General features: G+C 70.5%; 57 protein-coding genes and 1 riboswitch (1 of these 58 only partly in view). Of the genes, 22 read left to right on the top strand and 35 right to left on the bottom strand.

Translation table 11 applies throughout. From position 1 onward, the window contains the following. A protein-coding gene (gene lnt, locus AQJ84_RS05595) for an apolipoprotein N-acyltransferase (RefSeq protein WP_053192493.1) crosses the window boundary here: on the top strand, nt 1–1,483 show its 3' portion. 83 nt of this gene lie to the left of the window's left edge; the window shows 1,483 of its 1,566 coding nt (coding positions 84–1,566); its start codon lies beyond the left edge, outside the window; it ends in the stop codon at nt 1,481–1,483. Here lnt and AQJ84_RS05590 read toward each other — a convergent pair. Beyond that, nucleotides 1,407–2,312 (bottom strand): Gfo/Idh/MocA family protein, encoded by a 906-nt coding sequence (locus AQJ84_RS05590; RefSeq protein ID WP_053192495.1) that lies wholly within the window; start codon nt 2,310–2,312, stop codon nt 1,407–1,409. The genes lnt and AQJ84_RS05590 overlap by 77 nt on opposite strands. A gap of 153 nt (nt 2,313–2,465) precedes the next feature. Here AQJ84_RS05590 and AQJ84_RS05585 point away from each other — a divergent pair, with 153 nt between their 5' ends. Beyond that, entirely contained in the window at nt 2,466–2,978 is a 513-nt protein-coding gene (locus AQJ84_RS05585; RefSeq protein WP_030041437.1) for a DinB family protein, read from the top strand. A 174-nt stretch (nt 2,979–3,152) separates the two neighbouring features. Continuing rightward, entirely contained in the window at nt 3,153–3,641 is a 489-nt protein-coding gene (locus AQJ84_RS05580) for a hypothetical protein (protein ID WP_078632007.1), read from the top strand. A gap of 60 nt (nt 3,642–3,701) precedes the next feature. On the opposite strand, the gene AQJ84_RS05575 is transcribed toward AQJ84_RS05580, so the two are convergent. The 5 genes from AQJ84_RS05575 to fabG all read right to left on the bottom strand — a co-directional run bounded on the left by AQJ84_RS05575 (nt 3,702) and on the right by fabG (nt 8,434). Then, entirely contained in the window at nt 3,702–4,193 is a 492-nt protein-coding gene (locus tag AQJ84_RS05575; protein ID WP_030041435.1) for a tetratricopeptide repeat protein, read from the bottom strand. A 141-nt stretch (nt 4,194–4,334) separates the two neighbouring features. Next, nucleotides 4,335–5,018: a uracil-DNA glycosylase gene (locus tag AQJ84_RS05570; protein WP_030041434.1), complete on the bottom strand. Its 684-nt coding sequence runs from the start codon at nt 5,016–5,018 to the stop codon at nt 4,335–4,337. A gap of 106 nt (nt 5,019–5,124) precedes the next feature. Next, nucleotides 5,125–6,705, bottom strand: coding sequence for an ABC transporter substrate-binding protein (locus AQJ84_RS05565; RefSeq protein WP_053192497.1), 1,581 nt, complete (start codon nt 6,703–6,705; stop codon nt 5,125–5,127). Nucleotides 6,706–6,892: 187 nt separating this feature from the next. Next, on the bottom strand, nt 6,893–7,660 hold the full coding sequence (locus tag AQJ84_RS05560) for an SDR family oxidoreductase (protein ID WP_030041432.1): 768 nt from the start codon (nt 7,658–7,660) through the stop codon (nt 6,893–6,895). Nucleotides 7,661–7,672: 12 nt separating this feature from the next. After that, nucleotides 7,673–8,434, bottom strand: coding sequence for a 3-oxoacyl-ACP reductase FabG (gene fabG / locus AQJ84_RS05555; protein ID WP_030041431.1), 762 nt, complete (start codon nt 8,432–8,434; stop codon nt 7,673–7,675). A gap of 298 nt (nt 8,435–8,732) precedes the next feature. On the opposite strand from fabG, the gene AQJ84_RS05550 reads away from it, so the two are divergent. Continuing rightward, nucleotides 8,733–9,149: an excalibur calcium-binding protein gene (locus tag AQJ84_RS05550; protein WP_030041430.1), complete on the top strand. Its 417-nt coding sequence runs from the start codon at nt 8,733–8,735 to the stop codon at nt 9,147–9,149. A gap of 26 nt (nt 9,150–9,175) precedes the next feature. On the opposite strand, the gene AQJ84_RS05545 is transcribed toward AQJ84_RS05550, so the two are convergent. Together AQJ84_RS05545 and AQJ84_RS05540 are read right to left on the bottom strand one after the other, a co-directional pair. Further along, nucleotides 9,176–9,592 carry a DUF3037 domain-containing protein gene (locus AQJ84_RS05545; RefSeq protein WP_030041429.1) on the bottom strand — a complete coding sequence of 139 codons (417 nt, stop codon included), beginning with the start codon at nt 9,590–9,592 and terminating at the stop codon, nt 9,176–9,178. Beyond that, nucleotides 9,589–10,353, bottom strand: a complete 765-nt coding sequence (locus tag AQJ84_RS05540) for a HipA family kinase (protein ID WP_030041428.1) — start codon at nt 10,351–10,353, stop codon at nt 9,589–9,591. The genes AQJ84_RS05545 and AQJ84_RS05540 overlap by 4 nt, the downstream gene beginning before the upstream one ends. A 96-nt stretch (nt 10,354–10,449) precedes the next feature. On the opposite strand from AQJ84_RS05540, the gene AQJ84_RS05535 reads away from it, so the two are divergent. Then, nucleotides 10,450–10,857, top strand: coding sequence for a Rieske (2Fe-2S) protein (locus AQJ84_RS05535; RefSeq protein ID WP_030041427.1), 408 nt, complete (start codon nt 10,450–10,452; stop codon nt 10,855–10,857). Between the two features lie 4 nt (nt 10,858–10,861). Here AQJ84_RS05535 and AQJ84_RS05530 read toward each other — a convergent pair whose 3' ends face one another. Continuing rightward, complete coding sequence (locus tag AQJ84_RS05530; protein ID WP_030041426.1) at nt 10,862–11,512, bottom strand: cysteine hydrolase; 651 nt, start codon at nt 11,510–11,512, stop codon at nt 10,862–10,864. A 136-nt stretch (nt 11,513–11,648) separates the two neighbouring features. On the opposite strand from AQJ84_RS05530, the gene AQJ84_RS05525 reads away from it, so the two are divergent. Continuing rightward, nucleotides 11,649–12,116, top strand: a complete 468-nt coding sequence (locus tag AQJ84_RS05525) for a pyridoxamine 5'-phosphate oxidase family protein (RefSeq protein ID WP_030041425.1) — start codon at nt 11,649–11,651, stop codon at nt 12,114–12,116. 1 nt (nt 12,117) lies between these two features. On the opposite strand, the gene AQJ84_RS05520 is transcribed toward AQJ84_RS05525, so the two are convergent. Further along, complete coding sequence (locus tag AQJ84_RS05520; RefSeq protein ID WP_053192499.1) at nt 12,118–13,020, bottom strand: LysR family transcriptional regulator; 903 nt, start codon at nt 13,018–13,020, stop codon at nt 12,118–12,120. Nucleotides 13,021–13,094: 74 nt separating this feature from the next. Here AQJ84_RS05520 and AQJ84_RS05515 point away from each other — a divergent pair, with 74 nt between their 5' ends. Continuing rightward, nucleotides 13,095–14,261: a DMT family transporter gene (locus AQJ84_RS05515; protein ID WP_078632026.1), complete on the top strand. Its 1,167-nt coding sequence runs from the start codon at nt 13,095–13,097 to the stop codon at nt 14,259–14,261. Between the two features lie 635 nt (nt 14,262–14,896). On the opposite strand, the gene AQJ84_RS05510 is transcribed toward AQJ84_RS05515, so the two are convergent. Next, on the bottom strand, nt 14,897–16,234 hold the full coding sequence (locus AQJ84_RS05510) for an aminotransferase class I/II-fold pyridoxal phosphate-dependent enzyme (protein ID WP_030044044.1): 1,338 nt from the start codon (nt 16,232–16,234) through the stop codon (nt 14,897–14,899). A gap of 35 nt (nt 16,235–16,269) precedes the next feature. On the opposite strand from AQJ84_RS05510, the gene AQJ84_RS05505 reads away from it, so the two are divergent. Further along, entirely contained in the window at nt 16,270–16,950 is a 681-nt protein-coding gene (locus AQJ84_RS05505; RefSeq protein WP_030044045.1) for a pyridoxamine 5'-phosphate oxidase family protein, read from the top strand. Next, nucleotides 16,950–17,582, top strand: coding sequence for an FMN-binding negative transcriptional regulator (locus AQJ84_RS05500; protein WP_053192500.1), 633 nt, complete (start codon nt 16,950–16,952; stop codon nt 17,580–17,582). Before AQJ84_RS05505 ends, AQJ84_RS05500 begins: the two co-directional genes overlap by 1 nt. A gap of 91 nt (nt 17,583–17,673) precedes the next feature. Here the strand turns inward: AQJ84_RS05500 and AQJ84_RS05495 are convergent, their stop codons facing one another. The 4 genes from AQJ84_RS05495 to AQJ84_RS05480 all read right to left on the bottom strand — a co-directional run bounded on the left by AQJ84_RS05495 (nt 17,674) and on the right by AQJ84_RS05480 (nt 20,884). After that, nucleotides 17,674–18,690 (bottom strand): DMT family transporter, encoded by a 1,017-nt coding sequence (locus AQJ84_RS05495; protein ID WP_030044047.1) that lies wholly within the window; start codon nt 18,688–18,690, stop codon nt 17,674–17,676. Between the two features lie 211 nt (nt 18,691–18,901). After that, nucleotides 18,902–19,906, bottom strand: a complete 1,005-nt coding sequence (locus AQJ84_RS05490) for an EamA family transporter (RefSeq protein WP_030044048.1) — start codon at nt 19,904–19,906, stop codon at nt 18,902–18,904. Nucleotides 19,907–20,019: 113 nt separating this feature from the next. Then, nucleotides 20,020–20,559, bottom strand: coding sequence for a Clp protease N-terminal domain-containing protein (locus tag AQJ84_RS05485; protein ID WP_030044049.1), 540 nt, complete (start codon nt 20,557–20,559; stop codon nt 20,020–20,022). Nucleotides 20,560–20,668: 109 nt separating this feature from the next. Then, the gene (locus AQJ84_RS05480) at nt 20,669–20,884 is read right to left on the bottom strand and encodes a hypothetical protein (protein ID WP_053192502.1); all 216 of its coding nucleotides are present in this window, start codon (nt 20,882–20,884) and stop codon (nt 20,669–20,671) included. A 70-nt stretch (nt 20,885–20,954) separates the two neighbouring features. On the opposite strand from AQJ84_RS05480, the gene AQJ84_RS05475 reads away from it, so the two are divergent. After that, the gene (locus tag AQJ84_RS05475) at nt 20,955–21,383 is read left to right on the top strand and encodes a type II toxin-antitoxin system Rv0910 family toxin (RefSeq protein WP_030044051.1); all 429 of its coding nucleotides are present in this window, start codon (nt 20,955–20,957) and stop codon (nt 21,381–21,383) included. Nucleotides 21,384–21,457: 74 nt separating this feature from the next. Here the strand turns inward: AQJ84_RS05475 and AQJ84_RS05470 are convergent, their stop codons facing one another. Further along, nucleotides 21,458–22,087, bottom strand: a complete 630-nt coding sequence (locus tag AQJ84_RS05470) for a PadR family transcriptional regulator (protein WP_030044052.1) — start codon at nt 22,085–22,087, stop codon at nt 21,458–21,460. Nucleotides 22,088–22,337: 250 nt separating this feature from the next. Here AQJ84_RS05470 and AQJ84_RS43930 point away from each other — a divergent pair, with 250 nt between their 5' ends. Both AQJ84_RS43930 and AQJ84_RS05460 read left to right on the top strand, forming a co-directional pair. Continuing rightward, nucleotides 22,338–23,027, top strand: coding sequence for a TnsA-like heteromeric transposase endonuclease subunit (locus AQJ84_RS43930; protein ID WP_225889073.1), 690 nt, complete (start codon nt 22,338–22,340; stop codon nt 23,025–23,027). 133 nt (nt 23,028–23,160) lie between these two features. Continuing rightward, nucleotides 23,161–23,862, top strand: a complete 702-nt coding sequence (locus AQJ84_RS05460; protein ID WP_225877414.1) for a Clp protease N-terminal domain-containing protein — start codon at nt 23,161–23,163, stop codon at nt 23,860–23,862. A gap of 188 nt (nt 23,863–24,050) precedes the next feature. Here AQJ84_RS05460 and AQJ84_RS05455 read toward each other — a convergent pair whose 3' ends face one another. After that, a complete protein-coding gene (locus tag AQJ84_RS05455; RefSeq protein ID WP_030044055.1) occupies nt 24,051–24,551 on the bottom strand; it encodes a GNAT family N-acetyltransferase in 501 nt (166 codons plus the stop codon). A gap of 273 nt (nt 24,552–24,824) precedes the next feature. Here AQJ84_RS05455 and AQJ84_RS05450 point away from each other — a divergent pair, with 273 nt between their 5' ends. Then, the gene (locus tag AQJ84_RS05450) at nt 24,825–25,637 is read left to right on the top strand and encodes a PhzF family phenazine biosynthesis protein (protein ID WP_030044056.1); all 813 of its coding nucleotides are present in this window, start codon (nt 24,825–24,827) and stop codon (nt 25,635–25,637) included. Between the two features lie 48 nt (nt 25,638–25,685). Here the strand turns inward: AQJ84_RS05450 and AQJ84_RS05445 are convergent, their stop codons facing one another. Further along, complete coding sequence (locus tag AQJ84_RS05445; RefSeq protein ID WP_374935426.1) at nt 25,686–26,507, bottom strand: CPBP family intramembrane glutamic endopeptidase; 822 nt, start codon at nt 26,505–26,507, stop codon at nt 25,686–25,688. Between the two features lie 509 nt (nt 26,508–27,016). Next, entirely contained in the window at nt 27,017–28,534 is a 1,518-nt protein-coding gene (locus AQJ84_RS05440) for a glutamate-cysteine ligase family protein (RefSeq protein ID WP_030044058.1), read from the bottom strand. Between the two features lie 555 nt (nt 28,535–29,089). Between AQJ84_RS05440 and AQJ84_RS05435 the strand changes: the two genes are divergently transcribed. The 3 genes from AQJ84_RS05435 to AQJ84_RS05425 all read left to right on the top strand — a co-directional run bounded on the left by AQJ84_RS05435 (nt 29,090) and on the right by AQJ84_RS05425 (nt 31,617). Next, the gene (locus AQJ84_RS05435) at nt 29,090–29,674 is read left to right on the top strand and encodes a hypothetical protein (RefSeq protein ID WP_030044059.1); all 585 of its coding nucleotides are present in this window, start codon (nt 29,090–29,092) and stop codon (nt 29,672–29,674) included. 433 nt (nt 29,675–30,107) lie between these two features. Further along, nucleotides 30,108–30,314 (top strand): DUF5999 family protein, encoded by a 207-nt coding sequence (locus tag AQJ84_RS05430; RefSeq protein ID WP_030044060.1) that lies wholly within the window; start codon nt 30,108–30,110, stop codon nt 30,312–30,314. A 250-nt stretch (nt 30,315–30,564) separates the two neighbouring features. Further along, complete coding sequence (locus AQJ84_RS05425) at nt 30,565–31,617, top strand: LacI family DNA-binding transcriptional regulator (RefSeq protein WP_030044061.1); 1,053 nt, start codon at nt 30,565–30,567, stop codon at nt 31,615–31,617. A gap of 91 nt (nt 31,618–31,708) precedes the next feature. Here the strand turns inward: AQJ84_RS05425 and AQJ84_RS05420 are convergent, their stop codons facing one another. The 5 genes from AQJ84_RS05420 to AQJ84_RS05400 form a co-directional block, all read right to left on the bottom strand. Next, nucleotides 31,709–32,773 (bottom strand): endo-1,4-beta-xylanase, encoded by a 1,065-nt coding sequence (locus AQJ84_RS05420; protein ID WP_030044062.1) that lies wholly within the window; start codon nt 32,771–32,773, stop codon nt 31,709–31,711. A 56-nt stretch (nt 32,774–32,829) separates the two neighbouring features. Continuing rightward, entirely contained in the window at nt 32,830–33,594 is a 765-nt protein-coding gene (locus tag AQJ84_RS05415; RefSeq protein WP_225889079.1) for a carbohydrate ABC transporter permease, read from the bottom strand. Between the two features lie 59 nt (nt 33,595–33,653). Further along, the gene (locus AQJ84_RS05410; RefSeq protein ID WP_030044063.1) at nt 33,654–34,652 is read right to left on the bottom strand and encodes a carbohydrate ABC transporter permease; all 999 of its coding nucleotides are present in this window, start codon (nt 34,650–34,652) and stop codon (nt 33,654–33,656) included. 6 nt (nt 34,653–34,658) lie between these two features. Further along, nucleotides 34,659–35,954: an extracellular solute-binding protein gene (locus AQJ84_RS05405; protein WP_030044064.1), complete on the bottom strand. Its 1,296-nt coding sequence runs from the start codon at nt 35,952–35,954 to the stop codon at nt 34,659–34,661. Nucleotides 35,955–36,565: 611 nt separating this feature from the next. Beyond that, nucleotides 36,566–36,841, bottom strand: coding sequence for a hypothetical protein (locus AQJ84_RS05400; protein WP_030044065.1), 276 nt, complete (start codon nt 36,839–36,841; stop codon nt 36,566–36,568). A 124-nt stretch (nt 36,842–36,965) separates the two neighbouring features. Between AQJ84_RS05400 and AQJ84_RS05395 the strand changes: the two genes are divergently transcribed. The 5 genes from AQJ84_RS05395 to AQJ84_RS05375 all read left to right on the top strand — a co-directional run bounded on the left by AQJ84_RS05395 (nt 36,966) and on the right by AQJ84_RS05375 (nt 41,142). After that, nucleotides 36,966–37,361 carry a TOBE domain-containing protein gene (locus AQJ84_RS05395; RefSeq protein WP_030044066.1) on the top strand — a complete coding sequence of 132 codons (396 nt, stop codon included), beginning with the start codon at nt 36,966–36,968 and terminating at the stop codon, nt 37,359–37,361. Between the two features lie 173 nt (nt 37,362–37,534). Continuing rightward, entirely contained in the window at nt 37,535–38,377 is an 843-nt protein-coding gene (gene modA, locus AQJ84_RS05390) for a molybdate ABC transporter substrate-binding protein (RefSeq protein ID WP_030044067.1), read from the top strand. Continuing rightward, on the top strand, nt 38,374–39,237 hold the full coding sequence (locus AQJ84_RS05385; RefSeq protein WP_030044068.1) for an ABC transporter permease: 864 nt from the start codon (nt 38,374–38,376) through the stop codon (nt 39,235–39,237). Before modA ends, AQJ84_RS05385 begins: the two co-directional genes overlap by 4 nt. A gap of 328 nt (nt 39,238–39,565) precedes the next feature. After that, on the top strand, nt 39,566–40,651 hold the full coding sequence (locus AQJ84_RS05380) for an ABC transporter ATP-binding protein (RefSeq protein ID WP_030044069.1): 1,086 nt from the start codon (nt 39,566–39,568) through the stop codon (nt 40,649–40,651). A 59-nt stretch (nt 40,652–40,710) separates the two neighbouring features. Next, entirely contained in the window at nt 40,711–41,142 is a 432-nt protein-coding gene (locus tag AQJ84_RS05375) for a TOBE domain-containing protein (protein WP_030044070.1), read from the top strand. 59 nt (nt 41,143–41,201) lie between these two features. On the opposite strand, the gene gcvP is transcribed toward AQJ84_RS05375, so the two are convergent. Then, nucleotides 41,202–44,087, bottom strand: coding sequence for an aminomethyl-transferring glycine dehydrogenase (gene gcvP, locus AQJ84_RS05370; RefSeq protein WP_053192506.1), 2,886 nt, complete (start codon nt 44,085–44,087; stop codon nt 41,202–41,204). Nucleotides 44,088–44,263: 176 nt separating this feature from the next. Beyond that, nucleotides 44,264–44,360, bottom strand: a riboswitch (glycine riboswitch). 121 nt (nt 44,361–44,481) lie between these two features. Here gcvP and AQJ84_RS05365 point away from each other — a divergent pair. Beyond that, complete coding sequence (locus tag AQJ84_RS05365; protein WP_030044072.1) at nt 44,482–44,853, top strand: PRC-barrel domain-containing protein; 372 nt, start codon at nt 44,482–44,484, stop codon at nt 44,851–44,853. 196 nt (nt 44,854–45,049) lie between these two features. Here the strand turns inward: AQJ84_RS05365 and AQJ84_RS05360 are convergent, their stop codons facing one another. The 10 genes from AQJ84_RS05360 to AQJ84_RS05315 all read right to left on the bottom strand — a co-directional run bounded on the left by AQJ84_RS05360 (nt 45,050) and on the right by AQJ84_RS05315 (nt 55,166). Beyond that, complete coding sequence (locus AQJ84_RS05360; protein WP_030045798.1) at nt 45,050–46,483, bottom strand: DNA polymerase IV; 1,434 nt, start codon at nt 46,481–46,483, stop codon at nt 45,050–45,052. Between the two features lie 57 nt (nt 46,484–46,540). Continuing rightward, nucleotides 46,541–47,185, bottom strand: a complete 645-nt coding sequence (locus AQJ84_RS05355; RefSeq protein ID WP_079022611.1) for a MerR family transcriptional regulator — start codon at nt 47,183–47,185, stop codon at nt 46,541–46,543. A 259-nt stretch (nt 47,186–47,444) separates the two neighbouring features. Beyond that, nucleotides 47,445–47,918 carry a bifunctional nuclease family protein gene (locus AQJ84_RS05350; protein ID WP_006144119.1) on the bottom strand — a complete coding sequence of 158 codons (474 nt, stop codon included), beginning with the start codon at nt 47,916–47,918 and terminating at the stop codon, nt 47,445–47,447. Between the two features lie 85 nt (nt 47,919–48,003). Continuing rightward, entirely contained in the window at nt 48,004–48,741 is a 738-nt protein-coding gene (gene ftsR / locus AQJ84_RS05345) for a transcriptional regulator FtsR (protein WP_030045800.1), read from the bottom strand. 42 nt (nt 48,742–48,783) lie between these two features. Next, nucleotides 48,784–49,689 (bottom strand): FHA domain-containing protein, encoded by a 906-nt coding sequence (locus AQJ84_RS40590; RefSeq protein ID WP_078632511.1) that lies wholly within the window; start codon nt 49,687–49,689, stop codon nt 48,784–48,786. 61 nt (nt 49,690–49,750) lie between these two features. Further along, nucleotides 49,751–50,608, bottom strand: coding sequence for a DUF881 domain-containing protein (locus AQJ84_RS05335; RefSeq protein ID WP_053190424.1), 858 nt, complete (start codon nt 50,606–50,608; stop codon nt 49,751–49,753). Nucleotides 50,609–50,613: 5 nt separating this feature from the next. Continuing rightward, entirely contained in the window at nt 50,614–50,946 is a 333-nt protein-coding gene (locus AQJ84_RS05330) for a small basic family protein (protein WP_003988855.1), read from the bottom strand. After that, nucleotides 50,943–51,839 carry a DUF881 domain-containing protein gene (locus AQJ84_RS05325; RefSeq protein WP_225877489.1) on the bottom strand — a complete coding sequence of 299 codons (897 nt, stop codon included), beginning with the start codon at nt 51,837–51,839 and terminating at the stop codon, nt 50,943–50,945. Before AQJ84_RS05325 ends, AQJ84_RS05330 begins: the two co-directional genes overlap by 4 nt. Nucleotides 51,840–51,946: 107 nt before the next feature. Next, nucleotides 51,947–54,442, bottom strand: coding sequence for a mannose-1-phosphate guanyltransferase (locus tag AQJ84_RS05320; protein WP_030045806.1), 2,496 nt, complete (start codon nt 54,440–54,442; stop codon nt 51,947–51,949). Nucleotides 54,443–54,557: 115 nt separating this feature from the next. Next, nucleotides 54,558–55,166 carry a CDP-alcohol phosphatidyltransferase family protein gene (locus tag AQJ84_RS05315; protein WP_030045809.1) on the bottom strand — a complete coding sequence of 203 codons (609 nt, stop codon included), beginning with the start codon at nt 55,164–55,166 and terminating at the stop codon, nt 54,558–54,560. Between the last annotated feature and the right edge of the window lie 109 nt (nt 55,167–55,275).

Raw genomic sequence — 55,275 nt, 5'->3', positions numbered from 1 at the left:
CTTCCCCGCTCCCTCCCTGTGGTGGCTGGCCTATGTGGCCCTCGTTCCCTGGATCGTGCTGGTCCGCTCGGCGCCGACCGGGAAACGGGCGGCTTACGACGGCTGGTGCGGCGGGTTCGGCTTCATGCTGGCGATGCACCACTGGCTGCTGCCGAGCCTGCACGTGTTCACGTTCGTCATCGCCGCGCTGCTGGGCGCGCTGTGGGCCCCCTGGGGCGGGCTGGTGCGCCGCTGCCTCGCCGGGACGCCCTCTCCGGTCCGGGTGGCGGCCGCCCTGTTCGTCGTGCCGTCGGGCTGGCTGGCGGTGGAACTGGTGCGTTCCTGGCAGGGTCTCGGCGGGCCCTGGGGTGTGCTCGGCGCCAGCCAGTGGCAGGTCGAACCGGCGCTGCGGCTGGCCTCGGTGGGCGGGGTGTGGCTGCTCAGCTTCCTGGTGGTGGCGGTGAACGTGGCCGTCGCGGTGCTGGTCGCGGTGCGCGCGGCCCGGGTGCCGGCCGTGGCGGTGTGTGTGGCGACGGCGGCGGCCGCCTCGGCGGCCTGGGTGTGGTCACCGCGCCCCGACACCGACGGCCGATCCAGGATCGCGGTCGTCCAGCCGGGCGTCGTCGAGGGCGCCGACCGGCGCTTCGCCCGCGAGGAACAGCTCACCCGCGAGCTCGTCGGGCAGGACGCCGACCTGATCGTGTGGGGCGAGAGCAGCGTCGGCTTCGACCTCGGCGACCGGCCCGACCTGGCGGCGCGGATCGCCCGTCTCTCGCGCGAGACGGGCGCCGACGTCCTGGTCAACGTGGACGCCCGGCGCTCCGACAAGCCCGGCATCTACAAGAGTTCGGTCCTGGTCGGCCCGGACGGTCTCACCGGCGACCGGTACGACAAGATGCGGCTGGTGCCCTTCGGTGAGTACATCCCGGCCCGCTCCCTGCTCGGCTGGGCGACCTCGGTCGGCAAGGCGGCGGGCGAGGACCGCCGACAGGGCTCCGAGCAGGTGGTGATGGACGTGGGGAACGGGCTGCGCGTCGGCCCGATGGTGTGCTTCGAGACCGCCTTCCCCGACATGACCCGGCATCTCGCCGAGGACGGCGCGGAGGTACTGGTCGGCCAGTCCGCCACCTCCACCTTCCAGCAGAGCTGGGCCCCCGCGCAGCACGCCTCACTGGCCGCGCTGCGCGCCGCCGAGACCGGCCGCCCGATGGTCCACGCGACGCTGACGGGCGTCTCGGCGGTCTACGACGCGAGCGGGCAGCGCGTCGGACCGCGGCTCGGCACGACCGCGAGCACGAGCACGGTGTACGAGGTGCCGCTGGCGCGGGGCGTCACACCGTACGTCCGGTTCGGTGACTGGGTGCCGCACGCAGCGCTGCTGATCCTCGCCGCGTGGGGTCTCGGCGAGGGCGTACGGGTCCTGCGGGTCAGGCGGAAAGCTCCTGGACCGCGCGTACCACCCGTTCGCACAGTTCGTGAGTCGCCAGCGCGTCCCGGGCGCTGAGCACCCGGCCCGCGCGCACGGCGTCGAGGAAGGCGAGCACCACCTGCTCGATGCCGCGCTGCCGGGCCACCGGCACCCAGTCGCCGCGCCGGCGCACGGTCGGCTGGCCCTTGTGGTCGATCACCTCGGCGAGGTTGACCACCTGGCGCTTGGTGTCCTGACCGGACACCTCCAGGATCTCCTCGGCCGAGCCGCTGAGCCGGTTCATCACGCCGAGCGCGGTGAAGCCGTCCCCGGCCAGCTGCAGGACGACGTGGTGCAGCAGCCCGTTCTCCACTCGGGCCCGCACGGTCACGTCGTCGACCGGTCCGGGAACCAGGAAGCGCAGGGTGTCCACGACGTGGATGAAGTCGTCGAGGATCATCGCGCGCGGCTCCTCGGGGAGTCCGACGCGGTTCTTCTGCATGAGGATGAGCTCGCGCGGGTGGTCTGCGCACTGCGCGTAACCGGGGGCGTAGCGCCGGTTGAAGCCGACGGCCAGGCTCACGTCACGCCGCTCGGCGAGCGTCACCAGCCGTTCGGAGTCGGCGAGTTCGTACGCCAGCGGCTTGTCGACGTACGTCGGTACGCCGGCCTCCAGCAGCCTGGTCACGATCTGTGGGTGCGCGGTGGTCGGCGCGTGCACGAAGGCGGCGTCGAGGCCCTGGGCGAGGAGGGAGTCGAGGTCGGCATGGCGCTGCCCGTCGGGCAGACGAAGGCCGTCGGCCACCCGGGCCAGCGTCGCGGGCGTGCGGGTCTGGAGGTGCAGTTCGACCCCGGGCAGAGTGCCCAGCACCGGCAGATACGCCTTCTGCGCGATGTCACCGAGTCCGATGCAGCCGACCTTCACGGGGACTCCCTCACTGCTTGCCTGCGCCTGGTTCCACGGCAGCATACGGCGGCCGCGGCGACGGCCGGCCCGGTGGGGCGGCTGGGCCCCGGACGTCGTTCGCCGGGTGCGAAGCCGTGGTGGCGCCGGGGCTCGGTGGGCGACGATGCGGGCATGACCATACAGCGCGGTGAACCCGCCCAGAACGCCGACGAACGGACCATGCTGGAGGGCTGGCTCGACTACCACCGGCAGACCCTGGCGTGGAAGTGCGAGGGCCTGACCGACACCCAGCTCAGGACCGCGTCCGTGGAGCCGTCCGAACTGTCCCTGATGGGGCTGGTGCGGCACATGGCGGAGGTCGAGCGGGGCTGGTTCCGCAAGGTGCTGGTGGACGACGACCCGGGGCCGATCTACTACACGGAGGAGGACCGGGACGGCGAGTTCCACCTCACCGAGGCGGACACCTGGCAGGAGGCGTACGCCACCTGGCAGCGCGAGATCGAGATCGCCCGGCGCCACGCCGCCGGCTTCGGCCTGGACGAACTCTCCCGCGGCAGGAGCCGGTTCACCGACGCGCCCTTCAGCCTGCGCTGGATCTACACGCACATGATCGAGGAGTACGCGCGCCACAACGGCCATGCCGACCTGATCCGCGAGCGCATCGACGGCGCGACGGGAGACTGAGGCCCGGCCCACCGCGGAGCCCGGCCTCTGCGGCGGGCGGGGGCCGGCCGCCACCGCCCGCCGCGTCATCCGCGGCCGGTCCGACGCCTCCGTACGGGGCCGGAGATCACCCGTGCGGGGCATCCTCCGCTTGTCCGCTGTCCAAAGGTCCTTCGACCCAGCAGAGTTGCGCGGGTGCATCGAACGACGACCACCGCAACGCTCCTGGTGACCGTGGCTGTCTCGGCCCTCTCCGGCTGTGTGACGGTCCAGCGCCCGTCCCTGCCCGGCCCGCCGGCGGCACCGTCCCAGCCGTCGGGGCCCCGGCCGGACGGGGAGGCGGAGCAGCAGATCGTGCAGGCACCGGCTCGCGAGGCCCTGGAGATGATCGGCCCGTCCCGCCCCCCGGGCCCGAAGTCGGCCGCGTCACCCGGTGCCGCCCCGTCGTCGCCCCCGCCGCGGGCCCAGGAACCGCCTACCGGCTTCCGACCGGCGCGCTCCGCGCGTCCCGAACCGCGGCGCCCCGATGTCGGGCACCAGGAGAAGCCGCGGGTCGACATCCCGGACGTGGCCAGGTCGGTGCCCAGGGACGCGAAGGACGTCTGTGCCCTCGGCAGGCAGTACGGCGGCTGGGAGGCGGGCAGCCCGGAGTCGATGATCTGCGACGGGACCTACGGGCGTTGAGCCAGGAGGCCCCAGCGGCCGGCACGGCCTCACCGGCCGGACACGCGGCCGTCCGCGGTCTCACCCGTCGGCCGCTCCACCGTCGCCGAGCCGCAGCTCCAGTCGGCTGATCGCGCCCCGTACCCCGTCCCCGTAACCGTCGTCGCCCAGCGCGTCGGACGCGCCCCGCGCCCGGCGCAGATGGGTGCGGGCGGCCTCGGTGCGGCCGAGCTTCACATAGTCGGCGGCCAGGTTCAGATGCAGGGACGGGTACAGGGCCCGCACCGCGAGTGCGTCCTCGTGCTCGCGCAGCCGGTCGTCCGTCAGCTCCTCGGCGGCCGTCAGCGCTCGCAGGTCCCAGGCGAGCTCGTCGAACGGGTCGTCCTGGGTGTCGGCCATGTAGTGGGCGAGCGTGCAGCGGTGCAGCGGGTCGCCGTCCTCACCGATCTCCGTCCACAGGTCCAGGAAGCGCTGCCGGGCCTCCTCACGGTCCCCGGCGTGATGCAGCATCACGACCTGTCCGATCCGTGTCATCACGGCGTCCACGGCCGCCTGCCCCTGTCGCTCCGCCACCGCGTCCTCCGCACCCTCGTCGACTGTCCTTCCCGACGCTAACCGCAGGCACTGACAATCGGGCTCAGGCGGCACCGGGCCGGTCGACGGGGAACCGGCCCGGCGGACGAGGGCGCCCGCGGGCGGTCCTCCCGGCGGGGATCAGCCCAGGTTGGGGATGGTCCAGTCGATGGGCTCGTGGCCCTGGCGCGCGACCGCCTCGTTGATCTGCGTGAACGGGCGGGAGCCGAAGAACTTCTTGGCCGACAGCGGGGAGGGGTGAGCGCCCTTGACCACCACATGCCGGGTCTCGTCGATCAGCGGGAGCTTCTTCTGCGCGTAGTTGCCCCACAGCACGAAGACCGCAGGCTCGGGCCGGTCGGCCACCGCGCGGATCACGGCGTCGGTGAACTTCTCCCAGCCCCGGCCCTTGTGCGAGTTGGCCTCGCCGCCCCGGACCGTGAGCACCGCGTTCAGCAGCAGGACGCCCTGCCGGGCCCACGGCATCAGGTAGCCGTTGTCCGGGATCTCCAGCCCGAGCTCCTCCTTCATCTCCTTGTAGATGTTGCGCAGGGAGGGCGGGGTCTTCACCCCCGGACGGACCGAGAAGCACAGGCCGTGCCCCTGTCCCTCGCCGTGGTACGGGTCCTGGCCGAGGACGAGGACCTTCACCCGCTCGTACGGCGTCGCGTCGAGCGCGGCGAAGACCTCCTCGCGCGGAGGGTGGACGGGACCCTTCGCGCGCTCCTCCTCGACGAACTCCGTCAGCTCCTTGAAGTAGGGCTGCTGCAGTTCGTCGCCCAGGACCCCGCGCCAGGACTCGGGCAGCATGGAGATGTCGGTCACGTCAACTTCCTTACGGTGTGCGGTCACTGCGACGTGCGCTCACGTCCAGGCCACAGAACCTACAGGCGAGCACTGACAATCCCCGTCGGGACCGGCGAAACCGCCCCTACCAGCTGGTCTTCCAGTACAGCTCCCACATCACCATCATCGTCGCCGGGTCGATGACCTTCTCGAGACCGGCGATCTCCTCGTTCGCGGCCACGTACTGCTTGCCCTGCCACAGCGGCAGCAGTCGCGCGTCGTCCACGAGGATCTGCTGGGCCTCCTCGAACTGCGCGGCCACGGCCCCGCGGTCGCTCTCCGCGCGCGACTCCGGCAGCAGCTTGCCGGTGATCTCGGGTGCGTCGTACGGGGTGCCGAGCGCGTTCTGCTCGCCCACGAAGGGGGCGACGAAGTTGTCGGGGTCGTTGAAGTCGGGGAACCAGCCGCGCCCGAAGACCGGGTACTCGCCCTTCTGGTAGCCCTCCACGTAGGTGTTCCAGGGGCGGCTCTTGAGCGTGACCGAGAACAGGCCGGAGACCTCGAGCTGCCGCTTCAGCTCCTCGAAGGCGGGCTTGGTCTGCGAGCCGTAGCGGTCGCTGGTGTACCAGAACGTCAGCGGGACGCGGTCGGTGATGCCCGCTTCCGTGAGGATCTGCCTGGCCTTGGAGACGCTGGGGTTCCCGTAGTCGTCGAAGAAGCCGGTGGTGTGTCCGACCAGTCCCCTGGGGATCATGGAGTACAGCGGCTCCACGGTGTTCTTGTAGATGTTGTGCGCGAGCGCCGGGCGGTCCACGACCTGTGCGATCGCCTTGCGGACCGCGGCCTTGCCGGCCCACGGGTCGCTGGGGTTGAACACCAGGTAGCTGATCTCGGTGGTGGCGTTCTCGACGAGCTGGAGCCCCTCCGCCTTCGCGTTGTCCTCGATGTCCACGGTGTCCGCCGCGCCGAGACCGCGGTAGATGACCGCGATCTCCTTGTCCTTGAGTGCCTTGACCATCTCGTCCGACTGCTGGAAGTAGCGGATGGTGACGGCGCTGTTCTTGCGGTCCGCTATGCCCTTGTAGTTGTCGTTGCGGACGAGCTCGGCCTTCTTGCCCTCGTCGTAGGAGGCGAGGCTGTAGGGCCCGGAGCCGCTGATCTCCCCGTCCTTGCGGAGCGCGTTCGCCGGGTACTCGTCGGGGTCCACGATCGACATGGCGGGTGTGGTGAGCACGAGGGGGAAGGTGGCGTCAGGCTGGCTGAGGTGGAAGACGACCTCACGGTCGCCCTTCACCTGCACCCGGGAGAGAGTCCCCAGCAGTCCCGCGGGGCCGCCGTTGACGTTGATCTTCTTGATCCGGTCGAACGAGTGCTTGACGGCCGTGGCGTCCAGCGTGTGCCCGTCGGAGAACTTCAGGCCCTCGCGCAGCGTGCAGCTGTACACGGTGCTCGAGCTGTCCGTGAACTCGCAGCTCTCGGCGGCGTCGGGCTCGGGCGCGGCGCCACCGGGGGTGTAGTTCAGGAGCGTCTGGTACACGTTGCGGAACAGCTCCCAGGAGTTGTCCCACGAGGCCGCGGGGTCCAGGGTGGCCGGTGCGCTGGTCGTCCCGACGACGATCGGGTTCTCGTCTCCGGAGGCGTCCGAGGAGAACACACCACATCCGGCCACCAGGGATATGGACGCGAGAGCCGCGAACGGCGGCAGGTATCGGTTCCGGATGAACACGCGCTTGCTCCTCGAAATGCCGTACCAAGGGTCGGCAGACCATACCGCAGCGCTCCGGCCGTTGAACCTACCTTCGAATCGACCTGTTGATCGAATTTCGATGACGACGTTGTCATCGGAGGTTGAACCTCCGGTGTCCGGCACGGGCGCCGCCTCGTCGGGCGCCCGTGCCGAGGTGACCGAGGGGTCAGCCCACGCCCGCGTTCAGGAAGATCCCGCCGTCGACGACGAGGGTCTGCCCGGTGATCCAGTCGGACTGGTCCGAGGTGAGGAAGGCGGCGGTGCCTCCGATGTCGGAGGGCACGCCGAGCCGGCCCAGGGGGTAGGACGCGGCCGCCTCCGCCTCCCGGCCCTCGTACAGGGCCTGCGCGAACTTGGTCTTCACGACGGCCGGGGCGATCGAGTTGACCCGCACCCTGGGCGCGTACTCGTGCGCCAGCTGAAGGGTCAGGTTGATCATCGCGGCCTTGCTGATGCCGTAGGCGCCGATGAAGGGCGAGGCGGAGACGCCGGCGACGGAGGCGATGTTGACGATCGCGCCGCCGTTGTCCTTCTGCCAGGCGTGCCAGGTCCGCTGCGCGAAGCCGAGCGCCGAGACGACGTTGGTCTCGAACACCTTGCGGGCGACGTTCAGGTCGAGGTCGGCGATCGGCCCGAACACCGGGTTGGTACCGGCGTTGTTGACCAGGAAGTCGACGCGGCCGAAGGCCTCCATCGTGCGCTCGACCGCGACGGCCTGGTGGGCCTCGTCGTGGGCCTTGCCCGCGACGCCGATCACCCGGTCGGCGCCGAGCTGCTCGACGGCCTCCTTGAGGGCGTCCTCGTTGCGCCCGGTGATGCAGACGCGGTCGCCGCGCGCGATCAGCGCCTCGGCGACGCCGTAACCGATGCCGCGGCTGGCGCCCGTGACGAGCGCGACCTTGCCCGAAAGCTCGGGGAGTTCCACCGAAGTCATGTTCCTGATCCCCTAGTCGAGCGGTCCGCCGGCCACGTACAGCACCTGGCCGGAGACGAAGCCGGCGGCCTCGTTGGTGAAGAAGGCGATGGCGTTGGCGATGTCGTCGGGCTCGCCGACGCGGGCCACCGGGATCTGGGTGGCGGCCGCGGCCTTGAACTCCTCGAAGCCCATGCCGACCCGGGCGGCGGTCGCGGCGGTCATGTCGGTGGCGATGAAGCCGGGGGCGACGGCGTTGGCGGTGATGCCGAACTTGCCGAGCTCGATGGCGAGGGTCTTGGTGAAGCCCTGCAGACCGGCCTTGGCGGCGGAGTAGTTGGCCTGGCCGCGGTTGCCGAGCGCGGAGGACGAGGAGAGGTTGACGACGCGGCCGAAACCGGCGTCCACCATGTGCTTCTGGACGGCCTTGGTCATCAGGAAGGAGCCGCGCAGGTGCACGTTCAGGACGGTGTCCCAGTCGGAGACGCTCATCTTGAACAGCAGGTTGTCGCGGAGCACGCCCGCGTTGTTGACCAGGATCGTCGGGGCGCCGAGCTCCGCGACGACGCGTGCGACCGCCGCCTCGACCTGGGCCTCGTCGGAGACGTCCGCGCCTACCGCGATCGCCTTGCCGCCGGCCGCTGTGATCTTCTCGACGGTGTCCTTGCAGGCGGCCTCGTCGAGGTCGATCACGGCGACCGCGCGACCCTCGGCGGCCAGTCGTACGGCGGTGGCGGCCCCGATGCCGCGCGCTCCGCCGGTGACCACGGCGACCCGCTGCTCAGTGGTGGACATTGCTGGTTCTCCTCGCCCTCGAGAAGGACGCCCACCAAGTGAGCGACCGCTTAGTACCTTCAGCAGACGTGACGCTAGAAGCCCTGGCACTCGGTGTCAACGGCCCATCGGGTGCATGTGATCCATTACCTGCTCGACCGCCTGCCCGGGAGCCCTCTCCCACCGGTCATCGTCCCGCACACAGGCGCGGCGGCGGGCCCGCCGTGGACACCCGATCGGCCCAGTGCTGCGCGCCCCCGCGCCAGGTGGCCCATAGCGTCGGAGCGCGGGCCACTCGTGGCCGGAGAGGAGGCGCTCCATGCGCCGTCGTACCGGTGCCGTCGGCACGCTGATCGCGATCGCCGCGATAGTGCCGTTGGCCGACATCGCTCACGCACAGGATCTGGACTGCCGCGACTTCACCTACCAGGAGGAGGCGCAGGCCGTGTTCGACTCGAACCCCGGCGATCCGAACCGCCTCGACGAGGACCAGGGGCCGGACGACGGCATCGCCTGCGAGGTGCTGCCCCGACGGGGCGCCGGAGTCATCTCGTCGACCAGCGCTCCCCGCAGCCCGTCGCCCTCCCCCTCCGTCACCGCGACGCGCGGTGTGCGCGGCGGGCTGGGCGGGGCGTCGGAGTCCGGACCGAGCGGGCCGGACATCGGGATCGGTCTGGCCTTCGTCGCCGGCGGCGTCCTCGCAGCCGCGTTTGCCGTGAAGCGCCGCCGGGGCTGACCGCCGGGACTGCTACCCGGCCCCGGTCACCGTACGAGCAGGTCGAGGAGGCGGGCGGGTTCGGCGGCCGGGTCGGTGGTCAGGCCGGTGTGCACCGGGCCCGGCTGGACGACCGTCGAGCGGGGCGCGATCAGCCAGCGAAAGCGCCGTCCGGCGTCGTCGCGCGCCGCCTGGCCGGCCGCCTCGCCGCCCGCGCAGACGCCCTCGACGGCACGCAGGGCCGCCCGTACGCCGGCCACGTCCGCGTCCGGGTCGAGGGCCAGCAGCCGTGCCTCGTCGAGGTGGGTGCGCACGCCGACGTAGGACTTGGCACGGCAGTACACGAGCACCCCGGCGTTGATGCACTCGCCGCGCTCGATGCGGGGCACGACCCGCAACAGCGCGTACTCGAAGACGTCCCGGTCGCTCCGGTCGCTTCCCCTGATGATGTGGCGCTCGTTCACCTGGTTCCCTCGATGCCCTGGACGCTGTCGTGGACGGAGGCGGCTCGTGCGACCAGTGGCCGCGCGTAGGCCCGACGAAGATCGTCCGGCGTCTCGAAGCCGGGCTCGTCCGTCAGCCACACGTCCGGGATCTCCGCGGTGACCTCGGCCAGCAGCTCCTCGGTGACCAGCGGCGCGAGCGCGGCGGCGGCCGCGGCGACGTCCGGTGCGAAGGGTGCGAGCGCGTGGTCGGTGGCGTCGTAGGGGCGGGCCGCGGAGGTCTCGGCGCCTGGCCAGTTGTGGTGCCAGATCATGGTCGCGCCGTGGTCGATGAGCCACACCTCGCCCTGCCACATCAGCAGGTTGGGGTTGCGCCAGGAGCGGTCGACGTTGTTCACGAGTGCGTCGAACCAGAGGATCCGGCCGGCCTCCTCGGGGCTCACGGAGAAGGCGAGGGAGTCGAAACCGAGGGCACCGGAGAGGAAGTCCATGCCGAGGTTGCTGCCGCCGCTCGACCTGAGCAGCTCCTGCACCTGCTGGTCGGGTTCGCCGAGCCCGAGCACCGGGTCGAGGCCGATCGTCACCAGGCGGGGCACCCGGAAGCCCAGGCGCCGGGCGAGTTCCCCGCACACCACCTCGGCGACCAGGGTCTTGCGGCCCTGCCCGGCGCCGGTGAACTTCATGACGTAGGTCCCCAGGTCGTCGGCTTCGACGAGTCCCGGCAGCGAGCCGCCCTCACGCAGGGGCGTGATGTAGCGGGTCGCGATGACTTCCTTGAGCATCGCCCCAGAGTAGATCTTCACGACGGCTGAACGGCGCCTGCCCCCGGGCCGTACCTCTGTGCAGATCACGAGGCATCCGTGGAAGGGAACGTCAGGATGACCAGCGAAGCGCTTCCGCCCGTGGGGGCACCCTCCCGTCGTACCGTCGTCGCGGCGGTGGGCGCGGCCGGGATCGCCGCCGCCCTCAGCTCGTGCGGGTCGGACGAGGGCTCGTCCGGGACCGTTATCGGCAAGACGTCGGACATCCCGGAGGGCGGGGGCAAGATCTTCAAGAAGGAGGGTGTCGTGGTCACCCAGCCGTCGTCCGGCACCTTCAAGGCGTTCTCCTCGAAGTGCACCCACCAGGGCTGCGCGGTGACGAGTGTGGCCAACGGTGTCATCGTCTGCCCCTGCCACAACAGCGAGTTCTCCGTCACCGACGGCAGCGTGAAGAAAGGGCCCGCGACCCAGGCGCTGCCCGCCGCGAAGATCACCGTGAGCGGGGACTCCATCGAACTGACGTGAGCCGTCAGCCGCGTTCCGCGCCGCGGGGCCGTCGCAGGCAGGCCAGCACCTCGTCAGTGGTCGCGAGGGTGGCGACGAGGGCGAGGGTGTGGCGGATCATCGCGAGGGTGTAGTCGGAGGGCACCCCCGCGACGGCGTCCGTCGGCACGAGCACGGTGTAGCCGCGGTTGACGGCGTCGAAGACGGCGTTGGGGACGGCCACGTTGGCCGAGACACCGGTCACGACCAGTGTCCGGCAGCCCAGGTTGCGCAGCAGCGCGTCGACCTCGGTGCCCTGGATCGGCGACAGTCCGTGCAGCCGCCGTACGACGAAGTCCTCCTCGGTCACCTCGATCGGCGCCGCCGGGCGGACCGCGGCGGTGCCGGACAGTTGCCGCACGGGCAGGCGCTCGGCGGCGCGGAAGAGGCGGGCGTTGCGGTTCGCGCCCCGGCCGTCGGGACGGCGCTCCGCGATCGCGTGGATCACCTGGAGACCGTTCGCGTGCGCGGCTGCCACCAGCCGGGCGACGTTGGCGAGGGCTCCCGACGAGCGGGCCTGCTCGGCGAGTTCGGGCAGGGCGCCGTCCGGTCCGACGACGCCCTGCTGGCACTCCACGGTCAGCAGGACGGTGGTCGCGGGATCGAGGAGCTCGCTGAGCCGGTCATGCGACGGCATGGTTCCCCCTTCGCGCCGACGGTGTCGGGCGGGCGAGAGTAGCGACCATTGCGCGGGGACGGAAGACGAACCATTCTTTTCTGACGTGATGTCAGAGGATCTCCTCTGGCACGACGTGAGAGAACAAGGGGGCCGCATGACCGTCACTCAGCGCCGGGGCCGAAAGATCATGATGACGCCCGGCGAGCTGGACGAGTTCCTGACCAGCCAGCGCACCTGCCGGGTCGCCACCGTCTCCGCGGACGGCGCGCCGCACGTGAGCACGCTCTGGTTCGCCTGGGACGGCACGTCGATGTGGCTCTACTCGGTGGTGCGCAGCAGGCGTTGGACCGATCTGCGAGGCGACCAGCGGGTGGCGATCGTGGTGGACACGGGCGAGGAGTACGACGAACTGCGCGGCGTCGAACTGTCGGGCACCGTCGACTTCGTGGGCGAGGCCCCTCGCACCGGGGAGCTGTGCGCCGAACTCGACCTGCCCGAGACCCTGTTCGCCCGCAAGAACTTCCGCCTGGACGAGATGCCGCACGACGGCCGGCACGCCTGGATCCGGCTGACACCGGAGAAGATCGTCTCCTGGGACTTCCGCAAGCTGGCCTCGCGGTAGCTCATCCCAGGCTCTCGGCCGCCGCCCGCAGCGCCTTCACCGCCGCCCTGATCGACGGACGGCGGTCGGCGTCCGCGCGCCAGACGACGTACACATGACGGCGCACCCGCTGCCTGAGCGGGACGGTGACGACGGCGGCGGGCATCGGGTGCCGCCCCAGCACAGGGGCGATACACACCCCCAACCCGGCGGACACCAGACCGAGTTGGGTGTGCGTCTCGGCGGCGCGGTGTCCGACGATCGGTTCGATGCCCTTGGAGCGCAGCGTGAACATCAACCATTCGTGGCAGAACTCTCCCTCGCCCCAGGTGATCCACTCGTCGTCGGCGAACTCCGCGAGGTCCACCTCCTCGCGGTCCGCGAGCCGGTGTCCGGCCGGCATCGCCACTTCGGCCGGGTCGTCCAGGATGTGCGCCTTGACCAGGCCGTCGGGCAGCGCCATCGGCTTGTTGTACCAGTCGAGCACGACCGCGAGGTCGAGGTCGCCGCGGACCACCCCGGAGATGCCGAGCTCGGGCTCCAGCTCCGAGGAGCGGATCCGCAGCGCCGGGTGCTGTGCGCGCAGGGCGGCGAGCGCGGTGGGGAACAGGCCTCGTGCCGCCGTGGGGAACGCCGAGAGCCTGAGCTCGCCGACGACCTGCCCCCGCTGGGCCTCCAGGTCGGACTGGGCCAGTTCCACCTGGGACAGGATGCGCGCCGCGTGCTCGGCCAGCAGCCGGCCCGCGTCCGTGAGCCGCACCCCCCGCCCGTTCTTGGCGAGGAGCTGCTGTCCCACCTCGCGCTCCAGCTTGGACATCTGCTGCGAGACGGCCGACGTCGTGATGTGCAGCGCCTCGGCCGCGCCGCTCACCGAGCCGTGCCGGGCCAGGGCGTCGAGGGTGCGCAGGCGCTCCAGGTTCAACATGTAAGCGATACTACGAGATATCGGGTGCGAAATCTCGATTGTGCTACGTGATCGCAGGCATCATCGTTGTTCCCATGAGCACCGCCACCCGCACCCACGTACGCACCGGCTCCCGGTCCCTCCCCGCCCTCGACTGGCGTCTGCGCTTCGGCGCCCTCTCGCTGATCTGGGGTTTCAGCTTCCTGCTCATCAAGGTGGGCACGGACGGCTACGCCCCGTTCCAGGTCACGCTCGGCCGCCTGGTCTTCGGCACGGCGGTGCTCGCCGCCGCGATGGCCGTACGCCGGGAACGGCTGCCGCGCGGCGCCCGCACCTGGGCGCACCTCATGGTCGCCGCGTTCTTCCTGAACGCCCTGCCGTTCTCGCTGTTCGCCTACTCCGAGCTGACGATCCCCTCCACGCTCGCGGGCATCTGCAACGCGACCTCCCCGCTGTGGGGCATGGCCCTGTCCCTGGTCGCCCTCTCCGAGGACCGGCCGACCCGGGTGAGGGTGGCCGGTCTGGGCCTCGGCTTCCTCGGCGTCCTGACGGTCCTCGGCGCCTGGCAGGGCTTCAACGGCCTCGACGCCACGGGCACGGCGATGGCCCTGCTGGCCTCCCTGAGCTACCCGATCGGCTGGATCTACGTCCGGCGCACCCTGGCCGGCTCCAGCCACTCGAACCTGTCGATGACCGGGGCGCAGTTGCTGCTCGCCACGCTCCAACTGGCGATCGTCACCCCGCTGTTCACCAGCCTGCCGACCGATTTCGCGGTCACTCCCCTGCTGGCGATCGCCGCCCTGGGCGCTCTCGGCACGGGCCTCGCGGTCCTCCTCCAGTACGGACTGGTCGCCGAGGTCGGTCCGACGACCGCCCAGATGGTCACCTATTTCATCCCGGTCATCGCCACGGCCGCCGGCGTCGCCATCCTCGGCGAGTCACTGACCTGGTCGACACCGGTCGGCGCGGTGATCGTCCTGGCGGGGGCGGCCTTGACCCAGGCCAGGCCCCGGCAACGTGATCGGTCCACCGGGGGCGGAGCGGAGGCGCCTCGGGCCGTCGAGGGCGCGTCGGCGATCGAGGGGGGTACGGCGAGCGAGGCGGGGGTGGCGAAGGGAGCTCCGGGCGAGTCGCTGGTGACGAAGGGGGCTCCGGGCGAGTCGCTGGTGACGAAGGGGGCGGCGAGCGAGGCACCTGCGGCTGGCGGCTCTGCGGTCGGGACGTCCGCGGTCGAGGCGACGCCGGGGGGCGACCGGCGCTGAGCCGACGGGCTTGCATGCACGGTGGCTGATCCGGCTCGGGCTTGGGCTCAGGGCCGGGTTGACTTCGGCCGAGGGCCGGATCGGCACGGGCCGGATCGGGACGGCACGGCACGGGCTGACTCGGCACGGCACGGCACGGGCTGACTCGGCTCTGGCCAGGCCAGATCGGCTCTGGCTGAGTACGGGACAGATCGGCTCCGGCTCCAGCTTTGGCCCAGGGTCGGGGGTCGGCTCCGGCCGAGGGCGGGAAGGCTTCAACTCCGTCTCGGATCGGCCCGGTTCGGCTCGGATCGGCCAGGTTCGGCTCAGCTCATTTCGGGCTTCGGGTTTGCCTCTGCTCCGGATCCGGCTCCAGCCCGCGACGCCGCCCGGCACCGGCGCAGGCACCCGCACCCGCACCCGCACCCGCACCCGCATAGCTTCGTGTCCCGCCGACCGTTACTGCCCCGGCCCACATCCGGGCCGTCAACGCGCCGAACCTGTCTCCGCACCCCGGCCTCCCTCGCCGCCCGGCACCGCCACCGCCACCGCCACCAGCACCGTGATCACGCCCGCCCGCGACCACTGCCCACGCCCGCGCCCGCGCCCACCCGACAGTCCAAGCAGCCGCGCACAGCCCTCACCCCAGCCAGGTCCTAGACGTAACTCCGGGCCGGGCCCGCGCCGGGGCCGATGGCCGAGGCGATCGCGTCCGCCAGCGGCCCGGTCTCAGCCGCCGTGAGCGTCGCGACGGTGACGCGGATGCCGGGCGGTGCGCTCATCCGGAAGCGGGCGCCGGGCGCGACGGCCCAGCCGGAGTGCAGCAGCCGGGCCACGGCCCCCGTCTCGTCCGGCACCGGAATCCACACGTTCAGACCGGAGCGCCCGTGAGCCTCGACCCCGCGGGCCGCGAGCGCGTCGATCAGCAGGTCCCGGCGCGCCCGGTACGCCGCGGCCACCGCCGGCGTGTCCAGTGCGCCGTCGGCCCACAGCCGCAGCACCGCCCCCTGGGTGATCAGACTGACCCAGCCCGGTCCGAGCCGCTGCCGCCCGCGGACCCGGTCGACGGTGACGGCGTCGCCGGTCAGCACGGCCAGCCGCAGATCGGGACCGTACCCCTTGGCGACCGAGCGCACGAACGCCCAGCCGCGGGTGACGCCCGCCAGGGGGTGCAGGGGCAGGTCGACGATCCCGTGGCCGTGATCGTCCTCGATCAGCAGCGTCTCCGGGTGCGCCCGGAGCACCGAGCGCAGGGCACGCGCGCGCGTGGCGCTCACCACGGCCCCGGTCGGGTTCTGCGCCCGGTCGGTGACGATCAGGGCGCGCGCCCCGGACTCCAGAGCTCGCCGTACGTCGTCCGGAAGTGGCCCCTCGTCGTCGAGGCCCACCGGGGCGGTGCGCAGCCCCAGCGCCGGGACGAGGTCGAGCAGGCTCCCCCATCCCGGGTCCTCCACGGCGACCGTGTCGCCCGGCTTGAGGTGGGCGGCGAGGACCCGTTCGATGGCGTCCAGCGACCCGGAGACCACGACGAGGGGACCGTCCGGTACGCCGTCGGCGTCCAGCCCGGCCCGGGCGAGCCGCGCCAACTCCGGTTCGACGGGGGCCTGTCCGTACATGACCGGCCGCCGGTCGCTCTGCTCGGCGGCCGCCGCGAACACCGGCCCCAGAGAGGGCAGCAACGCCGGGTCGGGATTGCCGTCGGACACGTCCCGCACCCCCTCGGGCACGTCCACCCGGATGTGCTCCCGTCCGGTGGTGGCCGGCTTGGCCCGCACCCGGCTGCCCCTGCGGCCGGCGGTCTCGATGACCCCACGCTCCCGCAGGGTGCGGTAGGCGGCGGCGACGGTGTTGGAATTCACCCCCAGCTCGAGCGCCAACTCCCGCATCGGCGGCAGCAGTTGCCCGGGCTCCAGCTCGCCCGCGCCCACCGCCCGCTCGACACTCGCCGAGATCTCCGCTGCACGCCGGCCCGTGATCCGATACTCTCCTAGCACAAAGATTATTATGCACTAGTGCAATGGAGAGCGCCATGCAGGGGACCCAGCAGCCGTCGACGCCCGCCGCCTACACCCCCACCGACCGCACCGTCCCCACGCGCTCTCCCGACCGCGCCTCGTACGACAGGGACCTCGTGCACTCGATACTCGACGAGGGCTACGTCTGCCATCTCGGCTTCGTCCGCGACGGCGCGCCGGTCGTGCTGCCCACGCTCTACGGCCGGGTAGGCGACCGGCTCTACGTCCACGGTTCGACGGGGTCGAGGCCGCTGCGGATGACGGGCCAGGCCGACCCCGGTCTGCCGGTGTGCCTGACGGTCACACACGTCGACGCGCTGATCCTGGCCCGTTCCGCGTTCAACCACTCGATGAACTACCGGTCCGTGGTGGTGCACGGCGTCGCCCACGACGTGACGGACCCGGACGAGAAGCGGGCCGCGCTGGACGCGCTCGTCGACCATGTCGTCCCGGGCCGCGCCCGCGACTCCCGGCCGGCCAACAAGAAGGAGCTGGCCGCCACCGCCGTGATCCGCCTCGACCTGAACGAGGTCTCGGCCAAGCTCCGCACCGGCGGCGTCCACGACGAGCCCGAGGATCTCGCGCTCCCCCACTGGGCCGGTGTCGTCCCGCTCCGCAAGGGCTACGAGACCCCGGTCGCCGACGCCGACCTGGCCCCCGGCACCGAGCTCCCCGCCTACCTGGCGGTGCTGTGATGCTGATCCACCCCTGGGACGCGGCACGCGACGCCGCCGAGTGGCAACAGTGGCTGGCCGTCCACGACTTCGGGCAGCTCGCCGTCAACGGCCTCCCGGGCGAGCCACCGCACGTGCAGCCGCTGCACTTCGCGTACGACGCGGAGCACGACGAGGTGCTCATCCACCTGGCCCGCCCCAACCCCCTGTGGCCCGCCGTGGAGGCGAACCCGGAGGTCATGCTGAGCGTGGTCGACGACTACGCGTTCGTCCCCGGGCCTTGGCAGGCGCCGCCGGACGCCCCGCCCGAACACGGCACGCCCACCAGCCTGTACGCGGCGGTCCAACTGCGGTGCACTGCCCACGTCGTGGACGACCCCGCCGAGAAGGCCGCGCTCCTCAACCGGCAGATCGGTCACTTCCAGCCGGAGGGCGGCTCGGCCCGGGCCGCGGTGGGCGAGGCACCGTACGGGCGGCTGCTGTCGGGGATCCGCGGTCTGCGGCTGGACGTGGTGGACGTACGGGCGAAGTTCAAGTACGCGGGACACCGTCCCGCGGAGGTGCGGGACCGCATCGCGGCCGGCCTGGCAGGACGGGGCGGTCCGCGGGACGCGGCGGCGCGGGAGCGTCTGCTGGGCCGGACCGGAGCCTGAACGACCGGGCCGTTGCGGTCCGTCCGAGTTGCCGGGCCGACCGGAGCGAGGGGCCCTTCCCCCGGGAAGAGCAGGCAAGGGCCCCTCACCGTCACGCGAGCACCGGTTCCTCCTCGTCCGTCGCCCGCCGCCTCTCCGCGGCCGCGAGCCCGGCCACGGAACCGAGCATCAGCAGGGTGCCGGCCAGCGTGGTCGGAGTGAGCGGTTCACCGAACAGCCCCACTGCCAGTACCGCGGCGCCCACCGGCTCCAGCAGCATGATCACGGACACGGTGGTGGGCCGGACGACGGCCGCGGCCGCGAAGTAGAGCGCGTAGGCGAGGGCCGTCGGGACGGTCGCGAGGTAGGCCAGCAGCCACAGGAGCAGGCCGGGCCGGCCGGTATGCGGCACCAGCCCTTCGGCCAGGGCGAACGGGAGCAGACACAGACTGCAGACCGCGAACGTCCACACGGACGTACCGGCGGCGTCCGCACCGCCGGTACGGCCCCGGCCCCGCGTGACCAGGGTCATCCCGCAGCACCCGGCCGCCGACACCAGTCCGAACAGGACACCCCACGGACGCACCGACGCGCTCTCACCGCCGAGCACCAGCACGACGAGGCCCGCGACCGCACCGACCACGGCGAACGACCCGCCCTGTCCGAGCCGTTCCCCCAGCGTCAGCCGTGCGCCGAGCGCGGTCAGCACGGGCCCCGCGCCGAGGGTGACGACGGTGGCCACGGCGAGGCCGGTGGCCTCGACGGACGCGAAGTAGGCCGTCTGGAAGACGGCCAGACAGACCCCCGCGACACAGGCTCGCGACACCTTGTCACGCAGTGGTTCACGTTCTCGTACGGCAGTCCCTCGTACGGCAGTCCCTCGTACGACGGCCCCTCGTACTACGGCCCCCCGTGCGACGGCCCGCGCGCCGCGCGTCCGCAGGAGGCGGGCGGCGACCAGCAGCGCCAGCCCGGCGGCGCACCGCCAGAAGGACAGGGCGACGGGCCCGATGTCACTGGCCCCGTAGGCCAGGGAGGCCGCCGCACCAGCGGTGCCCCAGGTGACACCGGCGACGATCAAGTAGAGGAGGCCTCGCCCGACGGGCAGGCCAAAAGCGGCGTTCGACACGCGTTCTCTCCGCAGCTGCGCAAGATGCGCGGAAGTTCGGGATGGACACCCGGTCGGCGGGGTCCACTGACTTCTTCTGCGGGCAGCACCGTTGCGCCCGGCGGCATGCCGGGCCAGGAGGCGTCCACTGACGCCTCCGGACTACGGAGGGGGCCCGCCTCAGGCGGCGGGCGGCGGGAGAACGACGCAGCGGGAATGCATGATCGGCACCCTAGGTGCCGGTTCCGCGAGCGGACAACTCCCTTTCCGTGCCGCCGCTCGCCACCGGCTCGACGGAACCCTTGGCGGGCGCCGAGGACTGCGCGATGAACGCACCGACCAGGACGACCGCGCCACCGATGATCTGCGGTGCCGAGAGGTGCTCACCGAGCAGCACCCAGGCCAGGACGGTGGCGATGACCGCCTCGAGGCAGGCCACGACACCGGCGACCTGCGGGGAGAGCCGGCGCACCGAGACCACCCCGGTGACGTAGGCGAGGACCGTGGCGACGAGCACGATCCAGGCGAGCAGCAGACCGGCGGCTACCGGCGTGCCGTCCATGTCCGCGCGGTGGGCGAGCAGGGACCAGTCCATGGTCCAGGGGCGCGCGACGACAGTCAGCACGGCGGTGCCGACGAGGAGGCCGTACGCGATGACCCCGAGCGGGTCGGGGGCCTGGTCACCGGAGTCGCTGCCCTGGTCGGACAGGACGAAGTAGCCGACCTGGCAGCAGGCGGCGCCGAGCGCGAGGAGCAGACCGAGGGCGTCGAAGCTCAGACCCGACCACACCTCGACGACGCAGGCGAGGCCGCCGACCGCGAGGACCACGCCGAGCGCGGCGGCACGCGTGACCGGGCGCCGCTGCACGAACCGCACCCAGCCGAGCACGAGGGCGGGCGCGAGGTACTCGACGAGCAGCGCGACCCCGACGGGTATCCGGGAGATCGCGGCGAAGTAGCAGGCCTGGACGCCCGCCACGGCCAGCAGCCCGAACCCGGCGAGCAGTGCGGGGCGCCGACGCAGCAGCGCGCGGTGGCGCACGGCGACCGGCAGCATCACCAGGGCCGCGCCCGCCACCCTCAGCCACACCACGTGGAGCGGGTCGAGGCCCGCTTCGATCAGCGGCTTGGCCGCGACTCCGGATCCGCCGAAGGCGAGCGCGGACGCGAGCGCGAGACCGAGCCCGACACCCCTTCCGCGGTTGCCCTGGCTGCTCTGAGACGTATGCACCGGCACATGATGACAGGCGATGACATGAGCGTCACCCCCGTTGACACCTGTCTCAGCGAATGGACCGCATGCCCCACCCGCCGTACACCCCACCGCCGGTCCCGGCCTCGAGGCTTCGGCTATCGGCTCCCCTGCAGACGCCGCTCGATCCGTGCGAACACCTCGCCCGCGTCGATGCCGGCCCGCGCGAGCACCTCGACGGCCCGGGCCTGCGGGTCGACGACGACCGCCGAGAGCAGGTCGATGCCACGGGCGGGGCCGCCCCCGCGCCCAGCGGCCCGCGCGCGGGCGTACTCCATCGCCCCGGCGGCCAGTGGCGAGAACCCCTCGGCCTCGGTCACGACCGGTACGACGCCGGAGTCCTCGACGGTGCCCTGCCAGCGCAGCCCATAGCCGATGCTGCGCTGCACGAGGTAGCCGAGCAGGCGGGAGAACTGCGGTTCGGCGTCGAACACGTCCCGCACCTCGGGGTCGCCCTCGAGGAGCGAGTGCAGCAGGTGGGCCGTGTCGATCTGCCGATCCCCGCCCCGGACCGCGCGCCGACGGGCACCGGTGACCACCGCTGCGAGCTCGGCACTGAGCGTGGCATCGTCGTCGGTGGGGACCAGGGGCCGGCCGCCGGGCTCGTGGGCCGACTGCCGGGGGATACGGGGTTGCACTCCCCTACCCCATCAGTCCCGCCCACCCGAGTCATCCGCGAGAGGAAGCATTTCCGCGTCCCACGGGAAGCGGACCCGTCGTATCGAAATCTCCTCCCTACGGATGAGATCACGCCCTTTCGCCCCAGGAGGGGCGCGTCTCCTTGCCGTGCGCCCCGCACGCGACCGGGACGCCCCGGCGCTCGTCCCACACGGACCCGGAGGGCAGGTCCTGGCCGGTGGCTCCGCCTGCCGTCGACGGCGGGCGGTATCCGATCCGGATGTCCGCGCCCGAGGCCGCGCTGCCACTTCCCTGCCGCACCCCCGCCAATTCCTGACGGTTCATCAGTATTGAATGTTCGGGACCCTGCGACTACTTTCCGCGACACCGTAGCCCGACACGAAGAGGTGGTCGCATGGCCGAAGTCAGCGCGGAGGAACGCGTCGAGGCACCCGCGGAGAAGGTCTGGGCCCGGCTGACCGACTGGTCCGGGTACGGCGAGTGGAACGCGACCCATACCAGCTTCCCCAAGGGCGGCCCGGAGACGTTCGCCGTGGGCGGGACCTTCCAGGAGAACATGAAGCTCATGGGGTTCCCGGCCGAGGTCGAGTGGACCATCGAGAAACTGGAGCCGGCCCGGGTGCTCGCGATCCGCGGCAAGGGCCCGATGGCCGTGACCGTCGCCACGCGCTACACCCTCACGCCGGACGGCGACGCCACGACGGTCCGTATCGACGGTGAGTTCACCGGTGCCGCCGTCTCACTGATGGCGGGCAAGCTCAGGGACTCGGCGACTGCCGCGCTGAACGAGTCGCTGCGCAAACTGGCCCGACTGGTGGGCTGACCGCCGCGGGACCGGCAACGCGAAGGCGCCCCGCGGATCACTCCACAGGGCGCCCCTTAACCGCCGTACGGCCGTCAGTCCTCATCGGCGAGGATCAGGTACAGCCGCTTGCGGGCGTCGTTGATGACGGCGACCGCCTTCTCACGCTGCTCCTTGCTGCCGGTCTTCCATACCTGCCCGAAGGCCTCCATCAGACCGAAGCCGGCCTGACGGATCTCACCGAGTGCCTCCCAGTCGACACCGCGGGAGGCTTCCTCCCAAGGCGCTTCGGGGCCCTCCTCGGCCGCGGTGCGGCCCGCGTCGGTGAGCGAGAACAGCTTCTTGCCGCCCTCGGACGCACTGGTGATCAGCCCCTCGTCCTCCAGCATCTGGAGGGTCGGGTACACCGAGCCGGGGCTGGGCTTCCACGCCCCGCCACTGCGCTCGGCGATCTCCTGGATCATCTCGTACCCGTGCATGGGCCGGTCTTTCAGCAGAGCCAGGATCGACGCGCGCACGTCACCGCGCCGCGCCCTCCCCCGCGGTCCGCCTCGACCCCGGGGCCCCCAGGGCCCGGGCCCGAAGCCGGGTCCACCGAAGCCGGGACCGCCGCCGGGACCACCCGGCCCGAAGGGCCCGAAGGCACCACGCCGCCCCTCGAACCCGCCTCGGCCTCCGTGTCGACCGGCACCACCATGTCCTCGTTCGAATCCATGGGAACGCATTGTCATCACTCCATTCCATCGTTGATCTGTCGCGATGCGTCAACGATATATCGGAACAGTTCGCATGACAAGGCCCGGGCGACAGCCGAATCGTTGTCCCGTCTCACTCAATCGAGTCGTTTTCTCAACGAACCGAGTCGTTCGGGCTTCCGTCTCAGCGAGCCTGTCGCGCGGTTGAGGGCGCTGGGGGTGCTGGCTGGCTGTACCGGCTGGGGTGGATCAGGCGGGGCCGTGCATCGAGTTGTCGTACGTGGACGTAGCGCACGGACGCCGACGGCGTCCGCTGCGGGACTCTGTGACGGGCCGGTTCGAGGATGTCGATCCGGTACGTAGGTTCCGCTGGTCGCGCGGTGAGCGTCATTTCCCGGGCTGGCACTGGGCGGCGACGATCGGGCGGCACGTCGGCTTCGAGTCGTGGCTGGAGCGGGACCGACTGCTGCTGATGGACTTCGATCCGAACGTGGTGGGGATCGGCTCGCAGCCGTTCTGGCTGCACTGGCACGACGGTGAGCGGGAGGGCCGGCACGCCCCGGACTACTTCGTGCGCCGCGCGGACGGCTCCGCCGTGGTCGTCGATGTCCGTGCGGACGAACGGATCGAGCCGGACTCCTTCCTCCACAGGCTCGCCGCCGTCAACCACCTTCCGGCCGACCAGTTGCTGCCCGACGCTGCACGCCGCATCCTCACCGACGGCACCGGGAAACCCCCCTCCCACGACCTGACGCTCACCATGGTCTTTCACTCTCAAGTCGTGGCTCTCACCGGACTTCTCGCAGGCCGGGAGTGGGAACGTCGCGCCGTCGCCACCGGCCACGTCACCTGGCTCATCGAGCAGGTCACAGCCCGCATTCCCCCGCGAAACCATCCCGCCCCGCGCCAGCCCGGTGAAGCCGACGCCGAAACACGGTGGAGCCCGATCTACCCCTACTGCCGGTGCTGATGGCCCACCTGCAGGCGTCCGGGCAGCCCACGTGATCTCCAGGTACCCAAGCCTGCCGGTTCAAGCAGCTACCGACAAGACAAGAAGGCAAGTACGCCTTGACAATTCCAAATTGTCAAGGCGTACTTGCCTCATGACTCTTCCAGACCTGGACGATCTCATCGCGGAAGTCGACAAGAGATGCGACACCGCACACCGCCCCGGCAGGCAAGAACAGCCCGACTGGCTCGCCCTGTTGACCGTCGCCGCACGCCTCGCAGACCAGCTACAGGTCCTGGCAGACGACTTGGTCGAGGACTACGTCGAACACTGCCGAATGCACGGCTCCTCCTGGACGGACATCGGCGCCGCCCTGGGAGTGACCCGGCAAGCGGTCCAACAGCGCTTCCACGCCCCGCACAAGCGCTACAGCCCTGAGGCGATGACCGACGACCTCCGCGAAGCGATGGCCCACGTCAAGCGGGCAGCGGTGCAACACCGCAACAACTACATCGGCACCGAGCACCTGCTCTGGGGGCTCACCGCGGAAGGCAACAGCGCCACCCGACTCCTTCAAGCCGCCGGCATCTCTCCAGAGACAGTCCACCAGTCCGTCGGAACCCGGCTGAGCATGGGTGCCTCCCAAGCAGCCGAACGGATCGCCTGGACCCCCTACTCCCGCAAGGCAATCGACATCGCAGAGGCACGATCCCAGCAGCACGGCTCCGAGCACATCGACTGCGACGACCTCCTCATCGGCCTCGCTCAAGTCGGCCGCGGAGTTGCCGCCGCGGTCCTCAGCGACGCCGGCTTCGACCTGTCAACCCTCGACGACGCATCCACGGACTCTCTCTGATCGCGCCGGCCCCAGACTCGCCGTCTGTCACAGCGAACCCGGTCACGCGACATGGGATGACGGCGAGAGGGGGCGTCGCCGCTCCCACCGGCCTTCCAGACGGGACAGAACGCCGAAACGCGGCGGAGCCCGTCATCACCCCGACTACCGTCGCCGATCCCGCACCGATCCCGACCGCGACGTCGCTCTTACGACAGAGAGCGGGTGAGCCATACCAGGTCGCCACGGTCATCCGTCGATACGTGGTCGCGCTGGAACCCAAGCTTGTCGAGAACGCGAAATGACGGCGCGTTCCAGGGACGCACCGTCGACCAGAGCCGCTTGCGTCCGGTGGCGACCGCGGCGTTCAGCACCGCGGAAGCCGCCTCGGTTGCATAGCCCTGTCCGTGCACCTGTCGGAACAACTCGTACGCGATCTCGGGCTCTTCGACAGAAGCCCGGCCGACGGTGAGCCCGCAGTATCCGATGAAGTCGCCCACATCTCGGCGGACGACGGCCAGCAGGGCGATGCCTGTCCGTGCCGACGCGGCGCGCTGATCATCGATCATCTGCCGGTTGTGCTCGATCGACGGCCTGCCCCCGCCTCGTTCGGCGACGAGCTCACGATGGGCGTCGACGTCGGGCTCGGTCCACGGACGCAGCGTCAGCCGAACGGTTTCGAGTTCGAGCGGCATCGGCGGATACGGCATGGCGTCACCCTATCGACGCCGCCCGGCGCGTGGACGGCGGCCCCTACCGGAGCCACAGCCGTCACGACCACGTCGTATTCCTGATGATCGGCAAGCATGACGTCCACCCTTCACCATGTCGGCGGGCAGAGGCACAGCGGGTGACCGGCCGCGGTGCCGAAGCACCCCTGCGCCACTGCACCCCCCACGCATCAGGCAACCAGCCCGGGATTCGGTCCAGCAATCCGGAATTGGCCTTGGTTCCCGTCTCGGCGCAGCCCCTAGCGTCGGGGCATGCGCATCCGAATCGTCGACGCCTTCACCGACCGCCCCTTCGCCGGCAACCCGGCCGGAGTCCTGCTGCTGGACGCCTTCCCGGGCGACGACTGGCTTCAGAACGTCGCCCTGGAGGTCAACCACGCCGAGACGGCGTTCGCCCATCCGCTGCCCGAGGGCGGCGACGCGGACTGGGCGCTGCGCTGGTTCACACCGGCCACCGAGGTCGCCCTGTGCGGCCACGCCACGCTCGCCACGGCCCACGTCCTGCACAGCACGGGTACCCATGAGGGCCCGGTCCGGTTCGCCACCCGCAGCGGCGTGCTCAGCGCGACGCCGCGCGAGGACGGCTCCATCACCCTGGACTTCCCCACCGCGCGGCTGACGGCGGTGGCGCTGCCGGACGGGGTCGCCGAGGCCCTCGGGGCCACACCGCTCGCCGCCTTCGACACCGGCCCGAACATCGGTGACCTGCTCGTGGAACTCGCCGACGAGAAGGCGGTGCACGCCCTGACTCCGGACCACAAGGCCCTTGTCGCCCATTCCGAGCGCGGCGTCATCGCCACCGCCCGAGCCGAGGATCCCACGCGCGGCTACGACTTCGTGTCCCGCTGCTTCTTCCCGCGCGTCGGTATCGACGAGGATCCGGTCACCGGCAGCGCGCACACCGCCCTAGCCCCCTACTGGTCCGAGCGCCTCGGCCGCCCTGACCTCACCGGCCTGCAGGCATCCCCCCGCTCCGGCCGCGTCCGGACGGAACTGCGGGGTGAGCGCACCCTGTTGAGCGGCCGCGCGGTCACGGTGATCGAGGGCGAGCTGCTCGTCCGGTGACCTGCCGAGGGGGCGTACGAGATCCTCGTACGCCCCCTCCCACGCGTGTCACGCGGTGGGCAGCCAGCCGACCTTGCCCGCGAGCAGCGCGTAGCCCACGAACGCCCCGATGTCGAGCAGGGAGTGCGCCACCACCAGCGGGCCCACGCGTCCCCAGCGACGGTAGAGGTACACGAACACCACGCCCATGACCATGTTGCCGACGAAGCCGCCGATGCCCTGGTAGAGGTGGTACGAGCCGCGCAGTACGGAACTGGCGATCAGCGCAGTGCCGGGTGTCCAGCCCAACTGGCCCAGGCGACGCAGCAGATAGCCCACCACGATGACCTCTTCGAGGATCGCGTTCTGCATCGCGGACAGGATCAGCACGGGGTACTTCCACCACACGTCGGGCAGCGCCTCGGGCACCACCGTGAGGTTGAAGCCGAGGCCCCGCGCGGCCAGGTAGAAGGCGATGCCGGTACTGCCGATGACCGCCGCGATCGCGGCCCCTCGGCCGAGGTCGGGCCAGGGCCGGGTGCGGTCGAAGCCGAGGGTGCGCAGCCCCTCCCCCTCACGCAGCAAAAAGTGCGCGACGAGCAGGACGGGGACCAGCGACGAGGTGATCCCGAACAGCTGCCAGGCGAGATCGAGCCAGGGCCGGCCGGGCGCGGCCGAGGCGTTGAGGGTGGCTGCCTGGTCCTTCAGACCTCCCGGCTTGGTGACCGATCCGACAAAGCTGATCAGGGCGGACACGCCACTCGCGCCGAGCGAGAGCCCCAGGACGAGCAGGGTCTCGTCCCGCAGAACCCGTCGCGAGGGCCGCTTCCGAGGAAAAGAATCGGCTACCGATCCCGTCTCCTCCTGCACACCTGCCTCCAGTTGCGTCATCCCGCCTCATGCCCACCGCCGCCCCGCCAGGGTCTCGGCACGGGGTCCGACGGGGAGGGGCACCACCGTCATGGGATGTCACAGCTTGCCTGATCAGTGCGCGACGGGCGGCAGCGACCCCCGTGCGGATCCACTCGGTGACGACGAAGGTGATCGCGGTGGCGGTGGCGCAGACAGGTGGCACACGGCGACGGGTGGCGCAGGGCGGCAGATGGCGCACGGAGACAGGGGCGCAGGGAGACAAGGGGCGCAGGGAGACAAGGGGCGCAGGGCGGCAGGTGGCGCACGCATGACACGGTGCGCACACCGACGCCGCGGCGGCCGGTCCCCCGCTCTCCGTCAGAACATCGCCCGTCCCGCCTCACGCGACGCAGCACCTACCTCACGCACCGCGGTTCCCACCTCACGCACCGCGGTTCCCACCTCACGCACCGCAAGCTCCCACCTCACGCACCGCAGCTCCCGCCGCGCGCACACCACCCCGTACCCCGTGCCGCACACCCGTGCCCTCACCCCATCGGCACGGTCTCCGGCAGCCCCACCGGCCAGGTGTGTACCGGGTCGCCCTTGTGCATCAGCTCGCGGTAGCGGCGGGTCGTCGCGGCCAGGGCCGCGTCCCGCGACAGGCCCGTTTCCAGGGCCCGGTGGAAGGTCGCGGACTGCCAGGACGCGCCGTTGACCCGGCGCCGGCAGCGCTCCTCGATGACGCCGAGGTAGAGGTCCCGGTCGGCGGGTTCGATGCCCCACGCGTCGAGCCCGGCCTCGGCCAGCGGCAGCAGTTCGTCCCGTACGAGACTGACGGCGTCGACCTCGGTCGTGCCGCCGTACCGGCCGCGCCGGGGCCAGACGAGGCGGGCGTCGATGCCGTGCCGGCACGCGGCGTCGAAGTTGGCGGCGGCGGCCTCGAACGGCAGCCTGCTCCACACCGGCTTCGACTCCTCGGCGAGGGCGCGGACGACGCCGTAGTAGAAGGCCGCGTTGGCGACGACGTCGATGGTGGTGGGGCCGGCGGGCAGCACGCGGTTCTCGACGCGCAGGTGCGGGACGCCGTCGGCGATGCCGTAGACCGGGCGGTTCCAGCGGTAGACGGTGCCGTTGTGCAGGACGAGTTCGGCGAGTTTGGGGACGCCGCCCTCGTCGAGCACCTCGAGGGGGTCCTCGTCGTCGCAGATCGGCAGCAGGGCCGGGTAGTAGCGCAGGTTCTCCTCGAAGAGGTCGTACGCCGAGGAGATCCATCGCTCGCCGAACCAGGTGCGCGGGCGCACTCCCTGGGCCTGGAGTTCGGGCGGCCGGGTGTCGGTGGACTGCTGGAACAGCGGCGGGCGGGACTCACGCCACAGCTCGCGGCCGAACAGGAACGGCGAGTTGGCGCCGACCGCGATCTGCGCGGCGGCGACCGCCTGGGCCGCGTTCCACACGTCGGCGAAGCGGCCCGGGGTGACCTGGAGGTGGAGCTGCACCGAGGTGCAGGCGGCCTCCGGCGCGATCGACTTCGAGGTGCAGCTCAGGCGCTCCACGCCGTCTATGTCGAGCGTGAAGTCCTCGCCGCGGGCGGCCACGATCTGCTCGTTGAGCAGGGCGTAGCGGTCCACGTCGGAAAGGTTGGACGAGACCAGGTCGTCCCGGTCGAGGGTCGGCAGAATGCCGATCATCACGATTCCCGCGTCGAGCTCACCCGCTTTCCGGTCGGCATATGCCAAGGATGTGCGGAGTTCCTCCGCGAGCCGATCGAATACGCGCCCTCCCAAACGGTGGGGGGCAATGTTGACTTCCAGGTTGAACATGGCGAGTTCTGTTTGGAAATCTCGGCTCGCGATGCGCTCCAGCACTTGCGCGTTCAGCATTTTGGGCATGCCGTCGGCGCCGGTGAGATTCAGCTCGATCTCCAGCCCCATCAGGTTCTTGGGGCGGTCGAACCGCTGCTCGGCCAGGAGTCGCTCGAGCCCCGTCAGACACACACGGAGCTTGTCGCGATAGCGCTGGCGATCGGACAGGTCGAACTGACCTGCCACGACCTTCTCCCCCATGGGAGCGTCCCTCCTCGAATGGGCGGGCCGGGTGGCGGCCGCCGGCGGTGCGGGTCAGGTGGGATGATGCCCAGCGAGGACGATCGATAACGTCCCCGCCAGAGCTCAAGGCCCGCTACTCTGTCGGATGTGACCGGTGGCACATTCACCGGGCATGGTGCACTGCGCAGATTCGAGTTCCCTGAGGATCTCGTGAAAAACGCCGACGAGAATGGGCCGTCCACTTCTCGGCTATTGTCCGAGGTCATGGCCGCGCACCGCGCCTGGAATCGGGATGATTCCCGCGAATCGCCGACCGATTGAACCCTTGTCCTTCTCACCAAAAGCGGCTAGACGAAACATCGTCTGAACATGTGTCGTATAAACTCCGCGAACAAGGCAGAAGGCTGGCGCCCGCGGCCCTCGATCCTGCCGTCAGGTGACCTACGGCAGGCCCACGCGCATCCCTCGGCATCGGACCACGGTCCCCGCCTCTCTGACCACGTGAGCTGACAGCGTCGTCCGCCCCGCCACGCCCTCGCGCCATCGTGCCTGCCAAATGAGAGGCGACCCACCATGCCGCTGCATGTCCCCCCGGCTCCCGCGCCCGCACTTCGCTCCGTCCTCACCGCGCTCGGTTCTCCCACCGCGGTCCGCGAGGCCCGAACTCCCTCCCTGCTGCGCGCCCAGGGACCCGTCACACCAGAACTCCCGTTGCCGGTACACGTCCTGGACGATCTCGACACCGCGGCCGTCCCCGCCACCCGGCTGTCCGGCTGGCGTTTCCTGATCCGCTCCGGCGACCGCGCGGTGGCCGCGGCGGAGACCATGCTGACCGCCGACGGCTGGGCGTTCTCACGCTTCTTCGAGGGGCCGTACATCGCCTCCACCGAGCGCGCGCTGCGTCAGGCCGGCACCATGACGCAGTCGTACCAGCCGCGCCTGCTGTCCGTGCCCCGTCTCTACATGCTCACGCTCTGGCTGCACGGTGACTGCGCCGCGGACGCCGCCACCGGCCAGCCCGCCGCCACGGATCTGCTCGTCCCGCTGGCGCCCGCGCCGCCCGGCATCGCCGCGCACCGCCCGCACCGGGTGGCCGAGCTGTTGCCCGTCCTGACCCATCGGGTGACTCCCGCACCACTGTTGAGCTCACCGGCCTGAGGTTCTCCGCAGCGGCGACCTCCGTACCCCGTTCCCGAATTCCGGGAGCGGGGTACGTCGCTGTTTCCGGCCCTCGCGCGCTCGGACGCGGAATTCCGCCCGCCAATTCGCTCGTACGAGCGCTTTACGGCTCGTACGAGCCGAACTCGGCTTTCCTGCCCACCCGGCTCCCCTACCCGTCCGGACTAGCCCCATCCGACCACGGTGAACCATCCGAAGTGACAGTGCAGTTGGAATGAACCGTCCGCGCGGGTGATGCGTCATCAACCTGTAAGAAGCGGTGCTGCGAAATCCCTGCGGATTGACGCCCGTGGGGCAACACTGGGTTCCGACCGACTTATCACAACGGGGGCCGGCCATGAACGACGCTTCAAGCCGCGGGACAGACACCACAGCCATCCCATCCGTCACGACAGAGCGAAAGATCCCACCCATGTGCCAGCACCAGACACCGTGTCCGACAGCCGACTCCGCCGACCGGGAATCCGCCCGTCTCGTGGCGCACCACCCGGAACAGGGATGGAGCCTGCTGTGCAACGGCGTTCTGCTCTTCGAGGACACCGGTGAGCTCCTGCCGGACGGACGGGTCATCGCCCCGCACCGCCCGCTGGGCACCGCTCAGGTGATGACCGCCGCCTGAGCACCACCGGGCGGTTCACCGCGCCGCCCGGAGTACCAGAGGGGCCGGCTCGCAGCGTCGACTGCGCACCGGCCCCGACGCGTGTCCCGGGGCGGTCACTGCGTGTAGTCCGCCGTGTGTGTTCCGGTCGCCCCCGCCCGGCTCTGCGCTGCCCTGGTCCGTTCGCTCACCTGCGTGCCTCTTCCAAGGACACCTCTTTTCCGGAAGACTCCTGGAAGTTTCGAAGGCCGTCGGGCACGGAGGTGGGGAAGTGGCAGCAAGCGAGGCCGACGCCGAGACGGCGCCGGAGGCTCGGGGCGGCAAGGTCACGATCACGGAGATCGCCCGGCGGGCCGGGGTCTCGGTGCCGACCGTGTCCCGGGTCGTCAACGGCCGGTCGGACGTCTCGCCGCGGACCCGGGCCCGCGTCGAGGACCTGCTGCAACAGCACGGCTACCGCAGACGGCCAGCGGCCCCCGGCGCCCGTGCCGCCCTGCTCGACCTCGTCTTCAACGACCTCGACAGCCCCTGGGCGGTGGAGATCATCCGGGGCGTGGAGGAGGTCGCGCACGCGGCCGGCGTGGGCACCGTGGTGTCGGCGATCCACGGACGTACCGGCGACGCACGCGAATGGATGCGCAATCTGCGGGCCCGCGCCTCGGACGGGGTCGTCCTGGTCACCTCGGCCCTGGAGCCGGTCCTGCTCGACGAGTTGCGCATCCTCGGCGTGCCGCTGGTGGTCGTCGACCCGGCCGGCTCCCCCGCCCTCGACGTCCCGACGGTCGGCGCCGCCAACTGGGCGGGCGGCATGGCTGCCACCGAGCACCTGCTGTCGCTGGGCCACCGCAGGATCGGCCTGATCGCGGGCCCGCCCCGGCTGCTGTGTTCCCGGGCCCGCTTCGACGGCTATCGCGCGGCTCTGGAGGGCGCAGGCCTCACGGTGGACGACTCGCTCGTCGTCCCCGGCGACTTCCGCCCCGAGTCCGGGTACGCCGGCTGCGACACCCTCCTCGACCTGCCCGACCCGCCGACCGCGGTGTTCGCGGCCAGCGACCAGATGGCGCTGGGGGCCATCGAGGCACTGCGCCGACGCGGCCTGCGCGTCCCCGAGGACATGAGCGTGGTCGGTTTCGACGACCTTCCGGAAGTACGCTGGTCCGCCCCGCCCCTCACCACGGTCCGCCAGCCGCTCGCCGAGATGGGCAAACTGGCCGTCCGGATGGTCCTCAAGCTCGCCCGCGACGAACAACCGGACTCGCCGCGGGTGGAGTTGGGCACGGAACTGGTGGTGCGGGCGAGCACGGCCCCGGTGGCCAGGCCGTAGAGACCCGGCGTTCCCGGGCGCCCCCCTCGCGGGCGCCCGGGAACGTGGTGTCGCTCCGGCGCCCCCTCGCGAACGCCGGAACGACAGGTCCTTACCTCAGCGCCTCCCGGATCGCGAAGTAGGCAGGCTTGCGGGCGAGTTGCTCGTCCCAGGGGAGCGCCGCGCCCTCACCGTCGAAGAACGCGGGGATCCAGGAGTACTTGTCCGTGTAGTCCCACAGCGTGATGCCCACACAGCGCCGCACCGCGAGACAGGCCTCGGTGAGGTCCCGGTACCACTCGGCCTGCGTGGCGAGCTTCGCCTCATCCGCGGGCACGTACATCCGGATGTCGACCTCGGTCAGCGCGGTGTCCAGCCCCAGCCGGGAGAAGCGGCGGAGGTTGTCCTCCAGGGTGGTCGGATAGCCGTACTGGAGGGCCAGATGGGCCTGGAGGCCGATGCCGTGCAGCGGCACGCCCTGGGCCCGGAGCTCCTTGGCCAGCTCGTAGTAGGCGTCGCTCTTCGCGCCGACCGACTCGATGTTGTAGTCGTTCAGGTAGAGCTTGACCTTCGGGTCGGCCTGGTGGGCCCAGCGCAGAGCGTCGGCGATGTAGCCGGGGCCGAGCGTCTTGTAGAAGACCGTCTCGCGATAGGTGCCGTCCTCGTTGAACGCCTCGTTGACGACGTCCCAGGCGAACACCTTGCCCCGGTAGTGCCGTACCTCCGCCTGGATGTGCTTCTTCAGTACGGCCCGCAGTTCGGGCGCCGTCCACTCGCGGGAGGTGAGCCAGCCGGGCAGCTGGCTGTGCCACACCAGTGTGTGTCCGCGCACCTTCTGGTGGTTGGCGCGGGCGAGGTTCACGATCTCGTCGCCCTGGGACCAGTCGAAGACGCCCTGCTGGGGTTCGGTCGCGTACCACTTCATACCGTTGCCGGGCGTGATCTGGTCGAACTCGCTGCCGAGGATGGCTTTGTAGGGTTCGTCGACCAGTTCGGGGTTGTCGGTGGCGCTTCCGAAGTACCGCCCGTGGCGCTGTGCGAGGTCGGCGAGGGTCTGGGGCTTGCCCTCGGCGTGGGCGGCGGCCGGACCGGTGGCGATGCCCGCGGCGACCAGGACGGTCGCGAGGGCGCCGGCGAGTCTGAGACGGGTGCGGGAGCGGGTGGTCGTGGTGCGCATGGTGCGACTCCTCACGTTCGGGTGGTGTGGGTGAGCCGTACGTCCGCCGGTGCGTGTCATCCCTTCGTCGCACCGGCGGTGAGGCCGCCGACGAGCTGGCGCTCGGCGACCGAGTAGAAGGCGAGCGCGGGGACCATGGCGAGCACCAGGTAGGCGAAGACCCGTGCGGTGTCCGCCGAGTACTGGCCCTGGTACTGCTGGACGCCGATGGGCAGGGTCCACCAGGTGTTGTCGGTGAACACCAGCAGGGGAAGCAGGAAGTTGTTCCAGCTGGTGACGACGGCGAGCACCGAGACGGTGCCGAGCGCGGGACGCGCCATCGGCAGCAGGACCCGCCAGAAGAAGCCCAACGGTCCGCAGCCGTCGAGCGTGGCCGCCTCCTCCAGTTCGCCGGGGATCTGCCGGAAGAAGCCGCGCAGGATGATGATGGTCATCGGCAGTCCGAAGGCGGCCTGCGGAAGGATCACCCCGAGCGGGTTGTCCAGCAGGCCCATCGAGCGCAGCAGCAGGAACAGCGGAAGGGCCGCCACCGCGAACGGGAACATCAGCCCCATCGTGAACAGGGTGAACAGCACCTCCCGCCCGCGGAACGCGAACCGGGCGAAGGAGAACGCGGACAGCGCGGAGACGGCGACGACGAGAACGGCCGTCGCCACCGCGATCAGCGTGCTGTTGCCGACCAGCCGCCAGAAGTCGCCGGCGCCGAGGATCCCGGTGTAGTTGCCGGTCACCCAGGGGTCGGGCAGTCCGATCGGATTGCGGGAGAGCTGGTCGGTGGACTTGAAGCCGGAGAGCAGGGCGTAGATCAGGGGTACGGCCATCGCGGCGCCGACGGCGACGAGGACCAGGTGCAGGGGCAGGTTCCGTGCGGTCTTCCGGCTCACTTGCCGTCCCCCCTCATCGTCGTGGTCGCTCCTTCGAGGTCGCGGCGGAGCACGAACCGCTGGTAGGCGAGGGCGAAGACGAGGCTGATGCCGAACATGACCACGCTGATCGCGCTGGCGTAGCCGACCTGGTAGCGCTTGAAGCCGTACTGGAACATGGTCACGGCCATGGTCTCGGAGTGGTGGTCGGGCCCGCCCTGGGTGACCACCCACACCAGGTCGAAGAGCTGGATCGCCCCGATGACGGACAGGAAGACGCTGATACGCAGGGTGGGCGCGAGCAGCGGCAGGGTGACGTTGCGGAAGCGCTGCCACGGGCCCGCGCCGTCGATCAGGGCCGCCTCGTTCAACTCGGCCGGGATGGACTGGAGTCCGGCCAGGTAGAGCATCATGTGGAAGCCGAAGTACTTCCACGTCATGACCAGGAACAGGGTCGCCATGACCATGGAGGGATCGGCGAACCACTCCCCGCCCAGACCGTCGAGGCCGACACCGCCCAGCACCCGGTCGGCGAGACCGTCGTCCGGCGCGAAGATCATGCTGAACAGCACGCCGGTGATGGCCTCGGACAGCACGTACGGCGCGAAGAAGAGCATCCGGTACACGGCCCGGCCGCGCGTCTTCTGGTTGAGCAGCACCGCCATGGCGAGCGCGAACGGCAGCTGGAGGGCGAGCGACAGCAGGACCAGGACGAGACAGCGCCACAGGTCGCCGAGGAAGACGGGGTCGTCGAGGAGGCGGGTGAAGTTGTCGACGCCGACGTAGTCGGACGGCATGCCGAAGCCGCCCCAACGGAAGAAGGCCGCGTACAGGGCGAACAGGATCGGCAGCAGCACCAGCACGATGAACAGGACCAGAGCGGGCACCTGGAAGCCGACCGCGGTGAGCCAGTTGCGCGCGCGCCGCCGGGCCCGCCCCCGGGCGTGGTCCTCGGAGGGGGGCGGGAGGTCGACGTCGGTGCCGGTCCGTTTGTCCGGCAGGAACGTGGAGGTCATCGCCGACTACTGCTCTTCCTTCGCGGTCTTGGTGATCGACTCGGTGACCTGCTCGGGGGACTTGGACCCGGCGATGAGCGCGGCGACGCTGTCGTTGACCTCCTGGCCGACGGCGGGCGCGTACGCCTGGTCGAGGTAGAGCTGGAAGCCGGTGGCGGCCTTCAACTGTGCCTGTACGGCCTTGATGTTGGGGTCGGCGATGGCGCTCTCGGCACCGGGGACCACGGGGAGGACACCGGTCTTCTTGACGAGTTCCAGGTCGGTGGCCTCGGAGGCGAAGAACTTCAGGAAGTCGACGGCCGCCTGGGGTGCGCCCTGGCGCAGTGCGTGCCCGCCACCTCCGCCGAACACCTCGGTGAGGGAGCCCTTGCCGCCCTCGACCGCGGGGAACGGGAAGAAGCCCAGGTTGTCGCCGAGGCCCTTGCCGGCGTCCGCCTCGACGACGGGGGCCCACTGGCCCATGAGTTCCATCGCGGCCTTGCCGTTGCCGACCGCGGCGGCCTGGCCGGTGGGGCTGGAGTAGGCGGCGCCCAGGAAGCCCTTCTGGAACGGCTGGAGGTCGACGAGCTCCTTGAGGTGCTCGCCGGCCTGGACGAACTCGGCGCCGGTGAAGTCCTTGTCGTCGTAGGCCTTCTGCAGGGCGTCGGCACCCGCGGTACGCATCGCGAGGTAGGCCCAGTAGTACATGCCGGGCCACTTCTCCTTGCCCGCGAGGGCAAGCGGGGTGATCCCGGCGGACTTCAGCTTGCCCACGGCGTCGAGGAATCCGGTCCAGGTGGTGGGGGGTTCGCTCACGCCGGCCCGCTTGAACAGCGCCTTGTTGTACCAGAAGCCGATCATGCCCATGTCGAACGGGATGCCGTACACCTTCTCGTCGAGCAGGTACGGGTCCTTGGCGACCGGGAGCAGGCCGTCGGCCCACGGCTTGGTGCGGTCCGTGAGGTCCTCGACCAGCCCCGCGTCGACCTGTTGCTTCAGGACGCCACCGCCCCAGGTGTGGAAGATGTCGGGGAGCTTCCCGGAGGCGGTCAGCGCGGTCATCTTCGACTTGAAGCTGTCGTTCTCCAGTTGGACGATCTTTATCTTCACCTTGGGGTTCTGAGCCTCGAACTTCCGGGCCAGAGCCGCCCAGACGCCCTTGGCGGGCTCGGTGGTGGAGATGTTCCACCACTCGACCGTGGTCGTCCCGTCCGACGACCCTCCGCCCGAGTCGCCGCCGCAGCCGCTCAGTGCCGTGACGCTGAGCCCTGCCGCGGCGGACGCCGCCAGGAAGCCGCGGCGGGACAGTGCCGGGTCGCCCATGTTGCGCTCCTTGGGTACGGGACGGCGCGTTCACGCCCGTCCACTGGACCGAAAGTTTCGGAGTTGATCCAGAAAGGTTCGTTGTTGCCGCACCCTAGAGACAGCTGCCAAACGGTGGCAACCCCTTGTACGCGGGGAATGTTGAGGGATTCCGTAGTCGACTTGTTCCGGAAAGCCGCCACTTCGGAGCGAGCCCGAGGTCAGAGATCAGACGACCGGCGAAGCCGCCGACGGCCTGCGGGGAGAGGGAACGGCCGCCAGGCTCGGCAAGCGGCTCGCGACCGACGACACGGAACATGATCGCGTCGTGACGCCGGGACGGACACCCGCGAGCCACCCCGCCGGGGGCAACAGCGTTCGGGGGCAGGGGTGTTGACGTACGGGAAGACGTGGCCCCGTCGGTCGCGACTGCCACCCACGGCGTGCGCGGCCAGATACGGATACGGCCGGACGCGGCCTTCGCGCCGGACAGTTGCGACCACCCCGCCCGCGTGTGCGGGGCGAAACATTCGGATCACCTGGCGAACGTTACGGAGCTGGGCTGCAAGTGACCCCTCAGCACACCGCTCGCATCGTGCGCCACCGAAGCGTCGCCGGGCAACGCGCCCGGGCTACCTGCCGAACACGCGCCGCGGCGGACGCGCGAGGACCTGCCCGAAGTCCAGCCTGCCGGCCACCTCGATCCGCAGCACGGGAACTTCGGGACCGGCCGTCGCACGCGACTCGACCTCCGCGTGGTTCGTCACCAGGGAGTCGGTGTCCACCGCGACCCCTGGCCGGGTCACGCTCCTCAGGGCGCCGCCCCGCATACGGAGGTCGTCCCGGTCCGCGTGCGAGGCCCTCAACCCGGGCTCCGACGGGCCGGTACGAGAGAGCTCGTCCGACATACCCGCTCCCCGCTCCCCGCTCCCCGATCCCCGATCCAGTACGACGACTAACGCTATATCGCGTCACACCTCCCGGCCAACCCCATGCCCCCGGCAGGGCGTTCACGGCCCTATCGTGGCCCGCATGCAGTCCTACACGATCGGCCAGGCAGCACGGCTGCTCGGCGTCAGCCCCGACACCGCGCGCCGCTGGGCGGACGCGGGCCGGGTGACGACCCATCGCGACGACAGCGGACGGCGGCTCGTCGACGGGCGGGACCTCGCCGCGTTCTCGGTGGAGCTGGCCAAGGCCGCGAGCACCGAGGAGGACGCGCCGTACACCTCGGCCCGCAACGCCTTCCCCGGCATCGTCACCGCGATCAAGCTGGGCGACGTGGCGGCACAGGTGGAGATCCAGGCCGGCCCGCACCGCCTGGTGTCCCTCCTGACCCGCGAGGCCGTCGAAGAGCTCGGACTCGAGGTCGGCATGGAGGCCACCGCCCGCGTCAAGTCGACGAACGTCCACATCGACCGCGCCTGACCTCCCGGCACCTTGTGCAGACGTAGGAACGCACATACCCAAGCCCTGCCAGGCATCTCCCCGCTCATGCGATGCCACAGCAGACTTACGCCTTGCATCTGCGGAAGTATGCTCGGTGTGACGGAAGGGCTCGACGTGCTCTTCGCCCGGCGGACCGAGGGAGTGCCCCAGAGATGACCCGCTCAACCCGCAGGACCCGTCGGCCTCTCCGGACCCCTCGGAGCCGCCGGAAGCTGCGAACGGTCGCCGCGGGCGCCATCGCGCTGCTGGCGCTGAGCGCGTGCTCCTCCTCCGGCTCGGGTTCCGACGCGTCCGCGGCGGGGTCCTCGCCGGGGGAGCTCTCCGGGACGGTGACCGTCTTCGCCGCGGCCTCCTTGCAGGAGAGCTTCACCACGCTGGGCAAGCGGTTCGAGAAGTCGCACCCGGGCACGAAGGTCACCTTCAGCTTCGGCGGCAGCGACTCCCTCGCCGCGAGCATCACCAGCGGCGCTCCGGCCGACGTGTTCGCCTCCGCGAGCCCAAAGACGATGAAGATCGTCACCGACGCCGGCGACGCCTCCGGCGCTCCGGCCACCTTCGTCCGCAACCAGCTGGAGATCGCCACCCCGCCCGGCAATCCGGACAGGATCTCCGCCCTGAAGGACCTCACCAGGTCCGGTCTGAAGGTCGTCCTCTGCGACAAGGAGGTGCCGTGCGGCGCCGCCGCGCAGAAGGCTCTGGAAGCCGGCGGTCTCGAGCTCACCCCGGTGTCGTACGAGCAGGACGTCAAGGCCGCCCTGACGAAGGTCGAGCTGAAGGAGGCCGACGCCGCCGTCGTCTACAAGACGGACGTGCGGGCCGCGGGTGACAAGGTGGAGGGCGTGGACTTCCCCGAGTCGGCCGAGGCCGTCAACGACTACCCGATCGCCCTGCTCAAGAACGCGCAGAACGCGGCCGCGGGCAAGGCCTTCATCGCACTGGTGCAGTCGACCGAGGGCCAGAAGGTCCTGACCGCGGCAGGATTCCGCAAGCCGTGACCAGCCCCGGCAGGCGCGACAGCACAGCCGTCGAGCTGAAGGACGGCGGTCCTCGGCGTCGTAGCCCCCGGACCGGCGCCGGCCGCGGCGTACCCCTGCCCCTTCTCCTCCCCGCCCTGGCGGGCCTGGCGTTCCTCCTGCTGCCCCTGGTCGCCCTGCTCGTACGAGCCCCCTGGCGCAGCCTTCCGCAACAGCTGACCAGCCCGGAGGTCTGGGAGGCCCTCCGCCTCTCCCTGGTGTGTGCCACCGCGGCGACCGCGCTGAGCCTGGTCATCGGCGTCCCGCTGGCCTGGCTGCTGGCCCGCACCGACTTCCCCGGCCGTGGTCTGGTCCGCGCCCTGGTCACGCTGCCGCTGGTCCTGCCCCCGGTGGTCGGCGGCGTGGCCCTGCTGCTCGCCCTGGGCCGCAACGGCATCGTCGGGCAGTGGCTGGACTCCTGGTTCGGCATCACGCTCCCGTTCACCACCGCGGGCGTGATCCTCGCGGAGACCTTCGTGGCGATGCCGTTCCTCGTCATCAGCGTCGAGGGCACCCTGCGCGCCGCCGACCCCCGCTACGAGGAGGCGGCCACCACCCTCGGCGCCTCCCGCTTCACCGCCTTCCGCCGGGTGACGCTGCCGCTGATCATGCCGGGCATCGCGGCCGGATCCGTCCTCGCCTGGGCCCGCGCGCTGGGCGAGTTCGGAGCCACGATCACCTTCGCCGGCAACTTCCCGGGCCGCACCCAGACCATGCCCCTGGCGGTCTACCTGGCCCTCCAGAACGACCCGGCGGCCGCGATCGCCCTCAGCCTGGTCCTCCTGGCGGTGTCCATCGCGGTCCTGGCGGGCCTGCGGGACCACTGGACCAGAACCTCATGACCATCCGACCGCCCCACGGCCACCCCTGCGCCCTCCCGCACAGGCGACCCCGCACCCGGCCGACGCCGCCGGCCGGCCACCCGGCCTACCCACCCGCCCGCAGCCTCCCGCAAGCGCCCCCCGAACACGCCCGACCGGGCGCGGGCGGCACCCCGCCGACGCCGGACCGCGCGACCCGCCCCGGGCCCGCACCGACCCCGCTCACGCACCACCCCGTCCGCCGAGCATCCGCGACCGGCTCCGCCCTCGCGACGAACCGTCGCTCTCCTCACCGTCCCGCCCACACACCGCCACGGCCATCAGTCACCCCTTCCAGGGACACACGCCCATGACCGACCTCGACAGCACCCCACCCCCCACCCCACACACCTCCGCCGAAGGCCTCGACGCCCACCTGGTCATCGACCACGGCACCTTCCACCTCGACATCACCCTCACCGCCGCCCCCGGCGACGTCGTGGCCCTGCTCGGCCCGAACGGCGCCGGCAAGACCACCGCCCTGCGCGCGCTCTCCGGCCTCGCCCCACTCACCGGCGGCCACCTACGGCTGGACGGTGCCGAGTTGGACCGCACGCCCCCCGAGTCCCGCCCGGTCGGCGTCGTCTTCCAGGACTACCTGCTCTTCCCCCACCTCTCCGCCCTCGACAACGTGGCGTTCGGCCCACGCTGCCACGGCGCCACCAAGGCGCAGGCCCGCGTCCAGGCCGCCGAGTGGCTGCGCCGCATGGGCCTCGCCGACCACGCACGCGCCAAGCCCCGCCGCCTCTCCGGCGGCCAGGCCCAGCGCGTCGCCCTGGCCCGCGCCCTGGCCACCCACCCCCGCCTGCTCCTCCTCGACGAGCCCCTCGCCGCCCTGGACGCCCGCACCCGTCTGGAGGTACGCGCCCAACTCCGCCGCCACCTCGCCGAGTTCGAAGCCGTCGCCGTACTGGTCACACACGACCCGCTGGACGCCATGGTGCTGGCCGACCGTCTCGTCGTCATCGAACACGGCCGAGTCGTACAGGAGGGCACCCCCGCCGACATCGCCCGCCATCCCCGTACGGACTACATCGCCCAACTGGTCGGCCTGAACCTCTACCGGGGGCAGGCCGAGGGCCACACGGTCCGGCTCGACGCCGGCCCCGCCATCACCACCACCGAAGACCTCACCGGACCGGCCTTCGTGGCGTTCCCCCCAAGTGCCGTGACGCTCTACCGCGACCGGCCCACCGGCTCCAGCGCCCGCAACCTCTGGCACTGCGAAGTGGCGGGCCTGGAGACCCACGGCGACCAGATCCGCGCCGACCTCACCGGCGAACTCCCCCTCGCCGCCGACCTCACGACCGTCGCCGCGGCCGAACTCGACCTGCACCCGGGCGCACCGGTCTGGGCAGCAGTCAAGGCGACGCAGACCCACGCATACCCGGCATAGGACCCATCAGCGGCTACGGTGAGGCCCCACCCTCCCCCCTCACCGACGAGGCGCTCTCCATGCCCCTGAGCATCCGCAACCAGCTCCCCGGCACCGTCTCCGCCGTCACCCCCGGCGAGGTCATGGCCACGGTCAAGCTCCGTCTCACCGGCGGCCGGAACCTCACCGCCGCGATCACCCTGGAGGCCGCCGAGGAACTCGGCCTCACCGCGGGCTCCGCCGTACACGCCTTGATCAAGTCGACCGAGATCTCCCTCGCCGCCGCCCCCGTCGAGGGCCTCTCCCTCCGCAACCAACTGCCCGGAACAGTCCGTGAGATCGCCACCGGCGGCGCCATGGCCTCGGTCAAGATCGCCGTCGACGGGACGGCCGAGGGCGGCGACCTGACCGCGGTGATCACCAGCGACGCCGTCGCGGACCTCGCCCTCACCCCCGGCACCCCGGTCGTCGCCCTGATCAAGTCGACCGAGATCTCCCTCTCGACCCCCTGACGCACGAGGGCTCCGCCCTTCCGGACGGAGCCCTCAGTACCTTCAACCGCTACGACGTGTCAGTCCTCGTACGCGTCCAGCGGCGGGCAGGAGCAGACGAGGTTGCGGTCACCGAAGGCCTGGTCGATACGGCGCACCGGCGGCCAGTACTTGTCCGCGACGGACACACCGGCCGGGAAGACGGCCTCCTCGCGCGTGTACGCGTGCTCCCACTCCCCGCCCAGCGCACCGGCGGTGTGCGGGGCGTTCCGCAGCGGGTTGTCGTCAGCGGACCACTCGCCCGAGCCGACCTTCTCGATCTCCGCACGAATGGCGATCATCGCCTCGCAGAAGCGGTCGAGCTCGGTCAGGTCCTCGGACTCGGTCGGCTCGATCATCAGCGTCCCGGCCACCGGGAAGGACATGGTCGGCGCGTGGAAGCCGTAGTCGATGAGCCGCTTGGCGACGTCGTCGACGCTCACCCCGGTCGCCTTGGTCAGCGGGCGCAGGTCGATGATGCACTCGTGCGCGACCAGCCCGCCCGGGCCGGTGTACAGCACGGGGTAGTGCGGCTCCAGCCGCTTGGCGATGTAGTTCGCCGAGAGCACCGCCACCTGCGTGGCCCGCTTGAGCCCCTCGCCACCCATGAGCCGGACGTACGCCCAGGAGATCGGCAGGATCCCCGCGGAACCCCACGGCGCGGCCGAGATCGGCCCGACACCCGTCTCCGGCCCGGCCGCGGGCTGCAGCGGGTGGTTCGGCAGATACGGCGCCAGGTGCGCGCGTACACCGACCGGCCCGACGCCGGGACCGCCGCCACCGTGCGGGATGCAGAAGGTCTTGTGCAGGTTCAGGTGCGAGACGTCGCCGCCGAAGTGCCCCGGCTTGGCCAGCCCCACCAGCGCGTTGAGGTTGGCGCCGTCGACGTACACCTGCCCGCCCGCCTCGTGCACCTGCGCGCAGATGTCGGCGACGTGCTCCTCGAACACACCGTGCGTCGACGGGTAGGTGATCATCAGCACGGACAGCTCGTCCCGGTACTGCTCGATCTTCGCCCGCAGGTCCTCGACGTCGATCTCGCCGTCCCCGGCGGTCTTCACGACGACGACCTTCATGCCCGCCATCACGGCACTGGCGGCGTTCGTCCCGTGCGCCGACGACGGGATGAGGCACACGGTCCGCTGCTCGTCCCCGTTGGCACGGTGATACCCGCGTACGGCGAGCAGTCCGGCCAGTTCACCCTGCGACCCGGCGTTGGGCTGCAGCGACACGTTGTCGTACCCGGTGACCTCGGCGAGCCGCTCCTCCAGCTCACGGATGAGCGTGAGGTAGCCCTGCGCCTGCTCGGCGGGCGCGAAGGGGTGCAGCTGCCCGAACTCGGGCCAGGTGACGGGCTCCATCTCGGTGGTCGCGTTGAGCTTCATGGTGCAGGAGCCCAGCGGGATCATGCCGCGGTCGAGCGCGTAGTCCCGGTCGGCCAGCCGGCGCAGGTAGCGCAGCATCGCGGTCTCGGAGCGGTACTGGTGGAAGACGGGGTGCGTCAGGTACTCGTCGGACCGCAGGAGCCCGTCCGGAAGGGTCTCCTCGGCGACCGCGTCGAGCGCCTCGATGTCGCCCTCGACCCCGAACGCGTTCCACACGGCGCCCAGCTGGGCCCGCAGAGTGGTCTCGTCGCAGGCGAGGGAGACGTGGTCGGCGTCGACGAGTCGCAGGTTGACCCCGTTCACCCGCGCGGCGGCGACGACCTCGGCGGCCTTCGACGGCACCCGCACGGTCAGCGTGTCGAAGTACGACCCGTGCACGACGTCGACGCCGCCGTCCCTGAGGCCCTGGGCGAGGATCGTGGCGTACCGGTGGGTACGCCGGGCGATGCTCCTGAGCCCGTCGGGCCCGTGGTAGACGGCGTACATGCCGGCCATCACGGCGAGCAGCACCTGCGCGGTGCAGATGTTGCTGGTCGCCTTCTCCCGCCGGATGTGCTGCTCACGGGTCTGCAGCGCCAGTCGGTACGCCCTGTTCCCGTCGGCGTCCACGGACACACCCACGAGTCGCCCGGGCAGGCTGCGCGCGAACTTCTCGTGCACGGCCATGTAGCCGGCGTGCGGCCCGCCGAAGCCCATCGGCACACCGAAGCGCTGCGTCGTCCCGACCGCGATGTCCGCGCCGAGCTTACCCGGGGACTTCAGCAGTGTCAGGGCGAGCAAATCGGCGGCGACGGTCACGAGCGCGCCGAGCTCGTGGGCCTGGTCGATCACCGGCTTGATGTCCCGCACGGCACCGGAGGCGCCCGGGTACTGAATCAGCACGCCGTTGATCTCGCGCCCGGCGATCTCGGCCGGAATGCCGTCGCTCAGGTCGGCGACGACGACCTCCACGCCCGTCGGCTCGGACCGGGTCCGGATCACGGCGATCGTCTGCGGCAGGGCGTCCGCGTCGATCAGGAAGAGGCCCTTCTTGTTCTTGCCCATCCGCCGCGACAGCGCCACGGCCTCGGCCGCGGCCGTGCCCTCGTCGAGCAGCGAGGCACCCGAGGTGGGCAGCCCGGTCAGCTCGGCGACCATGGTCTGGAAGTTCAGCAGTGCTTCCAGCCGCCCCTGCGAGATTTCAGGCTGGTACGGCGTGTAGGCCGTGTACCAGGCCGGGTTCTCCATCACGTTGCGCAGGATGACGGGCGGCGTGAAGGTGCCGTAGTACCCGAGCCCGATCATGGAGTCGAGGACCTGGTTACGGTCGGCCAGCGATCGCAGCTCGGCGAGCACCTCCGCCTCGGTGCGGGCGTCCGGCAGCTCCAGCGCGTCGGCGTTCTTGATCACGTCCGGCACCGCAGCGGCGGTGAGCTCGTCCAGCGAGCCGTACCCGACCTGCGCGAGCATCTTGGCCCGAGCCTCATGGTCGGGGCCGATGTGGCGCTGTTCGAAGGGAATGCCCTTCTCGAGCTCGTCGAGCGGAATGCGGTGGGCGGTCATTGCGGAGGCCTCCTGGTCTGACGCGACCTTCGAGGGGCACCACGGCACGGGTACCCGGACGGCCTCCCCCTCTGTCATCTCAACCTGAGAGCTTCACCGGACCACCACGAGGGCATCCGGCTTTCACCGTCGGTGAGAGCGGAAGCCGTGACACCCGCCCTGCTTTCCAGAGTGACCTCGTCCGTGCGGTACGTGAGCCTGAGAGATTCCGGGGAGGATTTGCTCCTTCGGCGCCTCCGGATGGTGTCCGGAGGACTCTCCCGCACGGGGTCAGCAGCCGTTTGCCAGCGTACCAGCGAGGCCAACACCCCGGCCTTCGAGTGGCCGCGTTCCTCAATGTGCTCTTTTGTAGTGCTTACGGATGAGTTGCGAGTCGTAACCAAGTGGAGGGCCCGTGCAGACCGACATCGATCCACGCAATCTGATCGGCCGCAAGGCGTTCGACCGCAACGGCACCAAGCTCGGCACCATCGACGAGGTCTACCTCGATGACGCGACCGGCGTACCGGAGTGGGCCGCCATACGTACCGGCCTCTTCTCCAGGGACGCCTTCGTCCCCCTGGAGCCCAGCGAACTGGTCGAGGGCACCCTCCACGTCCCCTTCGACCGCGCCCTGATCAAGGACGCCCCCGACTTCGGAGTGGGCCGCCACCTCTCCCCCGAACAGGAACTCCAGCTCTACCACCACTACGGCCTCGACATCGCCGCCCCGCCCCCCTTCCCGGACCACGACTTCGGCAAGCTGGCCAACAAAGACGAGGCCTGACCCTGCCGCCCACTCCGTCCATCCGCGGGCAGCCGTGCCGCTGGGGCGGCACGGGTAAGCGCGGGCGGCACCCCGCCACGCCGGGCTGGGCACCCCTCCCCAGCCCCAGCCCCAGCCCCGCCAACCCGCGCCGGCCACCCCCGGCCCCCACGAGGCCAGCCCCACTGCAACCCCCACAAGCCCAGCCCCACCGACCTCAGTCCGCCCGAACACGCCCCCCACCCACCGCCGACTCCCCACCCACGGAAGGCCCCCCACCCACACCAGGCTCACCCGACGCCCCCGGCTCGTCCGGCCTCCACGCCACCAGCGGCAACGGATCCGCCGCCTCCAGCCCAGGATCGTCGACCCGGAACGTCCGCACCCGCCCCGGCCCCGAATCAGGCGTCTCGAACCGCACGGTCACCCGCCCGAGCCCACTCCCCTGCACCCACCCGTGCCCGAACTCCGCGTGCCGCACATCGTGCCCCGACGCCCACCGCCGCTCGACCGGCACGGCAGGTACCTCCGCAGGCGCCTCGTCGGCGTCCTCCACCGCCGCGAAGTCCTCTCGCTCCCCCGCGGCCTGCGCGAACAGATCCTCCTGCGTGTAGTCGGCCAGCCCGCTCACGCCCACTCCCAGCAGCCGCACACCGCCCGTCGTGTCCACGGAGTCCAGCAACCGAGCGGCAGCCTCCCGCACCACCCCCGGATCATCCGTGGGCCCCCGCAGCGTCTCGGACCGGGTCAGCGTCGAGAAGTCGTACCGGCGCACCTTCAGCACGATGGTCCGCCCGGACAGCCCCGCACCCCGCAGCCGCCGCACACACCGGTCGGCCAGCCGCTGCACTTCCAGCCCCACCCGGACCCGGTCGTGGATGTCGACGTCGTACGTGTCCTCCACCGACACCGACTTCGTCTCCCGCTCGGCCACCACCGGCCGTTCGTCCCGCGCCAGCGCCATCGCGTACAACGCGTGCCCGTGCGCCTTGCCCAGCAGCCGCACGAGCTCGTCCTCGCCCGCCTCGGCGATCTCGTCGACCGTGTGGATCCCGGCCCGCCGCAGATGGTCGCCCGTCGCCGGCCCCACCCCCGGCAGCGTCCGCACCGACAACGGCCCCAGCAGCGCCCGCTCGGTCCCCGGCTCGATGACCACGAGCCCGTCGGGCTTGGCCTGCTCCGAGGCGATCTTCGCGAGCATCTTGCAGGCGGCGAGGCCCACCGATCCCGTGAGCCCCGTGACCTCGCGTATGTCGGCCCGCAGCCTGCTCCCCGCCAGTCGTGCCGATGCGTCGTCCCAGGCCGCTCCCCCAGCCTCCAGGTCCACGAACGCCTCATCCAGGCTCAACGGCTCCACCAGCGGCGACAGCGCCCGCAGCAGCCCCATCACCTGCTCGCTGATCGCCCGGTAGAACGCGAACCGCGGCACCAGATACGCGGCGTTCGGAGCGAGCCGCCGCGCCTGGGCCATGGGCATCGCCGAATGGACCCCGAACACCCGCGCCTCGTAGGACGCCGTGGCCACCACGCCTCGCGGCCCGAGCCCGCCCACGACGACGGCCTTCCCGCGCAGGCTCGGCTTGGATGCCTGCTCCGCCGAGGCGAAGAAGGCATCCATGTCGAGATGCAGGATCGTGGGCGCGCTTCTCACATCTCCGATGCTGCCCTACGCCACTGACATTGCCGCCCGGGCGAACCAGGCCGGCCCTCAGACCGCCCGGTTGCGCCGCCGCGCCAGCTCGTCCGCGGGGTTGTGCCCCACGAGGGTCTCCCCGGTGTCGACGCGCTCCCCGTGCAGCTGCGAGAGCGCGCTTTCCACGTCCCGCCACACCACACCGACGGCGATCCCGAAGATGCCCTGACCGCCTTGGAGCAGCGCGTGCACCTCGTCCGGCGAGGTGCACTCGTAGACCGTGGCGCCGTCGCTCATCAGCGTCATCCGCTCCAGGTCGCAGAAACCGCGTTCCCTGAGGTGCTGCACGGCGGTGCGGATGTTCTGCAGGGACACGCCGGTATCGAGAAAGCGCTTCACGATCTTCAGGACGACCACGTCCCGGAAGCTGTACAGACGCTGCGTCCCCGACCCGTGGGCGGGGCGCACACTCGGCTCAACGAGGCCCGTGCGGGCCCAGTAGTCCAATTGCCGGTAGGTGATGCCGGCGGCCGCACAGGCCGTCGGACCGCGGTAGCCGATCTGCTCGGACGCCATGGACGTCGCCCCTCCGCTGCTCGGCACGGCCGTCGGTCGCTGCAGAGCGTGATCGGTCGCGTTGCTGTGAAGCGGGTACGGGCCGCCCTCCCCGAAACTCCGTCCGGGGGCACCCCCAGCCGTACCGCCGCCGCTGCTGCTCACGCCGACCTCCGTCCTTGACCTGCCTTCTCGACGGTAGGCAGTCACCAGGGGCGCGTCAACGATCGCCACACTCGGCACGCCGGGTGATAATCACCCTACGAGTGGTTTCCCGTACCCAACCGCGGGGAAAGGCTAGCCGAATGCGCTCCGAGCGAGCCGCAGGACTCTCTCAGGCGCCACTGGCAAATGCCTGCATTCGAGGCGTCAACGGAGGTGGACGAGCCCAGCGGAGGCACGCGCCCGCCGGGCCGCACGCACCTCACTGGCTGCTGGTACCGAAGTCCTCGGGCGAGATCTGGTCGAGGAACTCGCGGAACTTCTCCACCTCGTCCTCCTGCTCGTCCGGGATGGCGATCCCGGCGTCGTCGAGCACGCCGTCGCTGCCGTAGATGGGCGTTCCGGTGCGCAGGGCAAGCGCTATGGCGTCGGACGGACGGGCACTCACCTCGACGCCGCTGGCGAAGACCAGCTCCGCGTAGAACACACCGTCACGCAGGTCGGTGATGCGCACTTCGGTGAGCTCCTGGCCGACGGCCTCCAACACGTCCTTGAACAGGTCGTGGGTCAGCGGTCGGGCAGGGGCCATGCCCTGCTGCGCGAAGGCGATCGCAGTAGCCTCCCCAGGCCCGATCCAGATGGGGAGGTAGCGGTCGCCTCCCACTTCACGCAGGAGCACGATCGGTTGGTTGGAGGGCATTTCGACCCGGACACCTACGACATCGAGCTCGTTCACACAGCAACCCTAGGCCGTGCCCGGGACGTTTGGGTAGTCGGGCCGAGAACGGGCGACCGATCCGGCCCGTGCGAACCCGCCCGTATCAAGGAAGTCGCACGCCGAGAGCGGTCTGCACGAGCGCCGCGTGCAGCCTGACCGCAAGCCCGGCCAGTTCCTTCGCACGGGCCTCCGCGTGGGCCCTGGTCTGCGGATTGCGATGGCGCCTCAGCGGGGCCACCACCTGGTCCACCAGCCCGGCCTCGCGGTCCGCCGCCGCCTTCATCACCCGCAGATGCCGCGGTTCGATCCCGAACCGTCCCAGCTCGGCGACGAGCGAGGCCACGGTCGCCGCCTCGGCGTCGTAAGCCCCGTCGGGCAGCGGAGTGATCAGCCCGTACGACTCCCACTCCTGCAGTTCCCGCTCACCGATCTCGGCGGCGGCCATCAGCTCGTCCCGCCCGATCCTGGCCGCGGTCGGCCCCTCGGCGACCTCCTGGACGAGCTCGCCGTCCCGCTGGCGCCCCACCGTCGGCAGAGGCAGCGCCTCACCGCGCTCCATGGCGTCCAGGTGCTCACGGATCACCTTGAGCGGCAGATAGTGGTCCCGCTGCATCCTCAGGACGTGACCGAGACGCTCGACGTCACCGGCGCTGAACTTGCGATACCCCGAGGGGGTCCGCTGCGGCTCGATGAGCCCCTCCGACTCCAGGAAACGAATCTTGGAGATGGTGACCTCGGGGAACTCGTCGCGCAGCGCTGTCAGCACCGCGCCGATGCTCATCAGCCCACTGTCCGTGGCGGCGGTACCGTGCCCGGAACCGCCGCTCGGTGTTCGCAGCATGGACCTTCCTGGGGGTCCCCCCTGACGGTGTCCGGGGAAGGGTCAGTAGCCCCGCTGGCTCGCGTAGAAGACCAGCCGGTACTTGCCGATCTGCACCTCGTCTCCGTTGTTCAGAGCGACCTGGTCGATCCGCTCCCGGTTGACATACGTGCCGTTGAGGCTGCCCACGTCGGCCACCGTGAAGGAGCCGTCCTGGCCGCGACGGAACTCCACGTGCCGGCGGGAGACCGTGACGTCGTCCAGGAAGATGTCGCTCTGCGGGTGGCGCCCGGCCGTGGTCAGGTCGCCGTCCAGCAGGAAGCGGCTGCCCGAGTTCGGTCCGCGGCGCACCACCAGGAGCGCCGATCCCAGCGGCAGCGCGTCGACGGCCGCCTGCGCCTCCGGGGAGAGCATGGGCATCTGCGTCTGGCCCGTGACCTCGGCGTCGTAGGCCTCGAGTCCGGAGATGGAGATCGTGGACGTCGTCTCGGAGGGGCGCTCGGGCGTGGCCCCGGGCCGCAGCGGAGCACCGCAGTTGGAGCAGAAGCGGCTGTTCTCCGCGTTCCGGTTACCGCACCTCGTACACACCAGGGCTGACATAGGGGAAAACCCTCCACCCGTACTTGAGGTTGACGGTTGCCCGAAACCTATGTCTCCGGACTGGGCGGGGTCAACCGACGGCGCGCCCTGACCACCGGAAATGTCGCTGCCCGGACCACCGACCTGGTCCCGGAACAGCGGGCGCTGGCCTTCCGCATCGGGCTGTGCGCGATGGCGCGCGGTCGCATTGTCGCTGCCCTCTCGCGCGCTCTTGCCGAACAACTTCGCAAACAACTTCACGGGCGATTCCCCTTGACCGAAACAGACCCGCCCGTGGGGCAGGACGAACCCTGATTGAACACACCGGTCGACCCGGACACCCTCACAACGTCCGTATCCACCAGACAGTTTCCACCACGCACCACCCATTCGGTGCGCCGACCCCCCGCAACCTCATGCCCTTGCCGGACGCCCCCCATGCACCCCCGGTTCACTGGGAGGACGACCGAGCGTAGTCAGGCCGCTTCGCCGCCCGCAAGGCGTCCACGACGATCTTGTCCGACTGCTCGACGGTCACGGTGGCCTGCTCCTTCTCGAGAGTCTGCACCACGCCTCCAGGGATGTTGAGCGCCGGTTCGAGGTCCTGCGGCTTGCCGATGACCTTGAAACGATAGGGGGCGTTGATCTTGTTCCCGTCGACACTCACGGTCTTGTCGGAGTCCGCCAGGTAGGTCCCCGCGACCACCCGCACGCCGTTCACCTGGATCGCCTCCGCTCCGGCGGCACGCAGCTCCTGGATCGCGTCGAGCAGCATGTCGGCCTCGACCGTCCCCTTCGTGTCGCCGATGGTCATCGTGATGCCGGGCCCCTGTGCGGCCACCGTGCCCGCGAGGATGCCCAGCTGCTTCTCCTTCTCGACTGTCTGCTTGCGGGCCTCCTCGGCCTGGTCCGAGCTGTTCTCCAGCTCGTCCCGCTGCGTCTCGAGGCCCTGCTTCTCGTCTTCAAGACGCTGAGTACGGTCATCCAGTTCATCGAGGATGCGTACAAGATCTTCCTGTCGCGCGCCCCGCAGCGCGCTGTCGCTGTCGCTGTTCGACGCCACCTGCACGGCCAGACCGAAACCCAGCCCGAACAGCAGCACCGCGACGATGAGTTGGGCCCGCGTCACACGTGGCGGCCACAGCCCCTTCGCCAGCCGTTGGCGGCCGGTGAGCTGCGGCGACTCCTCGGGGGCGGCTCCAGTCGGCGCGGCGGCTTCCGCGGCCACTTCCGCGGCCACTTCCGCGGCCACTTCCTTCGGCAGTTCCCTGCGCAGCCCGTTGTCCGGCGTCTCGTCCTTGTCGCTCATCGGCCTCACGCCCGGAACACGTGCCGGCGGATCGCCGCGGCGTTGGAGAAGATCCGGATCCCGAGCACCACGACGACACCCGTGGACAGCTGGGCACCGACGCCCAACTTGTCGCCCAGGAACACGATCAGTGCGGCCACGACCACGTTCGACAGGAACGACACGACGAAGACCTTGTCGTCGAAGATGCCGTCGAGCATGGCCCGCAGCCCCCCGAAGACGGCGTCGAGCGCCGCCACCACGGCGATCGGCAGATAAGGCTCGACGACCGCCGGAACCTCGGGCCGGACCAACAGTCCGGCCACGACTCCCACGACGAGGCCCAGTACGGCGATCACGATGTGCCCTTCTCACTTCTCGGCTGTGCTGTACGTACGATCACACTCGGTGCGGCGGGCAACCGGAGGTCGTCCTCCGCGGAAATGGCGGTCCGGATGCCGTAGTTCTCCTGCAGGGCATGCAGGTACAGGCCGTCGGCGCTGTCCTGGAACCTGGTGCTCAGCCGCTTACCGTCCCCCACCGCAAGCACCGTATAAGGCGGAACGAGCGGCTTGTTGTCGACCAGTATCGCGTCTCCCGCGGCCCTGATCGCCGACAGCGCCGTCAACCGCTGCCCGTTGATGGAGACGGCTTCCGCGCCCGACTCCCACAGGCCGTTGACCACGCGCTGCATGTCCCGGTCGCGCACCCGCCCGGTGTCGGAGAACCCGGAGGTCTCCCGCGGGTCGCCGTCGCCTCCGGTACTGGCTTCCTTGGCGTCGTCCACGACGAGCTTCACGCCGGGACCGTGCACTTCCGTGGCGCCCGACAGGATGCCCACGAGCTCCGCCTGGCCGCTGCCACCACTGTCCCTGAGCGCCTCGCGCTGCCGCGCGCTGACATCGTCGCGCAGCTCGTCGACGGAGTCCTCGAGCTTGTCCGCCGCCTCGGTCTCCCGGTCGATACGGTCGATCAGCTCCTCGCGCTCCTTGGCGACGACGGGAGCGGCCACCCTGGCCTGCGCGGCCCCGACGGTCACGACCAGCGCGGCGAGCACCAGACCGGCGGCCAGACCCAGCTTCGCCCGCAGGGTCTTCGGAAGCCCTCCGTCGCCGGCGGCCTTCTTCCGGGCGGCGGCTTCCGCGTACCCGTCGTCAAGACTGTGGTCCATGACGTTGGTGAGCAGCGACATGGAGGCGTCCGGACGCGAGGGGCGCGTGGGTGTGCTCCGAACGGGGGGCTGCTGCGGCATGCCGCACATCGTCGCACGTCGCGGCCACTACCTCCGAATGGCCCCACCGGCGTGCCGGACAGGCCCCCTTGGGGACACTTGTCCGGCACGCGCGCGTGCAGTGGATTTCAGCGCCCGGCGCTGTCCACGACCGCCGACCACTCGTCGAGCAGGGCCTGCGCCGAGGCGTCGTCGGGGCCTTCCGCCCACAGGTGAGTGACCGCTTCCGCCGGATCGGGCAGCACCATCACCCAGCGCCCGTCCGTCTCCACGACCCGCACGCCGTCCGTCGTGTCCACGAAGCGATCTCCCGCGGCCTCGACGACCCGACGCATCACAAGTCCCTTGACGGCCCACGGGGTCGCCAGATCCCGCTTGAGGACGTGTGCACGCGGAATCCGCGCGTCGATCTGGCTGAGCGTCAACTGCGTCCGCGCCACGAGCCCGATCAGCCGTACGAAGGCCGCCGTGCCGTCGAAGACACTGCTGAACTCGGGAACGATGAACCCGCCCTTGCCGTCCCCACCGAAGATCGTCGTCTCGTCACGTCCGACGCGGGTCAGATCGTCGGGCGAGGTGGTCGTCCACTCCACCTGCGTGCCGTGGTACGCCGCCACCTGCTCGGCGATCCTGGTGGTGGTCACCGGCAGCGCGACTCGCCCACTGCGCCGCTCCGCGGCGACCAGGTCGAGCATGACGAGCAGCGCACGATCGTCCTCGACGATCCGCCCCTTCTCGTCCACCAGCGAAAGCCGCTCACCGACGGGGTCGAAGCGCACGCCGAAAGCGGCCCGCGCGGACGCCACGATCTCTCCCAGACGCACCAGTCCGGACCGCCGGGTGTCAGCCGACTCGGTGGGCCTGGACTCGTCGAGACCCGGGTTGATGGTCAGCGAGTCCACACCGAGCTTGCCGAGCAAACTGGGCAGCACCAGCCCGGCGCTGCCGTTCGACGCGTCGACGACGGCCTTGAGCCCGGACTCGGAGATGCCCGTGATGTCGACGTTGCGAAGCAGGGATCCTGTGTACGAGTCGAAGACACTCGCGGGGAAGTGCAGGTCTCCGATCTCGCCGGGGAACGCACGGCGGTACTCCTGCCGGGCGAACACCCGGTCCAGCTTGCGCTGACTGCCCTGCGAGAGGTCCGCGCCCTGCCCGTCGAAGAACATGATGTCCACGGAGTCCGGAACCCCGGGCGTGGTCCGGATCATGATCCCGCCGGCACTGCCCCGAGCGGTCTGCTGCCGCGCCACCGGCAGCGGCACGTTCTCCAGGTCCCGTACGTCGATGGCACTGGCCTGCAGCGCCGAGATGACCGCCCGCTTGAGCGCACGGGCACCACGTGAGTGGTCACGCGCCGTGGTGACGGTCGAGCCCTTCTTGAGCGTGGTCGCGTAGGCGCCGGCAAGGCGCACGGCGAGCTCGGGCGTGATCTCCACGTTCAGGATCCCGGACACGCCACGGGCGCCGAAGAGGTGCGCCTGGCCCCTGGACTCCCAGATGACCGAGGTGTTGACGAACGCGCCGGCCTCGATGGTCTTGAACGGATACACCCGCACATTGCCCTGCACGATCGATTCTTCACCGATCAGGCACTCGTCGCCGATGACGGCGCCGTCCTCGATCCGGGCCGCGCGCATGATGTCGGTGTTCCTTCCGACCACACAGCCCCGCAGATTGCTGTGCTGCCCGACGTACACGTTGTCGTGCACGACGGCCCTGTGCAGAAACGCACCACTCTTCACCACGACGTTCGAGCCCACGACGGTGTGCTCACGGATCTCGGCACCGGCCTCGACCTTGGCGTAGTCACCGATGTAGAGCGGGCCGCGAAGAACAGCGTCGGGATGCACCTCGGCGCCCTCGGCCACCCAGACGCCCGGAGAGATCTCGAAACCGTCGAGCTCGACGTCGACCTTGCCCTCCAGGACGTCGGCCTGCGCCTTCACATAGCTCTCGTGGGTGCCGACGTCCTCCCAGTAGCCCTCGGCCACGTAGCCGTAGATGGGCTTGCCTTCCTTCATCAACTGAGGAAAGACGTCACCGGACCAGTCGACCGACACATCGGCCTCGACATAGTCGAAGACCTCGGGCTCCATCACATAGATGCCCGTGTTCACGGTGTCCGAGAAGACCTGCCCCCAGGTCGGCTTCTCCAGGAAGCGCTCGACCTTGCCCTCCTCGTCGACGATCGTGATACCGAATTCAAGCGGGTTGGGCACACGCGTCAGACATACGGTGACCAGCGCGCCCTTTTCCTTGTGGAAATTGATGAGCTCGGTGAGATCGAAGTCGGTCAGGGCATCGCCGGAGATGACGACGAAAGCGTCGTCCTTCAACGCCTCCTCGGCGTTCTTGACGCTTCCGGCGGTACCGAGTGGCTTCTCCTCGTTGGCATAGGTGAGCTCCATACCGAGCTCCTCACCATCACCGAAGTAGTTCTTGACCAGCGAGGCCAGGAACTGCACGGTAACGACGGTCTCATTGAGCCCATGCCTTTTGAGCAGCCGAAGTACGTGCTCCATGATCGGCCGGTTGGCCACCGGCAGGAGCGGCTTGGGCATGCTTGAGGTCATGGGGCGAAGGCGTGTGCCTTCGCCTCCGGCCATCACGACGGCCTTCATGTCGGAAGCGTCCTCCTCTAAGAGATGACGGTATAGCCGACTTCACCCGTCCAGATTGTCCCGCACTTTTCCACTGCGGGCCATCGGGCCGATACGGTCGCCGCAATCGGCGAGTTCAGCCGGCCATGGCGTCCGCACGAACCAGGCGGCGGACTTGTACCACGTAGAGGACTCCTGCCCACCAGTAGAGGGTTGTACCCCATCCGGCGAACGCCCATCCGAAAATAGCACCGAGTGACGCGATCCATCCGCTTCCGTCACTGAGCAGCAGCAACGGGAAGGCATACATCAGGTTGAAGGTGGCCGCCTTGCCCAGGAAGTTCACCTGCGGGGGCGGATAGCCGTGACGCCTGAGGATGCCCACCATCACCAGCAGAACCAGCTCACGCGCCAAAAGTACAGCGGTCAACCAGATGGGCAGAATCTCGCGCCAGGTGAGACCGACCAAAGTCGAGAGAATGTAGAGCCGGTCGGCGGCTGGATCCAGGAGCCGGCCGAGCGGGCTGATCTGGTTCCAACGCCGGGCCAGCTTGCCGTCGAGGTAGTCGCTGATACCACTCAGGGCCAGCACCAGAAGCGCCCAGCCGTCACTTTGGGGGCCACCGAACTCAGGCCTGAGGATCAGCCACAGGAAGAGCGGCACACCGGCGAGCCGCGCCATGCTGAGGATGTTGGGGATGGTGAGGACCCGGTCCGTCTGGACGCGGGTCTCCTGGACCTCCACCCGGGAGCCTCCTGTGGGAAACGAGCCAACGATGCTCCCTGACCTTACCCCAACGCAAAAAAGCTCTGGCTCTTGGGCTGTGTGCCCAAGAGCCAGAGCTCTAAAAGGA

This window comes from Streptomyces resistomycificus, from assembly GCF_001514265.1.
Taxonomy (GTDB): Bacteria; Actinomycetota; Actinomycetes; order Streptomycetales; family Streptomycetaceae; genus Streptomyces; species Streptomyces resistomycificus.
Note: the sequence above shows the minus strand (reverse complement) of the source record. Positions and strands in the feature narration are given on the sequence as shown.

Excerpts from the sequence above, each read along its gene's own strand:
- AQJ84_RS05525 (WP_030041425.1), top strand. The coding sequence starts at position 11,649 with ATGACCGTCACTCAGCGCCGGGGCCGAAAGATCATGATGACGCCCGGC.
- AQJ84_RS05500 (WP_053192500.1), top strand. The coding sequence starts at position 16,950 with ATGCTGATCCACCCCTGGGACGCGGCACGCGACGCCGCCGAGTGGCAA.
- AQJ84_RS05415 (WP_225889079.1), bottom strand. The coding sequence starts at position 33,594 with ATGGCCGTACCCCTGATCTACGCCCTGCTCTCCGGCTTCAAGTCCACC.
- AQJ84_RS05375 (WP_030044070.1), top strand. The coding sequence starts at position 40,711 with ATGCCCCTGAGCATCCGCAACCAGCTCCCCGGCACCGTCTCCGCCGTC.
- AQJ84_RS05380 (WP_030044069.1), top strand. The coding sequence starts at position 39,566 with ATGACCGACCTCGACAGCACCCCACCCCCCACCCCACACACCTCCGCC.
- AQJ84_RS05395 (WP_030044066.1), top strand. The coding sequence starts at position 36,966 with ATGCAGTCCTACACGATCGGCCAGGCAGCACGGCTGCTCGGCGTCAGC.
- AQJ84_RS05480 (WP_053192502.1), bottom strand. The coding sequence starts at position 20,884 with ATGAACCGTCAGGAATTGGCGGGGGTGCGGCAGGGAAGTGGCAGCGCG.
- AQJ84_RS05440 (WP_030044058.1), bottom strand. The coding sequence starts at position 28,534 with ATGGGGGAGAAGGTCGTGGCAGGTCAGTTCGACCTGTCCGATCGCCAG.
- AQJ84_RS05435 (WP_030044059.1), top strand. The coding sequence starts at position 29,090 with ATGCCGCTGCATGTCCCCCCGGCTCCCGCGCCCGCACTTCGCTCCGTC.
- AQJ84_RS05460 (WP_225877414.1), top strand. The coding sequence starts at position 23,161 with ATGACTCTTCCAGACCTGGACGATCTCATCGCGGAAGTCGACAAGAGA.
- gcvP (WP_053192506.1), bottom strand. The coding sequence starts at position 44,087 with ATGACCGCCCACCGCATTCCGCTCGACGAGCTCGAGAAGGGCATTCCC.
- ftsR (WP_030045800.1), bottom strand. The coding sequence starts at position 48,741 with ATGCTGCGAACACCGAGCGGCGGTTCCGGGCACGGTACCGCCGCCACG.
- AQJ84_RS05420 (WP_030044062.1), bottom strand. The coding sequence starts at position 32,773 with ATGCGCACCACGACCACCCGCTCCCGCACCCGTCTCAGACTCGCCGGC.
- AQJ84_RS05475 (WP_030044051.1), top strand. The coding sequence starts at position 20,955 with ATGGCCGAAGTCAGCGCGGAGGAACGCGTCGAGGCACCCGCGGAGAAG.
- AQJ84_RS05410 (WP_030044063.1), bottom strand. The coding sequence starts at position 34,652 with ATGACCTCCACGTTCCTGCCGGACAAACGGACCGGCACCGACGTCGAC.
- AQJ84_RS05450 (WP_030044056.1), top strand. The coding sequence starts at position 24,825 with ATGCGCATCCGAATCGTCGACGCCTTCACCGACCGCCCCTTCGCCGGC.
- AQJ84_RS05445 (WP_374935426.1), bottom strand. The coding sequence starts at position 26,507 with ATGACGCAACTGGAGGCAGGTGTGCAGGAGGAGACGGGATCGGTAGCC.
- AQJ84_RS05400 (WP_030044065.1), bottom strand. The coding sequence starts at position 36,841 with ATGTCGGACGAGCTCTCTCGTACCGGCCCGTCGGAGCCCGGGTTGAGG.
- AQJ84_RS05515 (WP_078632026.1), top strand. The coding sequence starts at position 13,095 with ATGAGCACCGCCACCCGCACCCACGTACGCACCGGCTCCCGGTCCCTC.
- AQJ84_RS05530 (WP_030041426.1), bottom strand. The coding sequence starts at position 11,512 with ATGCCGTCGCATGACCGGCTCAGCGAGCTCCTCGATCCCGCGACCACC.
- fabG (WP_030041431.1), bottom strand. The coding sequence starts at position 8,434 with ATGTCCACCACTGAGCAGCGGGTCGCCGTGGTCACCGGCGGAGCGCGC.
- AQJ84_RS05320 (WP_030045806.1), bottom strand. The coding sequence starts at position 54,442 with ATGAAGGCCGTCGTGATGGCCGGAGGCGAAGGCACACGCCTTCGCCCC.
- AQJ84_RS05455 (WP_030044055.1), bottom strand. The coding sequence starts at position 24,551 with ATGCCGTATCCGCCGATGCCGCTCGAACTCGAAACCGTTCGGCTGACG.
- AQJ84_RS05505 (WP_030044045.1), top strand. The coding sequence starts at position 16,270 with ATGCAGGGGACCCAGCAGCCGTCGACGCCCGCCGCCTACACCCCCACC.
- AQJ84_RS40590 (WP_078632511.1), bottom strand. The coding sequence starts at position 49,689 with ATGGGTGGTGCGTGGTGGAAACTGTCTGGTGGATACGGACGTTGTGAG.
- AQJ84_RS05430 (WP_030044060.1), top strand. The coding sequence starts at position 30,108 with ATGTGCCAGCACCAGACACCGTGTCCGACAGCCGACTCCGCCGACCGG.
- AQJ84_RS05335 (WP_053190424.1), bottom strand. The coding sequence starts at position 50,608 with ATGAGCGACAAGGACGAGACGCCGGACAACGGGCTGCGCAGGGAACTG.
- AQJ84_RS05470 (WP_030044052.1), bottom strand. The coding sequence starts at position 22,087 with ATGCGTTCCCATGGATTCGAACGAGGACATGGTGGTGCCGGTCGACAC.
- AQJ84_RS05540 (WP_030041428.1), bottom strand. The coding sequence starts at position 10,353 with ATGCTCAAGGAAGTCATCGCGACCCGCTACATCACGCCCCTGCGTGAG.
- AQJ84_RS05535 (WP_030041427.1), top strand. The coding sequence starts at position 10,450 with ATGACCAGCGAAGCGCTTCCGCCCGTGGGGGCACCCTCCCGTCGTACC.
- AQJ84_RS05585 (WP_030041437.1), top strand. The coding sequence starts at position 2,466 with ATGACCATACAGCGCGGTGAACCCGCCCAGAACGCCGACGAACGGACC.
- AQJ84_RS05405 (WP_030044064.1), bottom strand. The coding sequence starts at position 35,954 with ATGGGCGACCCGGCACTGTCCCGCCGCGGCTTCCTGGCGGCGTCCGCC.
- AQJ84_RS05520 (WP_053192499.1), bottom strand. The coding sequence starts at position 13,020 with ATGTTGAACCTGGAGCGCCTGCGCACCCTCGACGCCCTGGCCCGGCAC.
- AQJ84_RS05550 (WP_030041430.1), top strand. The coding sequence starts at position 8,733 with ATGCGCCGTCGTACCGGTGCCGTCGGCACGCTGATCGCGATCGCCGCG.
- AQJ84_RS05560 (WP_030041432.1), bottom strand. The coding sequence starts at position 7,660 with ATGACTTCGGTGGAACTCCCCGAGCTTTCGGGCAAGGTCGCGCTCGTC.
- modA (WP_030044067.1), top strand. The coding sequence starts at position 37,535 with ATGACCCGCTCAACCCGCAGGACCCGTCGGCCTCTCCGGACCCCTCGG.
- AQJ84_RS05325 (WP_225877489.1), bottom strand. The coding sequence starts at position 51,839 with ATGCCGCAGCAGCCCCCCGTTCGGAGCACACCCACGCGCCCCTCGCGT.